General features: G+C 47.2%; 50 protein-coding genes, 2 tRNA genes and 1 other RNA gene (1 of these 53 cut by a window edge). 13 read left to right on the forward strand and 40 right to left on the reverse strand.

Features of this window, described 5'->3' with window-relative positions; genetic code table 11:
• The 5 genes from ACI3E1_RS06370 to gap (ACI3E1_RS06390) form a co-directional block, all read right to left on the reverse strand.
• Nucleotides 1-1,317 carry the 5' portion of a ClC family H(+)/Cl(-) exchange transporter gene (locus tag ACI3E1_RS06370; RefSeq protein WP_405024828.1) on the reverse strand. Its footprint begins 285 nt before the window's first position, so the window shows 1,317 of its 1,602 coding nt (coding positions 1-1,317); it begins with the start codon at nt 1,315-1,317; the stop codon falls past the left edge of the window.
• Between the two features lie 111 nt (nt 1,318-1,428).
• Nucleotides 1,429-2,754 carry a phosphopyruvate hydratase gene (gene eno / locus ACI3E1_RS06375; protein WP_405024829.1) on the reverse strand — a complete coding sequence of 442 codons (1,326 nt, stop codon included), beginning with the start codon at nt 2,752-2,754 and terminating at the stop codon, nt 1,429-1,431.
• A 114-nt stretch (nt 2,755-2,868) separates the two neighbouring features.
• Nucleotides 2,869-3,624, reverse strand: coding sequence for a triose-phosphate isomerase (gene tpiA / locus ACI3E1_RS06380; RefSeq protein WP_405024830.1), 756 nt, complete (start codon nt 3,622-3,624; stop codon nt 2,869-2,871).
• Nucleotides 3,625-3,770: 146 nt separating this feature from the next.
• Nucleotides 3,771-4,973 carry a phosphoglycerate kinase gene (locus ACI3E1_RS06385; protein WP_405024831.1) on the reverse strand — a complete coding sequence of 401 codons (1,203 nt, stop codon included), beginning with the start codon at nt 4,971-4,973 and terminating at the stop codon, nt 3,771-3,773.
• Nucleotides 4,974-5,071: 98 nt separating this feature from the next.
• A complete protein-coding gene (gap, locus tag ACI3E1_RS06390; protein WP_405024832.1) occupies nt 5,072-6,085 on the reverse strand; it encodes a type I glyceraldehyde-3-phosphate dehydrogenase in 1,014 nt (337 codons plus the stop codon).
• A gap of 397 nt (nt 6,086-6,482) precedes the next feature.
• On the opposite strand from gap (ACI3E1_RS06390), the gene ACI3E1_RS06395 reads away from it, so the two are divergent.
• Together ACI3E1_RS06395 and clpP are read left to right on the forward strand one after the other, a co-directional pair.
• Nucleotides 6,483-6,554: transfer RNA gene (locus ACI3E1_RS06395), tRNA-Arg, on the forward strand.
• A gap of 179 nt (nt 6,555-6,733) precedes the next feature.
• Nucleotides 6,734-7,327, forward strand: a complete 594-nt coding sequence (gene clpP, locus ACI3E1_RS06400) for an ATP-dependent Clp endopeptidase proteolytic subunit ClpP (RefSeq protein ID WP_405024833.1) — start codon at nt 6,734-6,736, stop codon at nt 7,325-7,327.
• Nucleotides 7,328-7,854: 527 nt separating this feature from the next.
• Here clpP and groL read toward each other — a convergent pair.
• From groL to ACI3E1_RS06420, 4 genes are all read right to left on the reverse strand, one after another.
• Nucleotides 7,855-9,489, reverse strand: coding sequence for a chaperonin GroEL (gene groL / locus ACI3E1_RS06405; RefSeq protein ID WP_405024834.1), 1,635 nt, complete (start codon nt 9,487-9,489; stop codon nt 7,855-7,857).
• 51 nt (nt 9,490-9,540) lie between these two features.
• On the reverse strand, nt 9,541-9,825 hold the full coding sequence (groES, locus tag ACI3E1_RS06410) for a co-chaperone GroES (RefSeq protein ID WP_405024835.1): 285 nt from the start codon (nt 9,823-9,825) through the stop codon (nt 9,541-9,543).
• 184 nt (nt 9,826-10,009) lie between these two features.
• A complete protein-coding gene (gene gap, locus ACI3E1_RS06415; RefSeq protein ID WP_405024836.1) occupies nt 10,010-11,035 on the reverse strand; it encodes a type I glyceraldehyde-3-phosphate dehydrogenase in 1,026 nt (341 codons plus the stop codon).
• Nucleotide 11,036: 1 nt separating this feature from the next.
• The gene (locus tag ACI3E1_RS06420) at nt 11,037-11,954 is read right to left on the reverse strand and encodes a DMT family transporter (protein WP_405024876.1); all 918 of its coding nucleotides are present in this window, start codon (nt 11,952-11,954) and stop codon (nt 11,037-11,039) included.
• 172 nt (nt 11,955-12,126) lie between these two features.
• Here ACI3E1_RS06420 and ACI3E1_RS06425 point away from each other — a divergent pair, with 172 nt between their 5' ends.
• Nucleotides 12,127-13,011, forward strand: coding sequence for a LysR family transcriptional regulator (locus ACI3E1_RS06425; protein WP_405024837.1), 885 nt, complete (start codon nt 12,127-12,129; stop codon nt 13,009-13,011).
• Nucleotides 13,012-13,084: 73 nt separating this feature from the next.
• On the opposite strand, the gene ACI3E1_RS06430 is transcribed toward ACI3E1_RS06425, so the two are convergent.
• Nucleotides 13,085-13,726 (reverse strand): redox-sensing transcriptional repressor Rex, encoded by a 642-nt coding sequence (locus ACI3E1_RS06430; RefSeq protein WP_405024838.1) that lies wholly within the window; start codon nt 13,724-13,726, stop codon nt 13,085-13,087.
• A gap of 160 nt (nt 13,727-13,886) precedes the next feature.
• Here ACI3E1_RS06430 and ACI3E1_RS06435 point away from each other — a divergent pair, with 160 nt between their 5' ends.
• Nucleotides 13,887-15,833: an ATP-binding cassette domain-containing protein gene (locus ACI3E1_RS06435; RefSeq protein WP_405024839.1), complete on the forward strand. Its 1,947-nt coding sequence runs from the start codon at nt 13,887-13,889 to the stop codon at nt 15,831-15,833.
• 79 nt (nt 15,834-15,912) lie between these two features.
• Here the strand turns inward: ACI3E1_RS06435 and tsaD are convergent, their stop codons facing one another.
• From tsaD to ACI3E1_RS06505, 14 genes are all read right to left on the reverse strand, one after another.
• Nucleotides 15,913-16,950, reverse strand: a complete 1,038-nt coding sequence (gene tsaD / locus ACI3E1_RS06440; RefSeq protein WP_405024840.1) for a tRNA (adenosine(37)-N6)-threonylcarbamoyltransferase complex transferase subunit TsaD — start codon at nt 16,948-16,950, stop codon at nt 15,913-15,915.
• On the reverse strand, nt 16,950-17,525 hold the full coding sequence (gene rimI / locus ACI3E1_RS06445) for a ribosomal protein S18-alanine N-acetyltransferase (RefSeq protein ID WP_405024841.1): 576 nt from the start codon (nt 17,523-17,525) through the stop codon (nt 16,950-16,952). The genes tsaD and rimI overlap by 1 nt, the downstream gene beginning before the upstream one ends.
• Nucleotides 17,509-18,237: a tRNA (adenosine(37)-N6)-threonylcarbamoyltransferase complex dimerization subunit type 1 TsaB gene (tsaB, locus tag ACI3E1_RS06450; protein WP_405024842.1), complete on the reverse strand. Its 729-nt coding sequence runs from the start codon at nt 18,235-18,237 to the stop codon at nt 17,509-17,511. Before tsaB ends, rimI begins: the two co-directional genes overlap by 17 nt.
• On the reverse strand, nt 18,234-18,998 hold the full coding sequence (locus ACI3E1_RS06455) for an acyl-[acyl-carrier-protein] thioesterase (RefSeq protein WP_405024843.1): 765 nt from the start codon (nt 18,996-18,998) through the stop codon (nt 18,234-18,236). Before ACI3E1_RS06455 ends, tsaB begins: the two co-directional genes overlap by 4 nt.
• 3 nt (nt 18,999-19,001) lie before the next feature.
• The gene (gene rsmI / locus ACI3E1_RS06460; protein WP_405024844.1) at nt 19,002-19,880 is read right to left on the reverse strand and encodes a 16S rRNA (cytidine(1402)-2'-O)-methyltransferase; all 879 of its coding nucleotides are present in this window, start codon (nt 19,878-19,880) and stop codon (nt 19,002-19,004) included.
• Nucleotides 19,877-20,224, reverse strand: coding sequence for a DNA replication initiation control protein YabA (locus tag ACI3E1_RS06465; RefSeq protein WP_405024845.1), 348 nt, complete (start codon nt 20,222-20,224; stop codon nt 19,877-19,879). Before ACI3E1_RS06465 ends, rsmI begins: the two co-directional genes overlap by 4 nt.
• A 12-nt stretch (nt 20,225-20,236) precedes the next feature.
• Nucleotides 20,237-21,232 (reverse strand): DNA polymerase III subunit delta', encoded by a 996-nt coding sequence (gene holB, locus ACI3E1_RS06470; protein WP_405024846.1) that lies wholly within the window; start codon nt 21,230-21,232, stop codon nt 20,237-20,239.
• 10 nt (nt 21,233-21,242) lie between these two features.
• On the reverse strand, nt 21,243-21,899 hold the full coding sequence (tmk, locus tag ACI3E1_RS06475; RefSeq protein ID WP_405024847.1) for a dTMP kinase: 657 nt from the start codon (nt 21,897-21,899) through the stop codon (nt 21,243-21,245).
• Between the two features lie 41 nt (nt 21,900-21,940).
• Nucleotides 21,941-22,540 carry a recombination mediator RecR gene (gene recR, locus ACI3E1_RS06480; RefSeq protein ID WP_405024848.1) on the reverse strand — a complete coding sequence of 200 codons (600 nt, stop codon included), beginning with the start codon at nt 22,538-22,540 and terminating at the stop codon, nt 21,941-21,943.
• A gap of 15 nt (nt 22,541-22,555) precedes the next feature.
• On the reverse strand, nt 22,556-22,870 hold the full coding sequence (locus tag ACI3E1_RS06485) for a YbaB/EbfC family nucleoid-associated protein (RefSeq protein ID WP_405024849.1): 315 nt from the start codon (nt 22,868-22,870) through the stop codon (nt 22,556-22,558).
• 37 nt (nt 22,871-22,907) lie between these two features.
• Complete coding sequence (dnaX, locus tag ACI3E1_RS06490) at nt 22,908-24,608, reverse strand: DNA polymerase III subunit gamma/tau (RefSeq protein ID WP_405024850.1); 1,701 nt, start codon at nt 24,606-24,608, stop codon at nt 22,908-22,910.
• A gap of 89 nt (nt 24,609-24,697) precedes the next feature.
• Nucleotides 24,698-24,784, reverse strand: an RNA gene (ffs, locus tag ACI3E1_RS06495) — signal recognition particle sRNA small type.
• Between the two features lie 47 nt (nt 24,785-24,831).
• Nucleotides 24,832-25,335, reverse strand: a complete 504-nt coding sequence (gene tadA / locus ACI3E1_RS06500) for a tRNA adenosine(34) deaminase TadA (protein WP_405024851.1) — start codon at nt 25,333-25,335, stop codon at nt 24,832-24,834.
• Entirely contained in the window at nt 25,335-25,937 is a 603-nt protein-coding gene (locus ACI3E1_RS06505; RefSeq protein ID WP_405024877.1) for a class I SAM-dependent methyltransferase, read from the reverse strand. The genes tadA and ACI3E1_RS06505 overlap by 1 nt, the downstream gene beginning before the upstream one ends.
• Nucleotides 25,938-26,155: 218 nt before the next feature.
• Between ACI3E1_RS06505 and nrdH the strand changes: the two genes are divergently transcribed.
• Together nrdH and nrdE are read left to right on the forward strand one after the other, a co-directional pair.
• The gene (gene nrdH, locus ACI3E1_RS06510; RefSeq protein ID WP_405024878.1) at nt 26,156-26,386 is read left to right on the forward strand and encodes a glutaredoxin-like protein NrdH; all 231 of its coding nucleotides are present in this window, start codon (nt 26,156-26,158) and stop codon (nt 26,384-26,386) included.
• A 122-nt stretch (nt 26,387-26,508) separates the two neighbouring features.
• Nucleotides 26,509-28,680: a class 1b ribonucleoside-diphosphate reductase subunit alpha gene (nrdE, locus tag ACI3E1_RS06515; protein WP_405024852.1), complete on the forward strand. Its 2,172-nt coding sequence runs from the start codon at nt 26,509-26,511 to the stop codon at nt 28,678-28,680.
• 172 nt (nt 28,681-28,852) lie between these two features.
• Here the strand turns inward: nrdE and galU are convergent, their stop codons facing one another.
• A complete protein-coding gene (gene galU, locus ACI3E1_RS06520) occupies nt 28,853-29,722 on the reverse strand; it encodes a UTP--glucose-1-phosphate uridylyltransferase GalU (RefSeq protein ID WP_405024853.1) in 870 nt (289 codons plus the stop codon).
• 114 nt (nt 29,723-29,836) lie between these two features.
• Nucleotides 29,837-30,637 (reverse strand): type I methionyl aminopeptidase, encoded by an 801-nt coding sequence (map, locus tag ACI3E1_RS06525; protein WP_405024854.1) that lies wholly within the window; start codon nt 30,635-30,637, stop codon nt 29,837-29,839.
• A gap of 138 nt (nt 30,638-30,775) precedes the next feature.
• Here map and ACI3E1_RS06530 point away from each other — a divergent pair, with 138 nt between their 5' ends.
• Complete coding sequence (locus ACI3E1_RS06530; protein WP_405024855.1) at nt 30,776-31,237, forward strand: flavodoxin; 462 nt, start codon at nt 30,776-30,778, stop codon at nt 31,235-31,237.
• A 23-nt stretch (nt 31,238-31,260) separates the two neighbouring features.
• A complete protein-coding gene (locus ACI3E1_RS06535; protein ID WP_405024856.1) occupies nt 31,261-32,199 on the forward strand; it encodes a glycosyltransferase family 2 protein in 939 nt (312 codons plus the stop codon).
• 76 nt (nt 32,200-32,275) lie between these two features.
• Here ACI3E1_RS06535 and sufB read toward each other — a convergent pair whose 3' ends face one another.
• From sufB to nrdD, 7 genes are read right to left on the reverse strand one after another with little or no spacing between them, the layout of a single operon-like run.
• Nucleotides 32,276-33,691, reverse strand: a complete 1,416-nt coding sequence (gene sufB / locus ACI3E1_RS06540) for a Fe-S cluster assembly protein SufB (RefSeq protein ID WP_405024857.1) — start codon at nt 33,689-33,691, stop codon at nt 32,276-32,278.
• Entirely contained in the window at nt 33,669-34,118 is a 450-nt protein-coding gene (gene sufU / locus ACI3E1_RS06545) for a Fe-S cluster assembly sulfur transfer protein SufU (protein WP_405024858.1), read from the reverse strand. Before sufU ends, sufB begins: the two co-directional genes overlap by 23 nt.
• Entirely contained in the window at nt 34,105-35,340 is a 1,236-nt protein-coding gene (locus tag ACI3E1_RS06550) for an aminotransferase class V-fold PLP-dependent enzyme (protein WP_405024859.1), read from the reverse strand. The genes sufU and ACI3E1_RS06550 overlap by 14 nt, the downstream gene beginning before the upstream one ends.
• Nucleotides 35,327-36,280: a SufD family Fe-S cluster assembly protein gene (locus ACI3E1_RS06555; RefSeq protein ID WP_405024860.1), complete on the reverse strand. Its 954-nt coding sequence runs from the start codon at nt 36,278-36,280 to the stop codon at nt 35,327-35,329. Before ACI3E1_RS06555 ends, ACI3E1_RS06550 begins: the two co-directional genes overlap by 14 nt.
• Before the next feature lie 2 nt (nt 36,281-36,282).
• Nucleotides 36,283-37,053, reverse strand: a complete 771-nt coding sequence (sufC, locus tag ACI3E1_RS06560; RefSeq protein ID WP_405024861.1) for a Fe-S cluster assembly ATPase SufC — start codon at nt 37,051-37,053, stop codon at nt 36,283-36,285.
• Nucleotides 37,054-37,065: 12 nt separating this feature from the next.
• Entirely contained in the window at nt 37,066-37,641 is a 576-nt protein-coding gene (gene nrdG / locus ACI3E1_RS06565) for an anaerobic ribonucleoside-triphosphate reductase activating protein (protein ID WP_405024862.1), read from the reverse strand.
• A complete protein-coding gene (nrdD, locus tag ACI3E1_RS06570) occupies nt 37,634-39,811 on the reverse strand; it encodes an anaerobic ribonucleoside-triphosphate reductase (RefSeq protein WP_405024863.1) in 2,178 nt (725 codons plus the stop codon). Before nrdD ends, nrdG begins: the two co-directional genes overlap by 8 nt.
• 285 nt (nt 39,812-40,096) lie before the next feature.
• On the opposite strand from nrdD, the gene ACI3E1_RS06575 reads away from it, so the two are divergent.
• The 3 genes from ACI3E1_RS06575 to ACI3E1_RS06585 all read left to right on the forward strand — a co-directional run bounded on the left by ACI3E1_RS06575 (nt 40,097) and on the right by ACI3E1_RS06585 (nt 45,397).
• Nucleotides 40,097-42,985 (forward strand): YfhO family protein, encoded by a 2,889-nt coding sequence (locus ACI3E1_RS06575; RefSeq protein ID WP_405024864.1) that lies wholly within the window; start codon nt 40,097-40,099, stop codon nt 42,983-42,985.
• Between the two features lie 362 nt (nt 42,986-43,347).
• On the forward strand, nt 43,348-44,574 hold the full coding sequence (locus tag ACI3E1_RS06580; protein ID WP_405024865.1) for a glycosyltransferase family 2 protein: 1,227 nt from the start codon (nt 43,348-43,350) through the stop codon (nt 44,572-44,574).
• Nucleotides 44,575-44,602: 28 nt separating this feature from the next.
• A complete protein-coding gene (locus tag ACI3E1_RS06585; RefSeq protein ID WP_405024866.1) occupies nt 44,603-45,397 on the forward strand; it encodes a hypothetical protein in 795 nt (264 codons plus the stop codon).
• 156 nt (nt 45,398-45,553) lie between these two features.
• On the opposite strand, the gene wecB is transcribed toward ACI3E1_RS06585, so the two are convergent.
• The 3 genes from wecB to ACI3E1_RS06600 form a co-directional block, all read right to left on the reverse strand.
• Entirely contained in the window at nt 45,554-46,696 is a 1,143-nt protein-coding gene (gene wecB, locus ACI3E1_RS06590; RefSeq protein WP_405024867.1) for a non-hydrolyzing UDP-N-acetylglucosamine 2-epimerase, read from the reverse strand.
• A 70-nt stretch (nt 46,697-46,766) separates the two neighbouring features.
• Nucleotides 46,767-46,840, reverse strand: a tRNA-Arg gene (locus ACI3E1_RS06595).
• A gap of 55 nt (nt 46,841-46,895) precedes the next feature.
• A complete protein-coding gene (locus ACI3E1_RS06600; RefSeq protein ID WP_405024868.1) occupies nt 46,896-48,146 on the reverse strand; it encodes a DEAD/DEAH box helicase in 1,251 nt (416 codons plus the stop codon).
• A 182-nt stretch (nt 48,147-48,328) separates the two neighbouring features.
• Between ACI3E1_RS06600 and ACI3E1_RS06605 the strand changes: the two genes are divergently transcribed.
• Nucleotides 48,329-48,676, forward strand: a complete 348-nt coding sequence (locus ACI3E1_RS06605) for a DUF4828 domain-containing protein (RefSeq protein WP_405024869.1) — start codon at nt 48,329-48,331, stop codon at nt 48,674-48,676.
• Between the two features lie 181 nt (nt 48,677-48,857).
• The gene (locus ACI3E1_RS06610) at nt 48,858-49,643 is read left to right on the forward strand and encodes a sulfite exporter TauE/SafE family protein (RefSeq protein ID WP_405024870.1); all 786 of its coding nucleotides are present in this window, start codon (nt 48,858-48,860) and stop codon (nt 49,641-49,643) included.
• Nucleotides 49,644-49,711: 68 nt separating this feature from the next.
• Here the strand turns inward: ACI3E1_RS06610 and ACI3E1_RS06615 are convergent, their stop codons facing one another.
• The 4 genes from ACI3E1_RS06615 to ACI3E1_RS06630 form a co-directional block, all read right to left on the reverse strand.
• A complete protein-coding gene (locus ACI3E1_RS06615; protein ID WP_405024871.1) occupies nt 49,712-50,698 on the reverse strand; it encodes a beta-ketoacyl-ACP synthase III in 987 nt (328 codons plus the stop codon).
• A 90-nt stretch (nt 50,699-50,788) separates the two neighbouring features.
• Nucleotides 50,789-51,571, reverse strand: a complete 783-nt coding sequence (locus tag ACI3E1_RS06620; protein WP_405024872.1) for a DUF4931 domain-containing protein — start codon at nt 51,569-51,571, stop codon at nt 50,789-50,791.
• A 130-nt stretch (nt 51,572-51,701) separates the two neighbouring features.
• A complete protein-coding gene (locus tag ACI3E1_RS06625; RefSeq protein WP_405024873.1) occupies nt 51,702-53,120 on the reverse strand; it encodes an APC family permease in 1,419 nt (472 codons plus the stop codon).
• Between the two features lie 829 nt (nt 53,121-53,949).
• The gene (locus ACI3E1_RS06630; protein ID WP_405024879.1) at nt 53,950-54,060 is read right to left on the reverse strand and encodes an LPXTG cell wall anchor domain-containing protein; all 111 of its coding nucleotides are present in this window, start codon (nt 54,058-54,060) and stop codon (nt 53,950-53,952) included.
• Nucleotides 54,061-54,068: the final 8 nt, after the last annotated feature.

The raw sequence follows: 54,068 nt of genomic DNA on the forward strand, positions 1-54,068 counted from the left end.
CTGTGTTGTTTCAGAAATTGCATTCTGCGGGAAGTGTCGTAAATTGGCAAGCATCGCTTCATAAATCGGTTGGCCCCGAAGAATATCCACGACAGTGTACGCCGTTAAAGAAACCACCGCAAGGGGCATTAGGTGTCGAAGGGACCCCACCATTTCTGTAATCAAAAGAATGGCAGTAAACGGTGCTTTCCCGATACAAGCAAAATAACCGGCCATCGCATAGATAACACAGTTTGCAACCAAATACATTGGCATTAGGTGCAGGTGAACTAACGTTTCACCGTAAAGCGCCCCCAAGACAGCCCCTAATGCAAGAATTGGGAGAAAGATCCCTCCTGGTGTTCCTGAACAGTACGAAATTGTCGAAAAAAGAAGTCGTATAATGAAGATTGCAAGTAAAACTAACAGGGTTGGGGTAGTGGTTCCAAGGGACCTAATCAGTCCGTGTCCCCCTCCCAAGAGATGCGGGTAAAAATAACCAATTACAATGACCATCAATAATGGAATTAGCACATCGTATTTCCGGGGTAAAAACTTTAACTTAGCATAGACCCTTTCCCCGTTAAGGGTCATGTATTGGTATAAGTATCCCAATAAGCCCAGAATAACTCCCATTACCACTAAGTACGCGTAGTACCGAAGCGGAAACGAATGTCCGTAATGAATGTTAAGCACCGGCGTCAACCCAAAGAATTCCATTGAAACAAAGTTCGAGGAAACCGCTGCTGCCAGCGCAGTTGTCCATACCAACGGTGAAAAGTTATGGTACACCTCTTCAAGCACAAATAACGTTGAAGCAATCGGGGCGTTAAAGGCCGCGGAAAGTCCAGCAGCCGCGCCACCAGCGATTAATACCCGTCGGCCAGCCCCCCTTTTTTTCATTCCATCAGCAATTCCTTGCCCGACAGTCGCTCCTAGCTGAATTGACGGGCCTTCCCGGCCAAGAAACAGGCCGTACGAAATTCCTAAAATCCCACCAATCCATTTCCGCCATAAAACGGACCACCAGTTCATTTCAAGGTCACCTGATAACTGACCTTCAACCTGTGGAATCCCCGACCCCTTAATATTCGGTTCTGCCGTAATCAACCACCCGTTAATTAAGGTAACTACCAATGCCCCTAAAATAACCGGGATTAATAACCATAAATGATGGTGCATCAATCCATACACCCACGTCATTAGTTGTAATCCCCGTTCACATAATAAACGGAAAACACTAACAACTAAGCCTGATAAAAGTCCAACAAGAATACCCCGTAAAATAAACGTAAACCGCGTTGTGTCAAAGAAACGGTGTTCCTCCGAACTATCCACCGTTTTCACCCCTCTTACCATAAAATATGTAGACAAAAACAAGGGACCGATCTAATCAATCCCTTGTTTTCATTTTATTGCAAGCAACTTTTCCTAGTCAATACCGGAAATTTACTTGTTCATGATGTCTTCACGGGCCTGCTCACTTAGGTTGTAGAATGAGTGAATCCCCTTGTATTCTGCAACGTTACTTGTAAGCTGGTCTTCAATCCGCATTAACTGGTTGTACTTAGCGATCCGGTCCGTCCGGCTCATTGAACCAGTCTTAATCTGCCCGGCGTTCATAGCAACAACCAAATCAGCGATTGTCGTGTCTTCAGTTTCACCTGAACGGTGAGAAACAACGGCCGTGTAGCCGGCTTCCTTAGCCATCTCGATAGCCTCTACCGTTTCAGTCAAGGTACCAATCTGGTTAACCTTGATTAAGATTGAGTTTGCGCACCCCATCTTAATTCCCTTCTTCAAGTATTCCGTATTTGTAACGAAGAAGTCATCACCAACAAGCTGAACCTTCTTACCAAGTTCCTTAGTAATTTCAGCCCAGTCATCCCAGTTGTTTTCATCAATCGGGTCTTCAACTGATACAATCGGGTACTTGCTGATTAAGCTTTCGATGTACTTAACGAATTCTGGTGTTGAGAATTCTTCACCGGTTGACCAACGAAGCGTGTATTTCTTCTTGTCGTCATCCCACAGTTCAGAAGCAGCTACGTCCATAGCAATGGCAACGTCCTTGCCTGGCTTGTAACCAGCATCACTGATGGCTCGAACAAGGTATTCTAACGGCTCTTCGTTGTTAGCAAAGTCAGGAGCGAAACCACCTTCGTCACCAACGGCCGTTGACTTGCCGTCAGCCTTCAGGAGTGCCTGCAGGTGATGGAACGTTTCTGAACCCATCCGAACAGCTTCTTTCATTGACTTAGCCCCAACAGGCATAATCATGAATTCCTGGAAGTCAACCTTGTTTGTTGAGTGTGCCCCACCATTGATAACGTTCATCATTGGTGTTGGCATTACGTGAGCATTAAACCCGCCAAGGTAATTGTAAAGCGGAATTTCAAGTTCATCTGCAGCAGCCCGTGCACAGGCAATCGAAACGGCTAAGATGGCGTTGGCACCAAGCTTACCCTTGTTTGGTGTCCCGTCTAAAGCAATCATTGCCTTATCAATGGCAACCTGATCCGTAACTTCGTAACCAACGATTTCCTTAGCGATCACGTTGTTTACGTTATCAACGGCCTTGGTAACTCCTTTACCCATGTAACGTGACTTGTCGCCGTCCCGCAATTCAACGGCTTCGTGTTCACCCGTTGAAGCACCTGAAGGAACAATCCCCCGGCCAAAAGCACCTGCCTCGGTGTAAACTTCAGCTTCAACAGTTGGGTTACCCCGTGAGTCTAAAACTTCACGAGCGTAAATTTCTGTAATTGCAGACATAGATATTTCTCTCCTTTGATGTTGTTAACTTGAGAATACTGTCCTCACCGTTATTTTAGTCCGTTCGGAACTGATATTCAACTTGTTATATGAAAACCTTCACGCGCTAACACATTAGTCGTTGTAATGAGCTAAGGCTAAGAATGAGTCCGGCTTAAGAGCCGCACCACCAATCAGACCACCATCGATGTCCTTCTTGGCCATGATTTCCTTAACGTTCGCCGGCTTTACGGAACCGCCGTACTGAATCCGCACGTTTTCAGCCGCTGTTTCATCGTACAAGTCAGCTACCGTCTGCCGAATAGCGGCACACATTTCCTGCGCTTGATCAGCCGTAGCAGTCTTACCAGTCCCAATTGCCCAAATTGGTTCGTAGGCAATTACCAGGCTAGCAACCTGGTCAGCCGTCAAATCTTTCAGGGCCGCCTTAATCTGGTCTTTAACAAAGCTTTCAGCGTTTCCTGCTTCCCGCGTCTCCAAACTTTCACCGCAGCAGATGATTGGCTTCATCCCGTTCTTAAAAATGGCATGCGCTTTCTTATTGATGTCCTCATCCGTTTCATGGAAGTAACCACGCCGTTCGGAATGCCCGATAATAACGTAGTCAACGCCCATCTCATGCAGTACTTTTGGTGACGTTTCACCGGTAAAGGCTCCTTCGTCCTCAAAGTAACAGTTTTCAGCACCAACGTGGAGCTGGGAACCCTTAGCACTGTCAAGTAGTGCTGGCAGGTCAACTGCTGGTGCACAAATTAAGGTCTCAACCTCACTATTCTGTGGCAACCGGTCCTTAACCGCCTTAACAAATTCAACGGTCTCCGTTGGGTTCATGTGTAACTTCCAGTTACCCGCGATAATTGGCGTCCGCATTAAAATCATCCTTTCATTTTTAGTTGGTTGTGAACAACCATACAACATCTGTAATTATACCACGAACTGATAAAATCCTCTGGTAGAACACAACAAAAGAAGGCTGAGACTAACTGTCTCAACCTCCTTTAAAGCATATTACCTAATTACTTATCAGAAACTGCTGCGATTCCTGGTAAGGTCTTTCCTTCAAGGTATTCAAGGGAAGCACCACCACCAGTTGAGATGTGTGTTAACTTGTCAGCAACGCCAAGTTTCTTAACAGCAGCGGTTGAATCCCCACCACCAACAATCGTCGTTGCGTCCGTTAACGTTCCAAGGAACTTACCAATTTCAAGTGTCCCCTTAGCAAAGTTCGGCATTTCAAACACACCCATTGGGCCATTCCAAACAACCGTTTTGGCGTCTTTCAGCACACTCTTAAAGAGTTCAACTGACTTCGGCCCGATGTCTAACGCCATGTAACCATCTTCAATATCGCCTTCGAAGATCTTACTTGGAGCATCATTTTTAAAGTCCGTTGCGCAGACATTATCAACCGGCAGTACCAGCTTGTCGCCAGCCTTGTCCATAATTTCCTTAGCCAAGTCAATCTTGTCTTCTTCAACTAACGACTTACCAATCTTGATCCCCTTAGCAGCGTAAAACGTGTACGTCATCCCACCACCAACGATAATCTTATCAGCCTTATCGATTAAGTGGTTGATCACACCAATCTTGTCAGAAACCTTTGCCCCACCAAGGATTGCAACGAACGGGTGAGCCGGATTGTCAACGGCGTTCCCCAAGAACTTGATTTCCTTTTCGAGCAGGTAACCCGCAGCAGCCTTCTTGCCAGCAGCCTTCATTGCTTCTGAAATTCCGACGTTTGAAGCGTGCTTCCGGTGAGCCGTTCCAAACGCATCGTTAACAAAAACATCGCCAAGTGATGCCCAGTATTTACCTAATTCTGGGTCGTTACCGGATTCCTTCTTGCCGTCAAGGTCTTCAAACCGCGTGTTTTCAACCAAAAGAACGTCACCGTCATTCATGCTATTAATGGCGTCTTCAAGCTGCGCGCCCCGGGTTGCAGGAACAAACGTAACCGGCTTGTTTAATAATTCAGCTAAGTGCTCAGCTACAGGCCGTAATGTGAGTTCCTTCTTATCTTCTTCGGTCTTTACCCGGCCAAGGTGTGAGAAGAGGATTGCCTTTCCCCCCTGTTCAATGATGTGCTTGATTGTTGGTAAAGCAGCAACCATCCGGTTATCATCACCAATCACACCGTTTTTAATCGGGACATTAAAGTCAACCCGTACAAGAACCTTCTTAGACTTCAGGTCTAAGTCGTCAATCGTTAATTTAGCCATTTTATTCCCTCCAGAAAAATGTATTAAAAAAGCAGGAGGAGTTTTGCCTCCCCCCGCCATCATCTGCCAAGCAGAAAATATTAGCGTTCAGCTAAATATTAAAGCATGCTTGCAAACTTCTCTAAGGTCCGGATCATTTGAGCCGTGAAACCAGATTCGTTGTCGTACCATGAAACGGTCTTAACAACCTGACCTTCATCGCCGCCAACAACCTGCGTCTGTGTTGGGTCAAATACTGAACCAAATGACGTGCCAATAACGTCTGATGAAACGATTTCGTCTTCGTTGCAGCCGAATGAAGCGTTACCTTCCGTCGCCTTCTTAACCGCAGCATTAACTTCGTCAGCCGTAACCTTCTTGTTAAGAACAGAAACTAATTCTGTAACTGAACCCGTGATTGTTGGCACACGAAGTGCATGACCATCGAGCTTGCCGTCCAGTTCAGGAACAACCTTCCCAAGAGCCTTAGCAGCACCAGTTGAGTGAGGAATGATGTTCTGAGCAGCAGCACGGCCGTTCCGGAAGTTAGCCTTGCGGTCCGGACCATCCTGAAGCTTCTGTGTAGCCGTGTAAGCGTGAACTGTCGTCATCGTACCAGCCTTGATGCCGAATGCATCGTTAACAGCCTTAGCCATCGGTGCAAGACAGTTAGTCGTGCATGATGCAGCTGAAATGATGTCGTCATCTGGTGTGATGATGTCGTCGTTAACACCGTAAACAACCGTCTTCATGTCGCCAGCAGGAGCTGAAACAAGAACCTTCTTAGCACCAGCCTTCAGGTGTGAAGAAGCCTTTTCTGGTGATGTGTAGAAACCAGTTGATTCAAGAACAAGTTCAACACCATCGTTCTTTACCCAAGGAATGTTTGTCGCATCTGCTTCGGCGTAAACAGGAATTTCCTTTCCGTTTACAACGATTGCATTGTCCGTAGCTGAGATTTCAGCGTCAAACTTACCATGAGCCGTGTCGTACTTAAGAAGACGAGCAAGCATTGATGGTGAAGTTAAGTCGTTGATAGCAACAACTTCAAGGTCATCTGAAACAGCAGCGATCCGACGGAATGCTAACCGACCGATCCGGCCAAACCCATTAATACCAACTTTAGTAGTCATACTAAAATTTCCTCCTTGTGGAAATAAAATTTATTTTAAAAAGCAGCACAGAAGCACTACCATTTTAAAAACACTTTTAGTCCCGCGTACAAAAATGCTTCCATTTTTGCCGGGCGACTCATCACCAGATAGTTCTCACTATCTTGATCCAAACCGCAGGAAACCCGATCTCAATTACAATGATATTGTAGCAATTCTCCCCCCCGCTTGCAAGCAACTTCACTTATTCACTCTTATCATGATTTAACTCTTCAGGGTTAAAGGAGTTAAGCCCCCATCACAACTGCTATTTAATAGGGCTAATTCCCACACTTTTAAGGGCATACCCGCGCTTTCAAAAAACTCGAAAAAAAGACTTGCAATTTAATTCTAATCACGATACTATAATAAGCGTGCTGCGCCGCTAGTGTAATGGATCGCACGCAAGATTCCGGTTCTTGTAATCGGGGTTCGACTCCCCGGTGGCGCACTTGATATTTAAGTTGAGGTTGAGATGCTGGTCTCAACCTCTTTTGTTATTCTTTATAGAACTACATTTTTAAAGCAGCATACCAAAGAAACTTATTTGACCATTTTTGACCTTTGTATTAGAATTAAACCAACGTGCTGATAAAAGCTACGCAAATTATATAATAGGAGGCGGTTCACATGAACTTAGTACCAACAGTGATTGAACAATCATCTCGCGGCGAACGCGCATATGATATTTACTCTCGGTTGCTCAAGGACCGAATCATCATGCTTTCAGGTGAAATTAATGATGACATGGCAAACGCAATTATTGCCCAACTTCTTTTCCTGGATGCTCAGGATTCCAATAAGGATATTTACCTGTACATTAACTCACCAGGCGGAAGTGTCTCTGCCGGATTAGCCATTTATGACACAATGAACTTTGTTAACGCTGATGTCCAAACAATCGTTATGGGAATGGCGGCATCAATGGCTTCTGTTTTAGCAACAGCGGGCACTAAGGGAAAGCGTTTTGCTCTTCCTCACTCTGAGATTATGATTCACCAACCACTTGGGGGGGCTCAGGGGCAATCAACCGAAATTCAGATTGCAGCCGAGCATATTCTGAAAACCAGAAAACTAATCAATAAAATTCTTGCCAACAGTTCTGGACAAACAATTAAAAAGATTAACCAGGACACTGACCGGGATAATTTCATGACTGCCCAAGAAGCCGTTGACTACGGTCTGATTGACGGAATCATGGAAAATAAAAAAGCGATGAAATAAAAAAACAGCCAGGAGACTGATCATGGAAAAGGATGTTCCATGATGCCCAATGGGAATGGACTGTACGAAGGGTTGTCCGTGTACTGGCCCTGATGGAATTTGTCGCTGCCCTATAAAAACTGACAAAAGCTGCATGTGTGACGGCAAGTGCCAGGTTTAATACGTAAAATAACGCCTCCGATTACGGGAGCGTTATTTTATATAACTAAATTCCGTAGCAAGAGGGATTATGCGAGAATCACAGTCCCCCTTGTTATGTTATCTATAAAGCGTGCGTTCTATTCCGTTTCTACCTTCATAAGAAATAACTTCCGTAGTAAAAACATTCGTCACCCTAATAATTGCCCACACTCTTCTAGGGATTAACCAGGAACAGTTAACTTTCACGGTTTGCTGCTAACAGTAACTACTCCTTTTATTTAATTTCATAAAGTAACCTAATATAAATAAAAAGGGATGGATCCAACTTTGAATCCATCCCTTCATTAACTTTAACATTAGTATTGGTGAAATCACGCTCACGCAGATTACATCATTCCGCCCATTCCACCAGCAGCTGGGTTAGCAGCGCCTGCAGCAGCGTTATCTTCCTTTTCAGGCTTGTCAGCAACAACCGCTTCCGTCGTGAGTAACAGCGCTGAAACACTAGCTGCGTTCTGCAATGCTGAACGGGTTACCTTTGTCGGGTCAACAACCCCGGCAGCAACCATATCAACCCATTCGCCGGTTGCAGCGTTAAACCCAACACCTGGCTTTTGCTCCTTCAACTTCTCAACGATAACAGAGCCTTCTAAACCAGCGTTTTCAGCAATCTGCCGTACCGGTTCTTCAAGGGCGCGCTTAACGATGTTAACCCCTGTCTGAACGTCGCCGTTTTCCTTGATGGCAGCCACCTTGTCAATCACGTTAACAAGTGCCGTTCCACCTCCAGGAACAAAACCTTCTTCAACGGCAGCCCGCGTGGCGTTTAAAGCATCCTCAATCCGGTACTTCCGTTCCTTCAGTTCAGTCTCGGTTGCAGCGCCAACCTTAATTACAGCAACCCCACCAGCTAACTTAGCTAGCCGTTCTTGGAGCTTCTCCTTATCAAAATCAGATGATGCTTTCCCAATCTGCTTCCGAATTTGGTCAACCCGTTCGTCGATGGCATCCTTAGCACCAGCGCCCTCAACGATCGTCGTGTTTTCCTTCGTAACGGTTACCTTACCAGCTGAACCCAACTGATCAAGCGTAACGTCCTTCAATTGAAGCCCAAGGTCATCCGTAATAACCGTTGCTCCCGTCAGAATAGCGATATCTTCTAACATTGCCTTCCGCCGATCACCAAAGCCAGGTGCTTTAACAGCAACGGCCTTAAACGTCCCCCGAATGTTATTCAAAACAAGTGTCGGAAGTGCTTCACCGTCAACATCATCAGCAATGATTAATAACGACCGTCCCTGCTGAACAATCTGCTGCAACAGATCCATAATCTCCTGGATGTTTGAAATCTTCTTGTCCGTAATTAAAATGTACGGGTTGTCCAGATCTGCTTCCATCTTGTCGTTATCCGTTACCATGTACTGTGATAGGTAACCACGATCAAACTGCATTCCTTCAACAACGTCGAGGGTGGTGTCAATCCCCTTTGACTCTTCGATGGTAATAACCCCGTCCTTACCAACCTTTTCCATGGCGTTCGAGATTAATTCCCCAACCTTTTCGTTAGCGGCCGAAATTGAAGCAACCTGCGCAATATCACTCTTTGATTCAACCTTGTGAGACTGTTCATGTAGCGCCTTAACAGCAACATCCGTTGCTTCTTCGATTCCCTTCCGAATTCCGACAGGGTTAGCACCAGCCGTAACGTTCTTCATCCCGGCGTTTACAATTGCCTGTGTCAAAACCGTTGCAGTTGTCGTTCCGTCACCGGCAATGTCGTTGGTCTTTGAAGCAACTTCAGCCACAAGTTTAGCACCCATATTTTCGAAGTGGTCTTCCAATTCAATCGCCTTAGCAATTGTTACCCCGTCGTTCGTGATTGTTGGAGAACCATAGGACTGTTCTAGCACAACGTTCCGCCCCTTTGGCCCGATCGTTGACTTAACCGTGTCAGCTAGTTTGTCAACCCCAGCTAACATCTTCTTACGTGCATCTTCTGCAAACTTAACTTCCTTAGCCATTGTCATATCACCTCATGTGTTAGATTTTAAGTTCATCATCACCGCTGACAATTAGTCAACGATGGCCATTAAGTCCTTTTCGTGGACAACTAAGTATGATTCACCATCATGCTTAACTTCGGTTCCAGCGTACTTGTCAAAGAGAACCGTATCACCCTCCTTAACTTTCGGTGCAACCGTCGTGCCGTTTTCAAGGGTCACCCCTTCACCAACAGCAACCACCTTCGCGGTCTGCGGCTTTTCCTTGGCATTGCTTGCCAAAACGATGCCCCCAACCGTTTGCTCTTTTTCTTCTTCTACTTTTAAGATTACGCGATCTCCTAATGGCTTAAGCACAAGCTATCCCTCCAAATGATTTATTTAGCACTCATCATTGGTAAGTGCTAACCTACAATTCATATACTACACACTTTTACCATGAAGTGCAAGCTTTTTTATCACTCTTCACGAGAGAGTGCTAATTAGCTTTTAAACGTAAAGCAGGGGCTACGTTTCCATAACCCCTGCTAATTAAAGAAGACTAATTATTTGCTTTAGTTAGATTAGCGAGAACTCCAAGCGTCCGGATCATTTGGCAAACAAACCCGTATTCGTTGTCGTACCACGATACCGTCTTAACCAATTGTAAATCGTTAACCGTGGTCACTTCTGTTTGGGTTGGATCAAAAATACCGCCAAACGTCGTACCAATCACATCTGAAGATACAATCTCATCATCGTTAAAACCAAATGATGGGTTGTCAACGGTATGTTTTCTTAATGTCTCATTAATTTCATCAGCCGTCACTTTTTTATTTAGAACAGTAACCAACTCAGTAATTGACCCATCAACTACTGGCACCCGCTGCGCGTGTCCTTTCAATCGTCCAGCTAATTCTGGAATGACCCGTCCAATTGCCTTCGCCGCCCCCGTTGAATGCGGCACGGTATTCTCTGCTGCAGCCCGCGCTGACCGCGGATTATTATTGGGCCCATCCTGTAATTTTTGGGATGCCGTGTAAGCATGCACGGTTGTCATTGTTCCCAACTTGATTCCAAAGTCCTGATTCAAGAAGTACGCCAACGGCGCCAAACTATTAGTAGTGCATGATCCAGCTGAAATAATTGTATCTGATTCATTCAAAATATTATGATTAACGTTGTATACAACTGTCTTAACATCTCCCGCTGGAGCAGAGATCAATACTTTTTTTGCCCCAGCTTTTAAATGGGCCTGCGCTTTAATTTCAGAAGTATAGAATCCAGAGCATTCTAAAACAATTTCAACGCCATCCTGGTTAACCCACGGAATTTTAGCTGCATCAGGGTAAGCATAGACGCTCACTCGCTTACCATTAATAAACAATGCCTTCTCATCAGCGTTAATTTCAACGTTATTTAAACACCCGTGAATCGTATCGTACTTGAGTAACTTAGCCAACTGTTGCGGTGAAGTTAAATCGTTAATTGCAACAACCTCGACGTTGTTCATATCCGAAGTAATTAACCGGCGCAATGCTAACCGGCCAATTCGCCCAAAGCCATTAATCCCAATCTTTACTGTCATATTATCCTTCCTCCTCTAAATAATTCTTAGCTTCTGCCTTTCTTCTGTTACACAAATTATTAACGATTAATGCAACAATCGTAAGCAAGCATCCAATCAATTCAAATGAAGAAATATGGTAGCCTCCTAGCACGCTGATAATAAACGACGTCACGGGAACGAGGTTCATAAACAAAATTCCATTGATTGAACCGACTATCCTATTTCCAAAGTTCCAAGCAAACACAGCAACCACACCCGCTAGGACAACCATATAAACTAACGCACCACTTACTCCTTGAATTTGATGAATCGTTGGTAGGCGAAGCCACCCAACTGACGTTGCTAATGCGATAATAACTACTACCGAAATCATCCCATAGATAGTGGTTAAAGCAGAATATCTCAAAATTGACCATTTGCTAAAATCAGCCCCGCCAGCAGTATAAATTACCCAACACAAGGCACCTAACAAAATCAATCCTGCAGCAATCAGCGTATTACTTCCCCGCAATAACGACCCAATATTCCCCTTCGTTACAACCATAAATACACCGATTGCTGCTACAACCATTGCAACTAACGAAAAAATTGGTGGTTTTACCCGGTGCCACACCCATGCAACAATGACTCCAAGTAATGGTTGAATTGCCATCATCACAGATGCAATAACTGATCCAGAAGGTCCTGCAAGTTTTTGACCTAAAAATACTAAAAAACTAAATCCCGCAAACGCCGCTGTTCCCAACAGCCATAATTTAATGCCATGTTTTTCCGGCTTAAACGCTTTTGGCCCTTCAATAACTAACAGTAAACCCGCAAAAATAACGGCTACAGAACCATACCGTAAAAGTGTAAAGTAAAATGGATCCAATATCCGCAGCGCTGGCTCCATAATTGGAAACATCCCGCCCCACGCTAACACAGCAATCAAGCACATCAACAGTCCCGCACTTTTTGATTTCAACTCCTAATCACCCTTATTAAATTTCTAATTGAAAATAACGCGCTTTTTTCAACATCATTAATTGTACGGTGATTATTTCCCATCAGGAAGAATCAATGTATAATATCTGTTATAACCTATTGTTATAATACTAAAGGAGTTCTCGATGCAATTACCACCACTAAATATTGAAAACCTAACTACCTTCATTACCGTTTGTGATTGTGGCAGTATTAATAAAGCAAGTGAATGCCTTTTAATATCACAACCAGCTATCAGTAAAAAAATTACCCATCTTGAAGAATTAGTTAACCATCAATTGCTAAACCGGACATCTCAGGGAGTTTCTTTAACGGATGACGGTAAAGAGTTTTATTCTAAGGCTCGTAAGATAGTTACGGCTATCCAAAAGCTCTTTTATTTTTCATCCGATAAATCCACCCCACCACTTAACAATATTAAGGTGGGGACACTTGATAGTATCGCTACCGCTTTTGATTCCCACCAGTTACTTAAGATTATTTCAGAAACACATAAATATGTATCAACAAATAAAATATATGAATTAATTACCCCATTTAACCAGGAGCAACTTGATGTCATTTTTATGGATGAAGCGTTCAGTGACCAACTTCACGGACAAATTTTTAGTAATACTTTATACGAAGAACCCTATTATGTTGTTGGGCAAACTGCTGTTCTTCAATCAATTTCCGCTTCAATGGTTACCCCCAAAGATCTTCAACAACTTCAATTACTAATGTATCCACAGTACTGTCCTATTCATTCAAGAATAGTTCAAATTTTTAGAAAATTGGGACTTTCACTACCAGAAATTCACGAAGTCGATTACAGTGAAGCGTTAATAAAGTTAATTATGACTTCACAATTTGTGACAATTTTGCCCGAATCACTAATGCATAAAAACGTTAGTACAATTAAAAATCTTGATGCTAAAAAACTCAGTATTGACTTTATCCGAAAAGTTGCAGTATTTTCACATAATCCCCGCCTTACATTCCAATTTAAATCAATGCTTCAAAAAATATAAAAAAACGTGTTCCAAATAATTGGTTCTTAACCACCTGCTTGGAACACGTTTTTAATGTTCTTCCTTACAATTATTATTCTTCATCCTTCTTCGGCCCAAAATGATCCAGGAAGTAGATTAGTGTCTGCAATTCGTTCGTCAAATCCACGTTCTGAATTCGAACCGTTTCCGGCGCCGCAATTCGCATCGGGGTAAAGTTCAAAATTCCCTTCACCCCCGCTGCAATCATCTGGTCAGCAACGTTTTGAGCAACGGATGCCGGCACCGTGAGGATCGCCACCTCAATTTGCTGAATAGTCAACTGCTCTTGCATATCCGCCATCGGATAAACCGGCACCCCATTTTGGATTGTTCCGGTAATATCATCGTTGATATCAAATGCTGCACTGATCCGCACGTTGTTACTCTGATGGAAATTAAAATTAAGGAGCGCGTGCCCCAAGTTTCCAACCCCAATTAACGCCACGTTTGTTAACTTATCTTGACTTAGGGTCTTCTTAAAAAATGCTAGTAAACTATCAACATGGTACCCGTACCCGCGTTTCCCAAGAGCGCCAAAGTACGAGAAATCCCGCCGAATTGTTGCTGAATCAATCTTAACCGCCTCGGCAAGTTCCGTTGAAGAAACCCGTTCTTTCCCCGCATCCTTAAGAAAATTAAGATAACGGTAGTAAATGGGTAACCGCCGCGCAGTTGCCTGTGGAATTTTTGCCATTCCATGAAACTCCCTTCAATTAGTCTTCACAAGCAACTATAACATAAACGTTGATATTAATACGAATTAACCTGATAATTTCACAATCTCTTTATACGTCTTTCGAAAAACGTATGCTAAAATGAATAGGATTATTACTCTGAACGAAAGGATGCATACCATGATACTGCTCCAAGCACAAAAAGTTGCCCGCCACTTTGGGGCTGATACCCTTTTCCACAACGTTAACCTGGATATTCAAGACGGCGACCGGATTGCATTAGTCGGCCGAAATGGTGCGGGCAAATCCACCCTAATCAAGATGCTAACGGGGGAAGCTGAACCAGATGAAGGGCAAATTATTCGGCGTAAGGACCTCACCATCGGTTATCTTGCCCAAAACGCTGGCTTATCGTCGGGGCGCACCTTATATGATGAAATGTTAAGCGTGTTTGCTCCCCTTCAAAAAATGGAGGCGGAAATTCACCAGTTAGAGGAACAAATAGCTAATCCCCCAACGGATCCGACCGCCCCCCAATACCAACAACTCCTCAACCACTACGATCAGCTACAACACGATTTTAAGGAACAAAATGGCTACGGTTACGAAACAGAGATTAAGTCCGTTCTCACCGGATTTAAATTTTTCTCCGAGGATTATGACCGCCCGGTCGACACCCTCTCTGGGGGGCAAAAGACGCGATTAGCTTTGGCAAAGCTTTTGCTCGAAAAACGAGATCTGCTGATTCTTGACGAACCAACCAATCACCTCGACATTGCCACGCTTACCTGGTTGGAAAACTACATTCAATCGTACCAGGGGGCTTTGCTAATTGTTTCCCACGACCGGTATTTCCTTGACCGGATTGTAAATCAGGTTTACGAAATTGAAAATGGCACCAGCACCCACTACACCGGGAACTACTCCCAGTACGTTAAAGAACGCGCCAACCGGCAGAAAGCTGCGTGGAAGGCCTACGAAAAACAACAGGCAAAAATCCATGAAATGGAGGAGTTTGTCAATAAAAACATCGTCCGGGCCTCAACCACCAAACGAGCCCAAAGCCGCCGGAAACAATTAGAAAAAATGGAACGCCTGGATAAACCCGCTAGCAGTGAACGAACCATGCGGTTTACGTTTACCCCAGAAAAGGAAAGTGGCAATATCGTTCTAACGGTAAAGGACGCCGCAATTGGCTATAATGGGCATCAATTAGCCGCCCCCATTGACTTTGAATTAAAAAAACATCAGGTCCTAACCATCGTCGGACCGAACGGAACGGGAAAATCCACCCTACTTAAAAGTATCTTGGGCATAATTCCGTTCATTCACGGTAGTGCCACCCGCGGAACAAACGTAACCGTGGGGTACTACGACCAGGAGCACCAGGTCCTGCACGCCGATAAAACCGTTCTCGATGAAGTATGGGACGATCACCGAACAATGCTGGAACGGGATATTCGCTCCGTTTTAGGGAGTTTCCTTTTCAGCGGTGACGATGTCCAAAAAAAGGTTGTCAACCTCTCCGGGGGAGAAAAAGCGCGCCTTTTACTTACTAAGCTCGCCTTAAACCACGATAACCTGCTGGTCCTTGATGAACCAACCAACCACCTCGACATTGAAAGTAAAGAAGTTCTAGAACAAGCGGTTAAGGATTTTTCAGGAACCGTGTTAATGGTTTCCCACGACCGGTACTTCATTAATCAGGTCACCACTAACGTCTTAGAACTCGCCCCGACTGGAAGTACGCTTTACCTTGGAGACTACGATTACTACGTTCAAAAACGGGACGAACAAGCTCACCTTCAAGCCGCTCAGGCCAAAGAGGTTGCTCCGGCTTTTAAGGCAACCACTCCAGCAACAAATAGCAAGCAGGACTTCGCCACCCAAAAAGCCCAGCAACGGGCTCACCGGAAGTTAGAGCGGGCCGTACAGCAGGCGGAAAAGCAGATGGCTACCCTTGAAGCCCAAAAAGATGAACTTGAAAAGGAGATGGCTACACATAGTAATGATCTTGGAAAACTAACGGACCTACAAAAACAACTCGATACCATTGTTCCACAACTCAAAGAGGCTGAACAAGAGTGGGAAGAAGCGGCATTAGCCCTTGAAGAGGACGAACAATAGATCAGCAGCTTTGGTATACACTAAAACAGACGAGCATGGAAAAATGATCAACTTCCACGTGCTCGTCTGTTTTTTACGATCACCCTTCAATTTCATCTAAGTACGGGAACTCAAGGGCCGGGTCGGCATTAAGATCAAGGCCCGCCCGCACCCCATGACGGTAAAGCATCGTCCCAGCCGCACCAATCATCGCAGCATTATCACCACACAGCTGTAACGGTGCTTGCAAAAGTTCCACCTGCGGAAAAGCCTGCATGGCCGCCGTTAATTGACTACGCAACCCCGTGTTTGCAGCCACGCCACCAGCTAGAATCAATTGCCGGGTTGCCGGGTACTGGTGAAGAGCCCGCGTGGTTTTCGTCACAAGAATGTCTACAACGGCCTGTTGGAAACTAGCTGCAAGGTCGTCTCGTGAAAGCTGTTCACCTACCTGATCAGCATGGTGCACCGTATTAATAAACGCACTCTTTAATCCACTAAAGCTAAAGTCAAGGTTATCTTCTTGCAACATCGCCCGGGGAAAATTAAACGTATCACACCCCTGGTGGGCCATCATATCTAGTTCCTTCCCTGCTGGATACGCAACTCCTAAAACGCGTCCTACCTTATCGTACGCCTCGCCGGCTGCGTCATCCCGGGTATCTCCAATAATAACAAAGGAACCCTCTTCTTCTAACCACACTAATTCAGTGTGCCCACCGGAAACAAGCAACGCTAACGCCGGAAACTTAATCCTCCCCGCAAACCGGGCCGCATAGATGTGTCCAGCCATGTGGTTCACTGGAATCAACGGCAAGTGGTGAGCAAACGCCACCGCCTTAGCGGCAGCCACCCCAACTAAAAGCGCCCCCACTAGACCTGGACCGTATGTTACAGCCACCGCCGTTAAATCATCGTAGGTAACGTGAGCCTCCTGCATTGCCGCGTTCAAACACCACGTGACTTGTTCGATATGGTGGCGACTAGCAACTTCCGGAACAACTCCCCCGAAACGCTGATGACTCTTGATTTGAGTAGCAACAACATTAGAAAGAATCGTCGCGCCATTTTCAATAACCGCAACGCTTGTTTCATCACAACTTGATTCAAAGGCTAAAATCAAGGTCCGTTTCCCCATTATGACTGGTCTCCCTTATCGTACTGCATTTCAATCGCATCCTCGGCTTCGTGGTCGGTTAACTTATAGTAATTTTTAACCGTCCGTCGTTTGCCAAAACCAACGCGGGCATACCGGTGCTGTTCGTCGGTATTCGTCTCCTTTACCGCAAGCTTAATTTGCTGACATCCGTGTTGTTGGGCCTCCCGCGTTAGGCCCCGAATCAACCGTTCCCCCACTCCCCGGTGAAGGTATTGAGGAAGAACAGCAATTCGCGTAATATCAGCCATTCCGCTTACTAAGTCAAACCGGCACCCGGCAAAAGCAACTAACCGGTCATCGTGCCGGAATGCAAGGTACATGTAATGTTGACGGTCGTTTAATTCCCGCTCTAACTGAGAAGCCGACCACGGCGCGTGTCCATGAAAAATCGCCTGTTCGAGCGTAATCATTTCCGGAATATCCGGAACAACCGCCCGGCAAACCAAGTAATTATCGTGTTCAACCTGCACATCGTGATTCTGAAATTCCAGTGCTTCCCGTCGCTGGCGGCGCTGAGTAATGGCGGTCGTTAATTGTTTAATATTTTTCCACATAGTTGGTTAGGTGCCCCTTTTCCTCTGGATGTTGCTGGTACCAATCAGCTTCAGCCTGGGTCAACCGCAGATACCGCGGAACAAACGCATCAACGTTTGCTACCGGCGCCATTTGCCGGCCCAAAAGCCCTAAAATATACGCTTGTGGATAATTAAATTGCGCTGGAGCAACATGAACATCGCGGCCAAACAGATCAACGAGTTGATCATGAAGCTTCCAGCAATCGCTTCCAACAAATACGTAGTCTTCATCCCGAATAGCCGTTGCTAAGTCAACCAGCGAAATATGTTGGTCTGGAATTACCTCCGTTAACTGCTCTCGGTGCCACTGGTATGCCCCAGCAAATACGTTATTCCGCCGCGCATCAAACACCGGCACGATTAGCCGGTGCTGATCAAGCTGGTACCCAGCCGCCAATTCCCGCAAACTAGATACACCAACCAGCTCTCGGTTTAGCGTTGTCGCCAACGTTTTGGCAGTGGTTACCCCAATCCGCAAGCCAGTATATGATCCCGGTCCGGCCGCCACGACAAACCGATCGATTTTATCAATCGAAACCGCCGCCCGTTCAAGCAACGTCGCAATTACGGGCATCAAACTAGCCCCATGATCCCGCTGCACAGTCGCTGTCATTGTTGCGAGAAGCCGTTCATCATCAAGCACTGCCACCGTCAAGGGCATATTAGACGTATCAATCGCTAAGCTTTTCATTCATGATCACCCTTGCCAGCCCTGATTGGCCGCCACTCAATTTCAGCAATACAACTGATCTCATCACCGTTCTTAATCTGATGGGCCGTCTTAAGATGATCGTCACTAATAAACTGAACCTCACTGCGCGCGATATCACCATAGTGCAGTTCCTTTTCGTACTTAATGTTAACCCGCGCTGGCTCATACTGAAGTAAAAACTCCCGGTCAAGAGCGTCCGTCATCCAGTCAAAGTAATTTGTGTTATGCACGTGGCGGTTCAAGTCCAAGTCAGTAAACCGAATTGCGTAATTCTTTACAGCATCCGGAGTTGCCACCTTTGCGGGGTTGGTGATACGTTCCCCGCGCCGGACCTTATCCGCTTGAAAAATATCAACTAAGTCAGCCGCTACCGGAACGATCTTTCGCTTATCCAGATCGATTAACACAAAGACCGTGTGCATCCGGACAATTTCTGTCCCCTGTTCGTCCTCAATCCAAAAGTCACGGTAACAAAAATATTTATTATACGCCGTTGCCTGGGTAAAAATCATAATGGTCTCGTCGTAATGAGGCCACCGGGTTACGTGCAGGTCGTGCTGGGTGACAATCCACCCTAAACCACGCGCCTGAACTTGGGCTGCCCCCACCCCAAGTTCGGTACTCTGCTGTTCCGATGCCAACATTAATAAGTTAAGCAACGTTGTCAGTTTAACGTTGCCCGTTACACTCACTTCATAATCAACAATCCGGTGATGATACGAATAAATCTTCCCTGCCATGTACTACTCCTTGTTTAACCCGTGATATTCATTATAAACCGCCTGTTTTTTTAACCCGTTTTGCTTAGCAACCCGTTTAATCGCATCGGTCGGCCGGATATGCTCGCTGGTAATCAACCGGTCAACCTGCTCGGTTAAAGAGCCTTGCCCCTGCGGAATTTTACGAACAGTCTGCTCATTTCCAGCTACAATAATAACAAATTCTCCCCGGATTGTGGCGTCCTTCGCCCACTGAACAGCATCCGCCAACGTTCCTCGTAAAAATTCCTCGTACCGCTTTGTTAATTCCCGGCACAAGCACACAGGACGCTTTGCGCCTAACCCCTCCGCAAGGGCGGTTAGCGTTTTAGCTAACCGATGGGGAGCCTCGTAAAAAATCAACGTTGGCCGCTCGTCCGCAAGCTGTGCAATTGCCGTTGCCAACGCCCCTTTTTTACGGGGTAAAAAGCCATAAAAAAGAAACGGTTGCGGAGCAATTCCGGAAGCAATCAGGGCGGTCAGCGCTGCATTGGGCCCTGGAAGGGAAATTACCGGGATCTCCTGTTGCGTGCACGTCGCAACCAGTTCCCGGCCCGGATCACTAATCGAGGGCATTCCCGCATCACTTACCTGTGCGATGCTTTTTCCTGCTTGGAGCTTTGCAACTAACTGAGGGATCCGTTCCTGGGTGTTATATTCATGAAAACTAATCTGGGGAGTCGTAATCTCAAAGTGATTAAGAAGTCGCTGGGTATTCCTAGTATCCTCCGCTGCAATCAAATCAACATTCTGAAGAACCTGAACGGCCCGTGGTGTCATATCACCAAGATTACCAATAGGGGTTGGTACTAAATACAACTTTCCCGTTGGGGCCTCCTGAAAACTACTCGTTTGCCTAATCATGCGCGTTGCTCCCCGTAAATTAAAGTAACACAAAAGGCACACGGTTCATCATTTTTCCGTCGTTTACCGTAAAAGTTATTGCAAACATGAAACCCTTCATTATACAAACGTTCAAGGTTTCGCCGTGACTGGGTCATTTGCCCCGTTACTGCCTGTTCACTAGTATTCTCCTGCTGCCCCAGCTCGGCTAATCGTTCGTGGAGGTGTTCATTTTCAATCTCCAATTCCGCATTCTTTTCGATGGCAGCGGCAGTTGCGTTCTTTAACTTTTCAACTGTCGCCGTTATCTGGTTTAAAGCCGCTGTTAGTTGATCAAAACTGTCATATAATTCCTTTTTTTCCATCGGATCACCTTCCTAATGCAATACGGTAATTAACCGTAATGTTAACCCCTCAAAGGCGTTCTGAAACGAAACGTTCGCAGCTAATTGCCGGGAGACCCCGAGAGCCGCCGTTACCCCTACTGTAAGCTGTTCTTGTGAAACCCGGGCAGCTACCCGTTTAAATAAAGGAACTAAATCCGGGAAAACCGGAACTTCATCCCGGGCGGATACAGCGGTAAGGAGAAGCGCACGGGTAAGCTGAACAACTAGGGCCACGGCCACGGATCGCAGTTCTGACGTTGGCGTTTCTGGGATAAGCCGGGTTTGGACGGCCACAAATGCCCGATAATCGCCCTGACAAATCCGGGTAAACCACTGCTTGATTGCCGTGATTAATTTAGGAATTGCCGGATCACCCGCTAATCGCATAGCAACTTGTTGATCCCGTGTAATCAACGGTAAAAGTGTTTGAAAATCCTCGGGCGCGCCCGCCTCCCGTAACACTGCCCTAAGCTGAGTAACCGTCGGCGGAGCCACCTTTACCACCTGACAGCGAGAAACAATCGTTGTCAAAATTTGCTGCGGGTGCGCACTTAATAAAAACGCCGTCACCTGCCCGGAAGGTTCTTCCAAAAACTTTAACAAACTATTGGCTGCGCTGGCGGTCATTTTTTCCGCTTCACTAATAATGAAGAACTTTTGAAGTCCTTCAACCCCACTCTTACTAAATTCACTGCGCAGAAACCGAATTTGATTGACCTTAATGGTTTGCCCATCCGGTACAATGTGTAAAACATCGGGGTGCTCGTCTTGTTGGATTCGCACGCACTCGTCACATTGCCCGCATGGTTGCCCATCTACACGAGAACGAGCACATAAACACGCCTGAGCAACCCACCGGGCCAACGCGGTCTTCCCTGCTCCGGTAGCGCCCGTAAATAAATACGCGTGGGCGAGCTTTTTTTCCCGCGCTAACCGAGCAAAATGCGCCGTTAGGTGAGGATGTTTAGTTGTCACCGGAATCGTCAATTTGCCCTCCTTACTGCAAGTTGGCAAGGCGTGTCTGCATTACCGCTAAAGCCTGTTTTGTCACTGCCGCTAACGGCTGGCTTGCATCCAACGTTACAATTCTGTTTGGTTCCTGGGCGGCCAATTTAAGGTAGGCATTCCGCGTATCCTGATAAAATTGCAGCCGCTCCCGATCGAGCCGGTCAACCTTCTCACCAGCACGGTGACTGTTAATTCGAGCCAACCCTTCAGCCGGATCGATATCAAAGTATAACGTTAACTGCGGCATTAATCCATCCGTTGCAAATGCATTGATTTGCCGTACCGAGTCAGTTCCTAGATGGCGCCCACTTCCCTGGTATACTAAGGAACTATCAACGTACCGGTCAGAAATTACCAGTTTTCCAGCCCGCAACGCCGGTAACACCGTTTCTACCAGGTATTGCCGGCGAGAAGCAGCGTATAACAAGGCTTCCGTGCGCGCGTCCATCCCCGTATTCCGGGGATCTAAAATCACCTGCCGAATTGCTTCGGAAATACTATTTCCCCCGGGTTCCCGGGTAATTACATACTGTTCAGCGGGGAGATGTGCTGCCAGGTAGGCAACAATCTGCCGCAGAACACTCGTTTTGCCCGAACCGTCAATTCCCTCTAACGTTACAAATGTTCCGGTTAACTTGTCTGCCATCGTCAAACTTTCCAATCCTATCTTCTTGCTTCTTTACCTAATTATAATTCTTGCCGGCCCTCAAGCGCCTTAAAGAGCGTCATTTCATCCGCATATTCAATGTCACTTCCAACCGCCAACCCATGGGCTAGCCGGGTTACCTTAATCCCTGCTGGTTTAACAAGCCGAGCAATGTACATCGCCGTGGCTTCCCCTTCCGGCGTGGCGTTAGTTGCTAAAATTACTTCCTTGATCTGCTCATTTTGCTGTAACCTGGTTACCAGGCTCCGAATATTAATATCTTCAGGGCCCTTTCCGTCAATCGGTGAAAGGACTCCATGCAATACATGATACAACCCGTGATATTCGTTCATTTTTTCAAGCGCCATCACATCCTTAGGCTGCTCAACCACGATAACTTGGTCCTGGTCCCGTGTCTTGTCTTGGCACACCGCACACGGATCACTTGCGGTTATGTTACCACAGACCGAACAGTAGTGAATATCCCGCTTAGCGGCAACTAACGCCTGGGAAAACGCCGTGACGTCGTCATTATCCATGTCAAGGGTATAGAACGCTAACCGTTCTGCTGTTTTACTCCCGATTCCCGGTAACTTCATATAATTGTCAATCAACCGGGCAATTGGTTCTGGATACTGCACGGCCACCCCCCCTTCCTACCGTAACTTATTAGCGTACTGGCCTAAAGCCTGCTGGGTTTGCTGATCAATCTGCTGCATTGCATCATTTACCGCCATTAAGACAAGGTCTTGCAACATCTCTACATCGTCAGGATCAACGGCTTCTGGTTTAATTACAATATCCTTCATCTGCCGGTCACCAGTAAACGTCACCGTTACCATATCGTTTGCTGCCTTCCCGGTAAAAGTTGTTGTCGTTAGTTTTTCTTGATCGGCCTGCATCTGTTTTTGCATCCGCTGAACCTGCTTCATCATGTTTTGCATATTAGGCATTTGGCCCATTCCACGCATTTTAGTTCATCCCTTCATTAGTTCATTATTATCAACATTAATCGTCTCTTACGGTAACCGCATCACCAAAAAGCTGCTGCGCTTTCGTCACCGCTTCCGGTTGCGCTTGCTTGGCTGCCGCCGGCACGGTGGCATCTGACCGAGATTGTTTTTGCTTATGCTTGGCATAATAATCCTGGCGCACCTGACCCCACTGCGATACTGGTAGAATCACAACCGTTGGGTAGTAACCTAACAGCTCCGCCAACGTAGTCGCAAGGGTTGCCGGAAAATCCTGCACTTCCATCCGCTGATACAAGTAATCGTACTTGCAACCTAATAGAATCCGTTCGTGCCCCGCTGCAAGGGGCGTAAGGGTACGCACGTAGGCCGCATGTTGTGCGTTCATTTGAGCAGGCAGGTTATCCCATTCCCGCAAGACCTCATCCCGGGCTTGACGCGTAGCTCCGTCCAACACGCTGGTAACAGCAGCCATATCCACTTTAATGGGTGCTTCTGGCTGTGATTTAGTCGGAGCGGACTTACTTCCATGAGATGTTTGGTCCTTCCCGGATTGAAGTGCAGCGAGTTGCTGTTGGAGGTGCTTAACCTGCTGCTGAAGCTCCGTTAATTCGGTATTCGATGCGGCTGCAAGCGATTGTTTATCGCTAGTTGACTGAGATTGTGCTAACCTAACCGTCATTACCTCCAGGTAAACGGTGGCATGAATGCTAAACCGCATGGCCTCTAGCTCTTCATTCAAAATATCAATCATCGTGATAAGCCGCTCCGATTCAATTTGGGAAGCCAACTCCTTGAAGTGCTCACTTAGCCGCCCCAATTCAAGGTAGGAGGCTTCTTCTGGGGCCTGACGGTAAAGCATTAAATCCCGGCAATACAAAAGAACGTCCTCAACCAACCGTTGGGCATCCTTACCCTCATCAAGTAACTTATGAATTAATGTCAGCGCAACCGCCGTTTCCCCGCCAATTACCGCGGCCACATAATCGTCCAAATCCTGTTGCGTAGCACTGCCCGTCACCATCAAGGCGTTTTCTAGGGTTACTTCGTTGTCCCCAAACGAGATAACTTGATCAAGGATGCTCAATGCGTCCCGCATCCCACCATCCGCCGCCTGGGCAATCACCTTCAGGGCAGCCGCGTCAGCAGTAATTTCCTTTTGCTCAAGGATCATCTTCATCCGCTCCAAAATCACCTGAGGCTTAATGCGGTGAAAATCAAACCGCTGGGTCCGGGAAATAATCGTCGCCGGAATCTTTTGGGGTTCCGTTGTTGCGAGGATAAAGACCACGTTCTCCGGGGGTTCCTCCAACGTTTTTAGCAGCGCATTAAACGCTCCGGTCGATAACATATGAACTTCGTCAATGATATATACCTTATAGTCAGCCTCTGTTGGTACATATTTAGCCTTATCCCGGATATCTCGAATTTCCTCAACTCCGTTATTAGAGGCCGCATCAATTTCGATTACATCGCTCAGCGTTCCGTTCGTAATCGCCTTACAAGTAATACACTCGTTACACGGCTCACCATCCTGCTGGTGATGACAGTTAATGGCCTTGGCAAAAATCTTAGCCGCGGATGTCTTCCCGGTTCCCCGGGGCCCGGTAAACAGGTATGCATGGGATGTTTGCTTGGTTGCCAGTGCATTCCGCAGTGTTTGGGTAACTAACTGCTGCCCGACTAGATCCGCAAACCGTTGGGGCCGCCATACCCGATAAAGTGCTTGGTAAGCCATGTTTTTCCTCCTTGCTCCGTTAATATAGAATATGTACGTTGAGGACAAAAATCTCCCGGTCCGAGGACGAACCGGGAGTTCTCATTCATATCAACTTAGGACACATGCTGAACCAAACTTAGTGCTGCTTCCTTCCGGACCTGACACGGTTCGTAAGGACAACATTGTCCTAAGGCCTTGCGGCAAAGTCTATGATACATGAAAACTCCCCAAAAAGCCAGTCTTAATCTTCCCGCTTCGCCCAGCGCCGAGCTAATCGCTGCTTCCGCCGCACTTCTTGGAAAAACTGCGTTAACCGAGCGGCACACTGCTCTTGCAGCACTCCCGGATATACCTCAGCTTGATGATTAAAACGGGAATCATTCAGCAAGTTCATCAGGGTGCCCGCCGCCCCTGCTTTCTTGTCTGACGCACCGTAGTAAACCCCCCGAATCCGGGAATTTATTATGGCTCCACAACACATCGGGCATGGCTCAAGGGTCACAAACAAATCACAATCAACCAGCCGCCAGCTGTCCAATGCCGCATTTGCCTCCTGAATTGCCATGATCTCAGCATGCATTGTCGCATCTTCACTGTGCTCACGGAGGTTATGGCCCCGACCGATAACCCGTCCATCCCGTACTACTACGCACCCAATCGGCACTTCCCCAATGGCAGCAGCTTTTTGGGCTTCATAGAGAGCTTCTTGCATGAACTTTGCCTGTTCATTTGCCATTAATGCCATTACCGCTCACTCCTTAACACGTAGTAGCCCTTTTGTTTCAAAACAACCTGGCAATTTCCAAACGTTGTTTCCATTAATTTCTTAGCTGACGGAGCTCCCTGTTTCTTCTGCAATACAACATATAACGCTCCCCCAGAAACAAGGTGATCAAATGCACCAGCCAAAATTTCATGAACAACCTTTTTCCCCGCCCGGACCGGCGGGTTAGTAACAACCAAATCGTAATCCGTTGCGGAAAGCATCGCATAACCATCCGACTGGCAAATCATTACGTTCTTCACATGATTTGCAGCGGCGTTCCGCCGGGCAAGCGCTAATGCCCGCTCGTTAACGTCACTCATTGTCACCCTGCTAGCAGGAAACCGCCGGGCAAGCGCAATCCCAAGCGGGCCATACCCACACCCTACATCGAGAACCTTACGGGGAGTAATCTCCGCTTGTTCGAGGGCCGTAAGTAAAGTACGACTACCATAATCAACGGTCCGCCGCGAGAACACCCCGCTATCAGTAATAAACCGTAAATTACTTCCTAATAAGGAAAACGAAAACGTCTGCTCATCATGTGCAGCCGTTGGTTGTGTTGAGTAGTAGTATTCCGTCACCTTCGGACACCCCGTCAGTAAATTTGATACTTTTATCATACGCTAAATCGCCCCCGTTAAGCAACAAAATCCAAGAATTATTCGCAGCCGTTATCCACCATATATCGGATTTTAATTGATTATTATCCACAATATCTTGTGTTCTAGCCTTGCTTTTTTCCGAAAACACGGTATACTAAGTTCACGTAAGTAAAAGAAGTGAAATGGTGATGATGATTATGAGCCTAACGGTATATACAAAAAACAACTGCATTCAGTGCAAAATGACCAAAAAATTTCTTAAGTCCCACGGTGTTTCCTTTGAGGAAAGAAATATTTCTGATCATCCAGAATACGTTGATTATCTTAAGGAACAGGGATTCCGAAGCGTCCCGGTCGTTGAACGTGATGCCGAACCCGTTGTTAACGGCTTTCGGCCAGACCTTCTCCAACAGGTCATTGCTGAATAATCACATAAGGCGTTTAAGATGCTACATTAAAAGCAAAGTTTAACTAATAAAGTGAACACGTTGTTGGTTCACTTTTTTTAAACTAGTAATTAACTAATAACCCAAAGAAAGTGGTGGAACCAGTGAGTTTATCTGCAATTGATCGCGACAAAGTAACGTATTACGACCTAAACAACCAGGTCAACATTCCCCTTAACGGAAAAATTCAACTTGAAAAGGATCATGATGCCCTCCAGGCGTTCCTTAAAGAAAACGTAGAACCCAACCTCAAACACTTTAATTCACTTGAAGAGCGGTTCGACTACCTTATAAAGAACGGTTACCTTGAAGAAACCTTCGTAAAGAAGTACAGCATGACTTTCATTAAGAAGTTATACGCCCAGCTTAATGCGGCTAACTTCCACTTCAAGTCATTTATGGCCGCCTACAAATTTTACAACCAGTACGCCATGAAGACGCTCGATAACGAGTATTACCTAGAAACAATTATTGATCGGATGGCAGCCAATGCTCTATACATGGCAAATGGCGATGAACAATTAGCCTGCGACCTTGCTGAAGAACTCGTTACCCAGCGGTACCAACCGGCTACCCCAACCTTTCTGAATGCTGGTCGGGCCCGGCGGGGGGAAATGGTTTCCTGCTTCCTTCTCCAAACCACCGATGACATGAATTCCATTGGGCGAACAATTAACTCCGCTTTAGAGCTTTCCCGAATTGGCGGCGGGGTGGGAATTTCCTTGAGTAATCTCCGGGGAGCTGGTGCGCCCATTAAAGGAATTGAAGGGGCCGCTTCCGGAGTAATTCCCGTAATGAAACTCCTTGAAGACAGCTTTTCCTACTCTAACCAATTGGGCCAACGGCAAGGTGCTGGAGTAGTTTACCTTAATGTTTTCCATCCTGACATCATGGCTTTCCTGGCAACAAAGAAAGAAAATGCCGACGAAAAGGTCCGGGTAAAGACTCTTTCTCTTGGGGTAGTCATTCCGGATAAATTCTACGAGTTAGCCGCAAAGGACGAGGACATGTACCTCTTCGATCCTTGGGGAGTTGAGCGAGCTTACGGCAAGCCGTTTGCCTACGTTGACATCACTAAGGAGTACGACAAGATGGTGGCTAATCCAGACATCCCTAAGAAGAAAATCCGTGCCCGGGAACTTGAAACCGAAATTAGTAAGCTCCAGCAGGAGTCTGGCTATCCGTACATCATGAACGTTGACGTGGCCAACCGGGCCAATCCGGTCAAGGGCAAGATCATCATGAGCAATCTGTGCTCAGAAATTATGCAGCCTCAAGAAATTTCCCGGATTAACAATAAGCAGGAATACACGGAAATGGGAACCGATGTTAGTTGTAACCTTGGATCCACCAACATTGTTAACCTAATGGCAAGCCCTGATTTCGGTAAGTCCGTTGAAACGATGGTTCGGGCGTTGACGTTTGTTACCGATAACGAAAACATTGACGTTGTTCCGTCCATCGATTACGGCAACAGCGTGGCCCACACAATCGGTCTGGGGGCAATGGGACTGCACGGCTACCTTGCCAAGAACCACATCTACTACGGTTCACCAGCAGCCATCGAGTTTACCAGCGTATACTTCATGCTGATCAACTACTGGACACTAGTTGCTTCCAATAAAATTGCCCGCGAACGGCAGGAGACGTTCAAAGACTTCGACCAAAGTCAGTACGCGGACGGCACTTACTTCGACAAATATCTTAGCCAGGACTGGGGTCCACAATCAGCGAAGGTTAAGGACCTCTTTAAGGGAATCTTTATTCCAACTAAGGACGATTGGGCTAAGTTAAAGGCGGTCGTAATGAAGGATGGGCTCTACCACCAAAATCGGATCGCCATCCCCCCAACGGGTTCTGTTTCATACGTTAACGACGCAACGGCAAGCCTTCAGCCAATCATTAATCTTGTAGAAGAACGCCAAGAAAACAAGACTGGAAAGGTATACTACCCGGCACCGTACCTTTCAAACGATACCCTTCCGTATTACCAGTCAGCCTACGACATTGATATGCGGAAAATGATTGACATGTATGCCGCTGCTCAGGAACACGTTGATCAGGGGATTAGCATGACGTTTTACATGCGCTCAACAATTCCGGAAGGACTATACCCGTGGAAAGATGGCCGTACCAACAAGATGACCACCCGGGACCTCAACATTCTCCGGAACTACGCCCACGCAAAGGGCTGCAAGTCCATCTACTACGTTCGGACATTTACCGATGATAACGGTGAGGTTAGTGTTAATGAATGTGAAAGTTGCACCATCTAGTAATTAGTAACCTTCTATTTAACAAATAGGCTGAGACATAGTTACGTCTCAGTCTTTTTTTACCACTTCCGCCACGATCGTTTCCTTCGCTTGAATTCATCCTTATTTTACGACTATACAGCAAAACCGGACGCCTTCCCACGGGATTGCGTCCGGTTATTTACTTACACCGTTAAAGTTCCTTCGCTAACTGCTTAATGTAGGACACCAACTCGTCCTTCACTTCAGGGTGCTTTAACCCGAACTGAATTGACGTTTTCAAGTAACCAAACTTGTACCCTACGTCAAACCGGTCACCCTTAAACTCGTGGGCAAAGACGCGCTGCACCTTATTCAACCGATCAATTGCATCGGTTAGCTGAATTTCGTTTCCAGCCCCCGGCTGCTGGGTTTCCAGCATGCCAAAGATTTCCGGCGTTAACAAGTACCGTCCAATAATTGCTAAGTCCGATGGGGCTTTCTCCACCGCCGGTTTTTCAACAAAGCGCCGAACATCATATAACCCTGGCTTCGTTTCAGCAGCCGGATCAATTACCCCGTACTTATCAACCTCCTCGTGCGGCACCTTCATTACGGCCAGCGTTGATGCATTTGTCTCTTCGTAGCGGTCCATCAGCTGTTTGGTCAACGGAACCTCATCTTTCATTAGGTCATCCCCGAGCATCACAACGAACGGTTCGTTCCCAACGAAATCCTTTGCCATTAAAACGGCGTCCCCTAAACCACGCGGGTGTGACTGCCGGATAAAGTAGATATTTAAGTCGGTTGTTTCCTCCAACAACTTCAACATCTTCGTCTTCCCTTTAGCTTTTAAGTTTTGTTCGAGTTCCGGAACAGAATCAAAGTGGTCTTCAATCGGCCGCTTATTCTTCCCCGTAACAATTAAAATATCTTCAATCCCGGACTTCCGGGCTTCCTCAACAATGTACTGAATCGTTGGCTTATCAACGATTGGCAACATTTCCTTTGGCATTGCTTTTGTCGCCGGTAAAAACCGGGTTCCTAATCCTGCTGCCGGAATAATTGCTTTTCTAACCTTCATAGTCAAATACCTCTTACCTTGAATTATTGGTATTCCCGTTAAATTCATATACAAGCACGAAGCGTATTTTACCAGTCTTACTGCAGAGTGGCAATAAAAAACAGGAAGTTTTGCTTAATCATTAGATTTAGCCCATAAATAATCATGATCCGTTACCGAATCTTGTGAGGTCAAGATCTTAGGCCCATCGTTAGTAATCGCAATCGTATGTTCGAACTGGCAGGAAATGCTTCCATCAGCCGTCCGAGCGGTCCAGCCGTTAGGGTCATCCATGATCGCTTTCCAGTTTCCCATGTTAACCATGGGCTCAATCGTAATTGTCATCCCGGGGCGGAGACGCACACCCTTCCCCGCAACCCCATAATGCGGAACATCTGGGCTTTCATGCATTGTTGGTCCAATCCCGTGGCCGATGAATTCACGTACATCGCCAAAACCATTTTCATCCTCAACATAGTGTTGAATTGCCGCTCCAATATCACCAATTCGGTTCCCCACCTGGGCCTGGTCAATTCCCAAATACAAGGCATCATGGGTTACCTGCATCAGCTTATCCAATTCTGGTGTCCTTTCCCCGACCACATAGCTCCAACACGAATCACTCATGGCTCCATGATAGTTAACCACCGTGTCAACCTTTACCAGGTCACCATCCTTTAAAATCAGGTCCTTACGCGGAAAGCCATGACAAATCTCATCGTTAACACTCACGCACGTTGCGTACTTGTAGCCCTCAAACCCAATCTGTTCAGCAATAGCATCGTGTTCTTTATAGTACCGGCGTGCCAGCTTTTCAATTTCCCAACTGGAAATACCCGGCGCAATTAACTTTTGGACTTCGTGATGAAATCCTGCAAGAATGGCACCAGACTTAGCCATTTCGTCAATCTCACGTTCTGACTTCAACGTAATCATGTTTTATCCAACCCTTCACATTGATAATTACCCCCATTATAAGCCTAATTTCAACCACCGCGAAATTTTTTATAAACGCCACCACCGTTTTTGTTATAATAAAAGGGGTAAATTTATTTCTAAAGGACGGTGAACCCTATGCAACCACGCGTTCAAATCGTTTACGCCACAATTACCGGAAACAACGAGGAAGTTGCCGGTGTAATCGCTGATGCCTTTGAGGACCTCGGCGCAGACGTTACGGTAACCGAAATTTCCCAAACGGATGTCAGTGTGTTTACATCAAGTGATATCTGCATTGTTTGTCCGTACACGTACGACGATGGAGCCCTTCCCGAAGAAGGACTAGACTTCTACGACGACCTAGCAACAACTGACCTTACCGGAAAACTTTTTGGTGTCGCAGGTTCGGGTGATACGTTTTACGGCGAATTCTTTTGCACGGCGGTTGAAAAATTTGATAAAGCCCTTGCGGCAACCGGTGCCCAACGGGGAAGCGCACCGGTTAAAATCAACCTGGCACCCGACAACGACGAAGCCATTAACCAACTCGACGCTCTTGCAGCCAATATCATGCATAAATTCACCGCAACCAATTAAATGAAAGGAACCAACACACGAAAATGACAAAGAAGCTTTCGATTGTTGTTCCGTGCTACTTCGAAGAGGAATCCGTTCCCCTCTTTTACGATGCTGTTCAACGCGTCGCGCCGGAACTTAAGAGCATTGAACTCGAATACTGGTTCGTTAACGATGGATCAACGGACGGAACCCTTTCTGAGATGCGCAAACTCCAGAAGAAAGATCCCCAACACGTTCACTATGCTTCGTTTTCCCGAAATTTTGGGAAGGAAGCCGCCCTCTACTGCGGTCTAAAACAAGCAACCGGTGATTACGTTGTCGTAATGGACGTTGACCTCCAGGATCCCCCAGAAATGCTGCCGATTATGCTTAAATACCTGGAAGATCCTAACGAAGATTACGACTGTGTCGGGACCCGCCGGTTAACACGTGAGGGAGAACCACCCGTCCGCTCTTTCTTTGCCCGGATGTTTTATAAACTGATTAATCAAATTTCAGATACTGAAATTGTTGATGGCGCCCGCGATTACCGGATGATGACCCGCCAGATGGTAGACGCCATCCTTTCGATGAGCGAATATAACCGGTTCTCCAAAGGAATTTTCAGCTGGGTCGGCTTTAACACAAAATACTTAGAGTACAAGAACCGGGAACGGGCTGCCGGAACAACGAGCTGGAACTTCTGGAAACTTTTCCAATACTCCATTGACGGCATCGTAAACTTCTCTCAGGTCCCCCTTGACATTGCCACGTTTATCGGGGCGCTAACCGCTTTTATTTCACTAATTGGCATCTTATGGATTATCATCACGAAGGTCTGTTTTGGTAATCCAACGGCGGGCTGGCCATCAATGGTTTGCATTATGCTTTTCATCGGCGGAATTCAGCTGTCCTGCCTGGGGATTGTCGGCAAGTACGTGGGCAAAATTTATGCTGAGGTTAAACGCCGACCGATCTACATTCTAAAAGAAAAGAAATAATCATACGTAATAACCCGCATACCGCTGAATCCCTCAGCGGTATGCGGGTTGTTTCCTGAATTATTACACACGGACGTCACCCCACGGCCCCGTCCATCTGATATTCAATTAACCGGTTTAATTCGACCGCATATTCCATTGGCAACTTCTTCGTAAACGGCGTTAAAAAGCCCATCACAATCATTTCGGTTGCCTGTTTTTCGGTAAGTCCCCGACTCATCAGATAAAACAACTGTGCCGCCGAAACCTTCGATACCTTCGCTTCATGCTCAATTTGGGCATCCGCTGCTTGCTGAACGGTGTTCACCGGTAAGGTATCACTTCCCGAATGATCATCTAAGATCAGCGTATCGCATTCTACGTGCGCAAATGCGCCCGTGGCCGCCGGTGTCATCCGGACTTCTCCGCGATAATCAGCATGTCCCCCATTCTTACACAATGACTTGGAAACAATCGTTGAGGACGTTTGCGGCGCACGGTGAATCATCCGGGCGCCTGTATCCGAAATAATGCCGTTTCCGTGAGAATCACTTCCCGCAAACGCAACCGACAGCATCGTTCCCCGGGCCCCAGGACCATCAAGGTAAACGCTCGGATATTTCATTGTGACCTTTGAACCTAGGTTGCCATCAACCCACTCCATTGTCGCTTGCTTAAGAGCCTGTGCGCGCTTCGTCTCCAAACTATAAACATTATCAGACCAATTTTGAATGGTGGTATACCGACAGGTCGCATGGGCCTTAACAAACACTTCAACCACGGCAGCGTGTAAGCTATCCGCCGAATAGTTAGGGGCAGTGCATCCCTCAACGTAGTTTACCTGTGCTCCCTTATCAACAATAATTAACGTTCGCTCAAACTGGCCCGAATTCCCAGCATTAATCCGAAAGTAACTTTGAAGCGGCACGGTACACCGGACATGCGGCGGAACGTAAATGAAGGTTCCGCCCGACCATACCGCCGAATTCAACGCCGCCATCTTATTATCATTTGGCGGAACAAGGGTGCCAAAATATTGCCGCACCAACTGAGGATACCGTTGAACCGCAGTATCCATCGCCATAAACACCACCCCCTGCTGAGCTAACTCTTCTTGCACGTGGTGGTATACCACTTCAGATTCATACTGGGCGGACGACCCCGCTAAATACTGTCGTTCCGCCTGGGGAACGCCCAGCCGCTCAAAGGTCTCCTTAATCTGCGCAGGAACGTCCTCCCACCGGCGAACCGGCCGGGAAGTATCCCGCCGAAAATAGTTAATCTTCTCGAAGTCTAACGCACTCAAGTCGGGGCCAAACTGCGGAAGCGACAATTTCTGGTACGTTGCGTACGCCTGCAAGCGAAACCGTAACATCCATTCCGGTTCGTGTTTTGCCGCAGAAATTTGCCGGATCACCGCTTCGTTTAATCCCTGACCGGTCGTTAAAATGGGGGTAACCTGATCCTTAAACCCGTACTGGGACTTCTTCTCACCTGGAACTGTTACTGTCAATGATTTGTTGCACCCCCTCACACGCTAATAACGCACACTTTACGCGTACAGGAAACCGAGCAACCCCGGTAAATGCCATTCCGTCACCAAGCTGGTCTTGTTCTTCGGCTGTTAGTACCCGCTTATGAGTTACTAATGCGGTAAATGCCCTGAGACGCGCCTGCGCTGCTTCAACCGGCTGACAATCCACAAGCTCACAAACAACTGCCGCAGCAGCCCGGGCAATCATGCACCCGTCTCCCGCGGTGATTGCTGCCACGGTAATACGGTTGTCACGCTGAGCAACTGCCACGGTAAACGCATCCCCACACGTTGGGTTTACCACGGTTTGTTTCACACTCCCCTCAAGCGGGTGAAACCACTGTGTATCCTGCGCTCGTTCGATAATTACCTGACCATATAATTCCGTTAACTCATCCCATTCCATGTTTTTTAAAAAACGCCTCCGTTCGTTCAACCTGCGTTATCAGTGCATCCACTTCCGCGGTGGTATTATAAAACGCCACGCTCGCCCGCACCGTCCCAGGCACGCCAAGATGGTCCATCAAGACCTGCGCACAGTGATGGCCCGCACGGACCGCTGTTCCCTGGGCGTCCAACACTGTGGCAACGTCGTGGGCATGCAGGGAACCAACGTTAAAGGCTACCACCCCATTACGTTGTTCTCCTGACACTGGGCCATACACCGTTACTTGCGGAAGTGCACGGAGTCCCGCTGCAAGACGAGCGGCTAACCGTTGTTCCCGGGCTTGAATGGTCGCAATTCCCTGCTGTTCCAGGTACCGAATAGCCTTTCCCAGCCCAATTACCCCCGCAATGTTCTGGGTGCCCCCCTCAAAACACCACGGGACCTCCTTAAAAGTCGTCTCATTGCGCGTTACTGCGCTAATCATTTCCCCGCCATATTCAAGGGGATGCATTCGTTCCAACACAGCGCGTTGTCCCCACAACACACCAATTCCGGTTGGTCCAAGCATCTTATGCCCCGAAAACGCAACGAAGTCTGCTCCCCATTTCTGCACGTCAACCGGCATGTGGCCAATCGCTTGGGCTGCATCCACAACAACAAGCGCCCCGACTTCATGGGCGGTCCGGGCGATTGCCGCCACCGGGTTAACGGTTCCCAACACGTTTGACGCTGCACTGACCGCTACTACACGGGTTCGCGTTGAAAGCTTTCGCTGAAAATCAACCCAATCCAAGGTCCCAGCTGTTGTTAATTCAACAAACCGAAGAACCGCTCCGGTTCGAGCAGCAAGAATCTGCCACGGCACTAGGTTACTGTGATGTTCCATCACCGTTACTAAAATTTCATCCTGGGGTTTTAGGGAAACCGCTCCACCAAATGCGGCCCAGTTCAACGCCTCGGTCGTTCCCTTCGTAAAGACAATCTCCCGGGCTGACGAAGCGTTAATTAAGCGGGCCACCTGCATACGAACCCCCTCGTACTCCGCCGTGGTGGCCGCCGCCCGGGCGTAACCCCCCCGGTGAACATTAACGTTTTCCTGGGTGTAATACTGGCGTAACGCCTGTAATACCGGCCACGGTTTCTGCGTGGTAGCAGCATTATCCAAGTAAATTAACGGGTGACCGTTCATCGTCTGGGTTAAAAATGGAAAATCCGCCCGGACCGTATTAATCGACTGCATCCGCTGCCACCTGCCTTTCAATCAGTGCCTGCAAGGTTTGGCGAAGCGTTGCATCCTTAACTTGATCAATTACCGGCCCGAGAAATCCCCGGGCAATCAACCGAACAATTTGCTGCCGCGACAAACCCCGACTCTGTAAATAAAAAAACTGGTTCGCCGCTAGCCGCCCAATACTGGCAGCATGGGCGGCCGTCACATCATCTTCATCAATTAAAAGCTGAGGATTTACGGTTCCCGTTCCCTGCGGGGTCATCAAGAGTACCTTACTTCGCTGGGTCATTGCCGCCTGGCGGGCTCCCGCAACAATTCGCCCCGTAGTATCAAAGTTCAGCCGGCCGCTCGTCAATACCACCCCGTACTGAGCAATGGTTGCCGTGGTGGCAGGAACTTGGTGCGTAATGCGTGCGGTAATTTGCTGCTGACTTAACCGCCCCGCCAATGCCGCTACGGATAATGCTACGTGGGCGCTTTCTCCTACCAAATCCGCCATGAGGGTTAGGTGATCCTGCCCAGTAGTAAGTTCACCAATCCTCCAGGTTACGCGCGCGGCCCGGGCGGCCCGAACATAGTCGATCCGCGTTTCGTTCGCGGCTCTTCCGGCATTAACTACCGTCCAATCAACGTGACTTGCGGGCTCCGCTGCGATAAAGGTAGAACCCCTTAAACCGTCCGCCTGGTGCACTTCACAGTACTTCACGTGACTTGCGGGTCCCGCAAGAATTATTGTTGCTCCGGTTCCCTGAATGGTCGCGGTTGCATTTTCCGGGATAATCACAACAGGTGTTGCCGGTGATAATTCACTAACAGCTTGTGGGGAAAGGGATGCTTGCAAAGTACGCCATTGCTTCTGAGCTACCCCCGTGAGGGTATTTATCCGCATTAGTTGTGCGGTCCCCGCTAGCACCAGAACCTTGGTAGTTTTCCGTGCTTGCGTGCCCATTTTTATACCCCCTCATCAACCAGTGGAATATCCAATCCAAGTTCATCCCGAACGCGTGTATACCCCTTTTGCTCTAGTTCAGTAGCAACGGTCACGTCCCCCGTTTTTACAATCCTTCCCCCCATCATTACGTGCACAAAATCCGGTTGAACATACGTTAATAACCGTTGATAATGGGTAATTAACAACCCAGCAAAGTGGGGGCCCCGCATTGCATTGATTCCCCGCGCTACCACCTTCAGCGCATCAATATCAAGGCCCGAATCAATCTCATCGAGCAATGCTACCGCGGGATTAAGCATCATTAACTGTAATAACTCCGCGCGTTTTTGTTCTCCTCCCGAAAATCCCACGTTAAGGTCACGACTGGCCATCTCTGCAGGCATATCCAGGAGGGCCAATGCCTGTTTTAATTTTTTCATATAATCTAGTAACTGAACTTTCCCGTCCTTTGCCCGAAGTGCCGCCCGGATTAGCGTGCTTAATGTCACTCCTGGAACGGCAACCGGGAGCTGCATTCCCATAAAAATTCCCAGGCGCGCCCGTTCATCAACGGGTAATCCAACAATGCTTTTTCCATCAAGGCGAATATCGCCGGCAACCACTTCATAACGGGGATCACCCATAATGGCTCCTGCCAGCGTTGATTTCCCCGTCCCGTTTGGTCCCATAATTGCGTGAACCTCCCCGGAACGAAGCGTCAGTGACACCCCGTGCAAGATAAGTTTTTTATCTACCGCTACCTTTAGGTTATCAACCGTTAACGTCGTCATTCCGATTACCCCCTACTTCTTCAAACCAGCCCACAAATGCACTTCACCAGTTGCAAGCGAAGCGGGCACGTCGATAATTCGCTGGTTTCTACTCCCTCGAAACTGCAACGTGAGGTCCTTTTCATCCTCTAGAAAACGACCGTCAACTAAAATGTCCAGCAGCGCTAACAATTCCAACTTATCGTCCGATTCCAGCATTAACTCGTCCCAGGTATACCCAGTCCATGACCAAATATCCTTGGCGTGGCCAAACCGTTGGCGAATGAGCCGTGCTAGCCGAAGCGTAATTTGCGTGTTTAGAAATGGTTCGCCTCCTAAAAAGGTGATTCCCTGAACGTACGGTTCGGCAAGGTCGGTCATGATCTGTTCCTCAAGGGCCTCGTCGTAGGGCTGCCCGTAATTAAAACTCTGTGCCGCCTTGTTGTAGCATCCCGGGCACATAAACTTACACCCGCTCACATATAAACTGCAACGTACTCCTTCACCGTCAACCATGTTAAACGGTTTATAGTCCGCCACTTTCATCTGGCTAAGATCATCTGCGAGCCACTCCTGGGGCCGCGGGTTATTCGGTTTACGGTTAATCATCCGTCACTCCTCCTCTTTTTACATCGCGTTGCTTACTTTGAGCATGGCTAGCCATTTCGTGAGCCATCGTTGGCGAAAGGTGCTTGACGCGGGCCGCAATTTCCTCATGCCGTCCGTGCACCATTGGCCGTTGGAGGGGATTTCCTAGGTACCCACACGTCCGCTTAACACAATCACACGTTTGCGGGTCGTGGTTTCCACAATCCGGGCACTGGAAGCCCCGCGCGGTCGCCGCAAATTCCCCCTCAAACCCACATTTATAGCACTTATCAATCGGAGTGTTAGTTCCCAAATAACCAATTTTGTCATACGACCAGTCCCACACCGCTTCAAGGGCTTTGGGATTTTGCCGGAGGTTCGGGTATTCACAATAGTGGATAAATCCAGCCGTTGCATAGTGCGGGTACTCCATTTCAAATGTCAACTTTTCAAACGGATTAGGATGCTTCCGGACATCATAGTGGAAGCTATTAGTGTAGTACTCTTTATCCGTAATATCCCGCACCTTCCCAAAACGTTGCGTATCAAGCCGACAAAACCGGTCAGTTAACGACTCACTCGGCGTCGAATACACGCTAAAATGATATCCTGATTCCTTAGCCCACCGCTTACAGTGTTCGTTGAGAACGCGTACGACCTGCACGGTAAACGCATGTGCCGTTTTATCATGTTCCCAGTTAGGACCGAAAAAGGCCGCCCCAACTTCATATAGTCCAATGTATCCCAGCGAAACCGTCGCGCGGTCGTGATTATAAAAGCGATCAACAGATTCCCCATCCTTGGCTTTCATTCCAAACGCACCATATTTGTATAAAATCGGCGCGTTTTCTGGCCGGGCATCATCGCGGATTCGCTTCACCCGCACCATGAGCGCCTCATGGGCAAGTTGTAGTCGGTCTTCTAGCATTGTCCAAAACAATTCCTGGTTCCCGTGGGCTTCCATGGCGATCCGGGGAAGGTTCAACGTCACCACCCCCATATTGGCACGGCCATCATTTACCTCCTGACCGTTTTCATCCGTCCACTTTGGAAGAAACGACCGGCATCCCATCGGCGACTTAAAATTACCGGTAATTGCCACAATCGGTGGATAATTAAGGATATCCGGATACATTCGTTTAATAGCACACTCAATCGCTAACTGCTTAATATCATAGTTAGGATCTTCCGGACGGTGGTTAACTCCATCCTTAATCGCAAAGAGAAGCTTCGGAAAGATGGCTGTCCGGTGGTTTTTCCCGAGTCCATCAATTCGCACTTGTAAAATGGCCCGTTGAATCTCCCGGCTTGCCCATGACGTCCCTAACCCGAACCCTACTGAGGTAAACGGTGTCTGCCCATTCGTGGTAAACAAGGTGTTAATTTCATATTCAAGCGACTGCATCGCATCATAAATATCCTTAACGGTCCGTTCCCGGGCATACTGCTCCTGGGATTTTTCTTCTGAAATATATTTTTGTGCAGTGTGCTGATGCTTAGCGTAATTCATCATTGCATATGGTGCTAACAACGTATCAATATGATCCACCGTACATCCGCCATACTGCTGACTAGCAACGCTGGCAATCACTTGAACGATTTGGGCGACCGCAGTTTGAATTGACTTGGGTTGCTCAACCTCCGCATTCCCAATCTTAAATCCGTCACGAAACATTGTTTCAAAATCAATTAAACAGCAGTTACTGTACGGTTCAAGTGGCGAATAGTCCAGGTCGTGAAAGTGAATAACTCCCTTTAAGTGGGCATGAGCAATGTGTGGCGGCATCATCGTTAGCCCTAACGTTTTTCCCACCGTTCCGGCGGTTAAATCCCGCCGGGTACTGAAAACGGTGCTATCCTTATTGGCATTTTCATGAATAATTGTTGGATCGCCCTTCACTAGGCGCTCTAACCGCGCGGTTGGATCAGTCTGCTTTGCGAACTCCTGCGCCCGGTGTTCCTTGTAGTCCAAATACCGCCGACGAGCTTCCATAAGGTGCAGCCGCTCGCAAGTTGCTAAAACCGCATCTTCTACCTGTTGAGCAGTCACCCTTTCCCCGGTTAATCGCGTCGCCGTCACTGCTGCGACCTTTTCGGGGTCTTCAACCCCTAGTGCCGTAAAAACCAACTCTACTTTATATTCCCGGAACGGATAGACCGCTCCGTCACGCTTAACAAATTGTTGTGGCATAGATTCTTCCCCTTTCGCTGTTGCTATTCCAATCAACAATCCCATCATAGCATTTAACACTACATGTTGTACATGATTAATTTATTAATACTATATGTTGTATAAAAGGGATGAACAAACGCACCAACTTAATACCAGTCATTTCCCCAATTATTTGGAGAATTTCCAAGCGTTAATTTATTTTTGACTATCCAAACCACCCTGTTTCTTTTTAAAAACTGTTCTTTCTGCCGAACTCGTCATTTTACGGTAAAATACAAGAGAATGGAGAGAGGAGCAATTACCATGCAGTTTTCGTTTGATCAAAAGAATAATCATCACCGGCTATACCTAAAATACACCGCGGCGTTCCTTATCGTCGCGCTCTTCGTGTACGGCACGTACCTCATCACGGGGCACTCATTTATCTGGTACATTGACGGGGCCAACCAACATCTTCCATTGTTAAAGGCCTACCGCCAAACACTCGCCCAGTTTATTTGCCACCCCCTCCACAATACGCAGTGGTCATGGAAGTTAGGGTTAGGGGCGGCCAAATTCCCCATCTTTGCTTATTACGATATTGGGGATATTTTCGCGTACCTTACCCTCCTCTTTCCGGTTAGTAAGATCGTATTTGCCTACCATCTCATCATCATTTTACGGCTATACTGTGTCGGGCTTGCCTTCTGCTTCTTTGCCCGCCACTTTAAGCTACTTCACACCCCAGCAATTATTACGGGGGCGCTCGTTTACACCTTTAATGCCTTTTTACTGTACGCCAACTGCGCCCAACCGTTCTTTGCAACACCGTTTATCATCTTTCCGCTTGTACTGCTAGCTATCGAACGGGTGTTACAGGGGAAAAGCTGCTGGCCTCTAATTGGCGCGTTCACTTGGATGCTCATTAGTAACTTCTACTTTGCCTACATGCTTGGCATTGGGGCATTTATTTACCTTGGATTACGAGTGCTGATTACCTACCGCCTCCGATTAAACTACCTGGTAGTGCTTGCTCGTCTGGTGGGGGCAACCATCACTAGCCTGCTATTAGCAGGCTTCATCCTTGTTCCCGAATTCCATGCAGTCCTTAACTCGACCCGTTCAGGCAGTCCGTTTGCTAACGGAATGCACGGATACCCGCCGTACTACTACCTGGCACTTCCTTCCCAGCTAATTAACGGGGGCAACCGGGATTTCTACTTCTGGACGGCACTTGGCTTTGCCAGCATCGCCCTCTTTGGAATTACCTACGTTCTTCGGCACATTAAACGCTACCCGATAATTGCAACCAGTATTTTGATTAGTGGTGGTATGCTGCTTCTCCCGTGCTTTGCAGCCTTTATGAACGCCTTTATGTCCCCGTCTAATCGCTGGACCTTAATGTTGTGCCTACCAGTGGCGCTCGCGTGTGCTATTCTTACCGAACGCCTGCCACACCTTTCGAGGGCAACTCTTAAACTCTTTACACTTGTTACTGTGGGTTATACAGGAATCATTTTTTTAGACTACCTCTTTGAAAATAACGAAATGCTGTTCATTCCGATGGTCTTTTTGTATGTCACCCTCCTAGCCTTATGGCTACTTCACCGGCATTCTCAAAACCACTCCCAGCACTGGCTGCTTGCTATTGTTCTCATCAACGTTCTCTTTAACGCAGTCTACTTTGAGGCCCCATACAACGGAGGATACTCCAAGGAAATGCTTCCCCTGGGAGCTTTCCAAAACCTGGAACAAAACAGCTACAACGGCCTGGCAGCCGGACTCACTGGCAAAACGGGGTACCGGGTTTCAACCCTAAGCCAGAACTATCAACTCGGTGCTGATTACACCATGTACAACAACCTTACTGCTCCGGTAAATCTCCTTAATTCGTACTATTCGATTCAAAACAAGTACGTCGGTCAGTTTGCCCAGCAAATGCAAAACACCCAGTACGAGGCTAATTACCCGCTCCAACAACTCGATGACCGGACAGCCCTCCTGGACTTTCTAAACGTTAAGTACCTATTCACTCAAATTGGAAACCCTAACGCCCAAAAAATCCCGGCTGGATTTGTCCTGGATAAAACAACCCAGAAAGTAACGAGCATTAATAACCAACCGGGAAATAGCCAGCAGACTCGTCGGTACAAGAACACAGCGGCCTTCCCGCTTCTTTACTGGCAAAAGCGGGCGTTAACACCCCGTCAAGCCAACAAGTTAAGCGGCACCCAACGGGAACGGGCCCTCGCTGCAGGGGTTATCGTCAGCAATGCCCGCGACGCAGCAAATCTCGCCCCTGTACGGCTAACTAATCTGACCATTTCTATTCCTTACCAATTGGTCTCGAGTCACGGAGTGCGGATTACTGGAAAAACCAAAATACTCCAACGACAGGACGCAAACGAATCATACACCATCGTGCTAAACCCCCGGGTTAAAGGTAAACAAAACAAACAACTTAAAAAGATCCAGAACTATGAACTACACCTTGAGTTTACAAACGTGCACTACACGCCAATGAATCTCCGCCAACAGGTTCGGATTGAAGCTCAAACAGAAAATAACGACCTAACTAGAGGTCCATTAGCTAAGAACGCGAAAATGGACTACTACCGTTACCTGCACTACCACGTCATCAACGGAACCCCCAACCACGGGTTTACCTTGAAGGTTGTAGGACCGTACGGAACGGAAAAACTATATCAACCAAAACGAACAATCTTATCATTCTATAAGATTGTTCGTGCGGGGACAATGAATCTCGGTTTTATCCAACATGGACTGCCACAAACGCTCACTCTCACTCCCTCAAAAATGGGAACGTACCGCTTTAAACTTCGCGTTGTGGCCGAACCCCTTGGAAAACAGTACTTTAATCAGGTAAAAACCGTTCAACGCCATGCTCTTAATAATATCCGGCTTAACGGAGATCATGTCACAGGAACGATTACCACTCCTCAAACCGGCATTCTTGCTTCGTCCATCCCATACTCTACGGGATGGCAGGCAAGTGATAACGGTCACCCGGTTAAGGTCTTACGGGTAAACACCGCTTTTGTTGGTTTGCGGCTTCCTAAAGGACATCACCAAATTGAACTATCCTACCGCGTGCCGGCCCTAAAGCTTGGGGCGTTCATTTCCCTAATAGGAATTATCGTAACGTTTACCGCTGCTAGTTTGACACTTTTTTCACGCCGGAAAAACGGATAAGCGAACTATTAAAATATATAATCCCGGTAAAATTCATTTTACCGGGATTTTTATCGTTTTTGATTGACTTTGTTACTAAAAAATGACCAAATTATTAACTATTTTTAAAGTTTTCTTTTGCTTCAAATTACAATGTTTACGCTATTTGATAAAAAAGCACGCAAAAAGCGTTAAGATAACGGTATTTATCCGTTCAGAAAATAACAAACTTATCTGGTTTAATGACATTTAAACCCCGAAACCACCTGTGGTATCATACCGTGCGGGAGGCAGAATTTTACAAAGGGAGAAGGTCTATGCTGACGATATTACATTTTATAATTCATCACATCCTACCCTGGATTATTCGGATGTGTGGATGGGTGTCAGCATTCGGAATTTCATATTATACAATTTGGGTTCTCGTCCTTGTAATCGGATCCTTGCGCGAGCCAAAACGGTCCGCCTTGGACTTTAGTATTACCGCCGGGTATCACTTGTATATTTTAATGCCGATGCTTAACGAAGCAGGAGTTGTCAACAGCACGCTCAGTAAGTTTCTCGAGAATACAACGACCATCAATCATATCACCCTACTTGTCATTGATGACGGCTCGGATGATGGAACAGGTGAGCTCATCAAGCAATTCATCGCGGAACACCACTGTGCGGCCAAGATCGGGCTTCTTCAACGTTTCAAACCCAACGCTCAAACCGGAAAAGGGAACGCCCTTAATTTTGGGTTGAACCGAATTAGGGAAATGGCTCAGAATAATCATGACCACGTTATCGTTGGTGTCCTTGATGCGGACGCGGTTATGCAGGAAGCGGATTTTAAAAACGTAATGTTAGAATACGCGATAAATCCTGAGTTAGCTTTACTCCAGACGAAGGTGCGGATGCTCCAAGTCAGTAACTGGCTTGAATTAATGCAGGATATTGAGTTTGCAACCGTTAATGACTGGATACAGCGGGTCCGGAATATTATCGGTAATGCGGCGGCATCGGGAAACGGCCAGTTTGTACGCCTCTCCTCGATGGACGATAAACAAAATCCTTGGGGAAATGCTCTTCTCGAGGACTTCGAGTTTAGTACAAACTTCCTCCTTAAGGGGAAACGAACAAAGTACTGCCCGGACATTGTTGTTTATCAAGAGGCAGTTGATAAAACACGGCCGTTTATCCGCCAACGCTCACGGTGGGTTCAAGGTGGATTGGATTGTGTCCAAAAATACTTTGCCCCCGTAGTAAAGTCCCGTGAACTTGGCTTTTGGGCAAAGTTTGAAATGGTGTTTTTCATGATGCTTCCGTTTTTTACAGTCGCGGTTGGTTTTTCTAACTTTGTCGACTTGGGATACGCATGTTACCATTTTATGCGCTTTATCGGACTCTTTATTTTCTTAGTTAGCATTGCTGCTTTTCTCTCGTGCTACATGGCAGTTAAGTACGCACTCCATGATTGTCGGGTGACCCTCAAACTAATAATCATTTGTGGCACCATGGTTATTTACAACATCATTCTCTTCCCTGCAATTTTGATCGCATTCTATCGTAAAGCGACGGGTGCATCAACTTGGATTAAAACCACGCACGGTGTTCAAACATCGTAACGCTCATCATAAGAAAGGAGTTCTTCAAATGAAGAATAGTAGTAAATTAGTTACCGCGCTTGCTACGGTTGGTCTAGGAGTTTCTCTAGGCTTTGGCTTTAGCAAGGCACAAAATGTTCACGCCGATGTTGTAACGACAGCTCACACAACGGTTGTTGCTCCCAACGCTTCAACCGCTGCTAACGGTGCAACCGCAGGAATTGCTGGCACGGCTACCACAGCGTCAACCACTGGCAAGGCCTGCGCTGTCGTTACAGCCCCAACCGCTGGGACGGCCGGCACGGCTGCTACCGCACCAACCGCTGGTATGGCCGGCACGGCTGCTACCGCACCAACCGCTGGTATGGCCGGCACAGCTGCTACGGCTCCAACTGCTGGCACGGCCGGCACGGCTGCTACGGCTCCAACTGCTGGCACGGCCGGCACAGCTGCTACGGCTCCAACTGCTGGCACGGCCGGCACAGCTGCTACGGCTCCAACTGCTGGCACGGCCGGCACAGCTGCTACGGCTCCAACTGCTGGCACGGCCGGCACGGCTGCTACAGCTCCAACTGCTGGCACGGCCGGCACGGCTGCTACAGCTCCAACTGCACCGACTGCACCAACTGCACCAACTGCACCAACTGCACCAACTGCACCAACTGCACCAACGAAAAAGCCAGCAACCCAACCGGTTCACTCCGACCACAGTTGCAACAACGGCCCGTCAATCATTATTTGGTGGTGGGACGACGACACTTGCAACGATACCTGGTGGACATGTTCTGACACGACTACCATCACTTGGTGGGCATGTTCTGATACAACCGTATGGTTCTTTTAATTAAATGTGATTAAACGGAAAGCCGCTGATTCCGTTTAAAACAAACAAGGCTGGGACATAAGTCCCAGCCTTGTTGTTATTTCTAATAAATAATCTGACAAAAACCAAACGGACGAAGCAAAAACCAGCCATCAAATCTTGCTGTTCCTTCCTACCCTACTGCCCAAACTCAGCCGGCCGCTTGCCGCCGTTAAAGTAGAATTGAATAGCAGCTAAAATCCGCTCGGTAGCATGACCGTCCCCGTAAGGATTCCGAGCGGTTGCCATTTTCTGGTAAGCGGCGGTATTAGTCAGAAGATCAATCATCGCATCCGTAACTGCTGCTGTTTCCGTTCCAACTAACCGCAGTGTCCCGGCCTGAACCCCTTCTGGCCGTTCAGTTACATCCCGGAGAACTAATACCGGTTTCTTTAGGGCCGGAGCCTCCTCTTGCACACCACCCGAATCAGTCATAATAAAGTAACTCTGTGCAGCCAGGTTATGGAAATCAACCACCTCAAGCGGTTCAATTAGGTGGACCCGTTCCAGCCCGTTAAAGACCTTGTGAGCCACTTCCTGAACCGCTGGGTTAAGGTGTACTGGATAAACAACCTCAACATCGGAATGCGTTTCAACAACGTGCCGAATTGCCTTGAAGACCCGCTCCATTGGCGCTCCTTGGTTTTCGCGCCGATGCATTGTTAGTAGAATCAACCGGTGATCCTCCGGAATTACCGGTAACCCTGCAACCTGATACCCCGTCCGCACGGTATGCTGCAAGGCATCAATGGCCGTATTCCCCGTAATGTAAATGTTTTTTTCCGGGTGATTTTCTTTAAGGAGATTTTCCTTACTTAATTGTGTAGGAGCAAAGTACAAGTCACTAATATCATCCGTCATCTGCCGATTTAATTCTTCCGGGTATGGTGCGTTCTTGTCCCATGTCCGCAAGCCCGCTTCCACGTGACCTACTGCAACGTGGTGGTAGAAACCCGCAAGACTTGCAGCTAACGTCGTAGTCGTGTCTCCGTGAACCAGCATAATGTCCGGCTGTTCCTTTTCAAGGATTGGCCCCATCCCTTGCAAAACGTTCGTGGTCACGTCCGTTAAGGTTTGGCGCTGATGCATCACGTTCAAGTCATAATCCGGCGTAATGTTAAACGTCGCCAACACTTGATCAAGCATTTCCCGGTGCTGGGCTGTTACCACTGTTACCGGAATAAACTCGGCAGACCGTTGTTGGAGGGCTAGTACGATTGGGGCCATCTTAATTGCCTCCGGTCGGGTTCCAAAAACCGTCATTACTTTAACTTGCTTCATCCCTAAAACTCCCTTTTTAAAAGCAAAGGGACAGTCTTCCCAACCATCCCGTTGCATAAATCTTTATTAATGCGTCCGATCGGAATTGAACCGATGACCTACCGCTTAGGAGGCGGTTGCTCTATCCTGCTGAGCTACGGGCGCATACTAACAACCACTAATTAGTATAATTAGTGGTAATTATAAAAGTCAACCTTAATTAGGACTGCTTTTTCCGCCGCACTCCCTTATTTTTCTGATTTCGACGCCGCTTTTTCCGGTGCTTCCTTCGCCCGTTGGCGGTTAGCTGCTGTGTTTTCTGGCTAACCGGTGCTGGATGCTTATTTTTAGGTGACTGCGACCGCTTTCCCGCAACCAGTTCACCATGAACAATCACTCCGTCAACCACGGTGTATTTGTTTGGCCGGATCAACTGCCGAAAAGAACGCAATTGGTGCTCATTTCCCAGGTTAATCACCATCCCCGGCGCGCCCATCCGGCCGGTTCGGCCCACCCGATGCACATATGTGCGAAGATCACGGGCAATGTCATAGTTAATTACGGCCGGTAACCCGGGAAGATCTAATCCCCGAGCAGCCACATCGGTGGTTAAAAGTAACCTTAGCTGTCCCTTACGGAAACTACTGAGAGCGTGGGCTCGGTCCTGATGATTTATTCCACTAATTAACGCTGCTACCGGAACGTGGTGATACTGAAGCTTAGCAACCAGCTCACGCACAGTAGCGGTCTGACTGCAAAACACCAACGCCCGCATTTGCGCCATTCGGGCTAATTTCCGTAACGCATCCACCCGTTTTCTAGTCGGCACGGCAACCATATAATGCGTTACTGCCCCCTGAGTGTGATCCGTTGCCCGGACATCAATTCGGGTAACTTGTACCCCGAACCACCGGTGAAGTTCGTCTAAAATAGGCGTGGCGGTTGCTGAAAAAAAACCAAGTTGAACATCCGCATTAGCGCGGCTTACAATTGCCCGGCATATTTCGCGGGAGGCTTCCTCAGCCAGTAACGCATCGGCTTCATCCATAACAATTGCAATTACCTGGTGCATTTTTAACCGCTTGGCCGTAATCAAATCATTAATTCGCCCCGGAGTACCTACAACCACTTCTGGTCGAACATGCCGTAATTTTTCGACCTGTCGGCGCATGTTTGCGCCCCCGATAACCGCTTGAACCTTGATGTTAATCAACCGGGCCCACGCACGGGTAACATTCGTAATCTGAACAGCTAATTCCTGAGAAGGTACCAAAATAACCACTTGCAGCCCATCCCCCGGCATAACCTTCTCAAGCAGCGGCAAAATATACGCCAAGGTTTTCCCCGACCCAGTTGGTGCTAACCCCACAACATTCCTCCCTGCCGCGAGTGCTGGTATCACTTCTTTTTGAATCGGTGTTTGAACCGTAAAGCCTTGTTCCTGAAAATACTTCGCAAACTGTTCGTTCATAGTACGCTCCTTACATTAACTTAAACTACTTTCATCTTACCGGAAAACACCTAACGCTGAAAAGTTTATGACAAAACTATCACAATATTTTATTTGAATTACACTTTGCAAAAACCGCCCGCAGCCGAGGCGGAATAGGATATGATTATGGTAACAAGAACGACTGAAAGGAGGAAGCGACCGTGCAGCGGCCCCGTTTACGGATTCCCAAAATTAAGCGGCTTGACGAGTGGTGGAATAAAAAAAGTCCAGCTCCCATCAATTTTCCCGCTCGATATGCAGGACAATGGACGTTCGTTGACTCCACCAATAAAAAACAGCATACTTTCTCAATCGCACCCAGCTTACACCTTTTCATTGATCGGCGCGAAATTGAAGGACATATTGTTAAGGTCGATCAAAACGAGTTACTCTTTCTTGATAAGTATGGCTATCACGTTAAGGTAACGGCGGGAATTAATGGCCCCACTACGGTTTACGATGAGGCCGATGACGTAACATATAAGTTAGAAGCAATTTCTTCCCGGTGATAAGCGTAATCACCGGGGTTTATTAGTTTTTACATAAAAGGAATTAAAATTCGACTACAAATGTAACCGTTTGGGGCAAATAGTGGTATAACGGGAATATGGTTGGCTTTTTTACACCGCTAACCACCGAAACTATTCCGGTACAAATTATCGTCACCGGCAAGTGAGGCGAATTTTTTTTATGGAAATAGCACTGTTACTGCTCATCGGGTTTATCATCGGATTCGTTATGATTTCACTCGGCATGGGCGCAGCACTGTACATTGGAAGTTTTATCACGCTCTTAGGGCTCACCGCTAAGACAGCCGCTGCCAGTGCGTTAGTTACAACCTTACCCGCCTTAATCATCGCAACCTTGATTTATCATGGTGTCCGTAAAAAAGGCGACCATAAATTTCATCATCACCGCCAAGAACACCGGCTCTTATTCTGGGCACTTATAGGAACGCTAGGTGGAAGCTTACTGGTTAACCGGATTAACCAACATTACTACCAGCTTATCATCAGCATTATCCTGATAATCCTATCACTATCAATTTTGTACAAAACCATCATTGCTCCCCACCGCCCCCACCGAAACAAACCAACTAAAACACAACTCAATCAAGTAGTGGCTGATGGAACGGGAATTGTCAGTGGAGTAATGACTGGCCTAGCAGGTATGTCAGGCGGTGGGCCCTTAGTAGCAGGTATGTTTCTGGTAAACGCATCGCTCGAAGACGCCGTGGCTGCATCAGCCTTTATTCGGATGTGGACCACAATTGTTGGTATCGGGCTTCACTGGACAACAATGACGATTGCCTGGCACCCCGTCATCATCATGTCATTAGGAACAATTATGGGAGCAGGTCTTGCGCCCATCGTGATGCAGCATCTTCCCGAAAAAACTAAGCAAACCTTCTCCCGGGTAATGAAACCAATCATCGCTCTTATTCTTCTATACTTAGGGGTTAAGCAGTTTATTTAGCGAAAATAACAAAGAAGGGTTGGGACATATCCCAACCCTTCTTTAATAGACCTTAGTTCTGCTACATCCTACTTTAACTTCGACAAGTCTAACATCATGCTTGCATAGGCCAAGCCAGCACCAAAACCCGTGAGTAATACGTGCTGGGGCCGCTTTCCCGCACGAACCGCCCGGTCAAGTGCCAGCGGGATTCCCACCGACGATAGGTTTCCCACCGTCGTCACTTCCTGGGCAAACTTTGCCAATGGAATCCCGGTCCGCTCAGCAAGCTGTTCAATCAGCCGGAGATTTGCCTGATGGGGAATCACAAAGTCGATATCTGCCGGGGTCAAATGTTCCTGCTGCAAGAACGTCGCAATGTGTTCGGGGATCCGTTGGGTAACAAACTCATATACCGCATGCCCGTCCTGATAAAAGGCATCGGTCCGGGGATAATTATCCGCCTTGACTGCACTTAACGGAGCCACCCGCCCACTATGAATCGATTTTGCATCACCCTGCGTCTCAAGAAGCTCACCGCCAACCATCTCGTCGGCTGGATCATCACTGGCTTCATAAATTGCTCCGGCCGCACCATCGCCGAAAAAGACGGCGGACGTTCGATCGCGAAAATCGAGCATCTTGGAATTCGTTTCAGCACTAATTACCATTGCCCGCCGGTAACCGCCCGTCCGTAAGAACTTCGTAGCGGTCGTTGACGCAAAGATAAACCCCGCACATGCAGCCGATAAATCATATGCAAACGCATCCGTTGCGCCCAGTTTTCCCTGCACAATTGCCGCCGTAGATGGCGTAAGGGCATCCGGCGTAATGGTCGAAACAATAATCAGGTCAATCTGTGCTGGGGATAACCCAGCCGTCGCCAGAAGCTTGCGGGCGACCCTTAACGCCATATCTGACGTGTCCTCATCCAGTGCAAAGTGGCGGGTTTTAATCCCCGTATGCGCCTGAATCCATTCGTCCGACGTATCCATTAACTGACTAAGTTCATCATTTGTCACGACCCGTGACGGGAGGTAGTGGGCCGTCGCCGTCAGCTTAATTGCCTTTACCATCATGATGCCTCTTTCTCTGTCCGAATTTCTTTTTTAGAACCTAGGCTTTATTCTACTTAATTTCGGCGCAAAACACCACTTAAAACGCTTCTATTCGCTGTTCTGAATTTCTTGATAAAGATGCGCTACCGCCGCCTGAACTGTCCGTAATCCACCATCATCAAAGCACTGGGACAACTGATAGCCCACAAAATACGGCGACGTAACAAACCGGGGAACTACCTTACATGCCAGGTGCGTTCCCACTTCATAAAAGAAAAGATTATAGTCGTTACAGAGCCCGTCATAGTACTGGGTAACCACGAAAATAACGGCCGCCTTAATCATGTCCGCAACTACTTCTAACTGACGGGATGAATTCCACACCACGTTTAGTTCAACTAACCCCATTAACGGATGCGTAGCCACGTTTAGCGCTGCTTCCTGATCCCGAGCAATTTCTAGCCCCTCAAAATATACCGGATCACACACCGCTTTATACGCATCCACTCTTTTTAATCCAATCAGTTGCATATGCGGATGGACCTGCGTTCCGCCTGATAACCGTCCGTAATTTTTATGCAAAATAACACTCCGAAACTTCCCGCTCGCCGCCATTTGCCGCCACCGCTTAACCGCAAACGCTAGAATTATCCGCCATTCCTCCCGCGAATACACTGAAATGTCCGCATTATGCCGCTTACTTTCCACTAGCACCAATTGGGTTGTATCCTTAAGGGTGGCGTACTTATTTTTTAATAAAATAATATCGCCCTGCTGTTCGTAGATATTTTGTAAATGATTCCGGTCGCAAAACGGGCATCCTGTCCCAGGCTGTGCGTGAGTCTTATGTTTTCCCGTCTGCCGGTTGAAAATTAATTGCTCTGATTTCATTAACCGCTATCCTCCAACCATTATAAATCCCAATTAAAATCCCCTTTAGAATACAACAAAAGAACTACCAAATAAATCACATTATAAAAAAGGAATGCCAGGCATCCCCATCATTCCTAAATATACTGTTCTATTCCCGATTCGTATGCCAAATTCCATATATAAGGTAAATTATGACACCCAAAACAAACCATCCTAGCGCATATACCTTAGCGGCCCAATCAAGGCCAACAAAAACCAACAGACTAAACACAAAGGCTAGGGCCGGAACGACCGGATAACCCGGCACCTTAAACGCTGGTTGGGCAATATCGCGCCCCTCCCTTTTTCGCAGAAAGAACAAACCGACTGACACAAACATAAAGGCAACAATCGTCCCCGCAGATACCAATTGGGATAAAAAGCTAAACGGAAGGAGCGAACTCACAATAATTACAATAATTGTAATGAGTATCACGGCGTTTCGGGGCTGCTGGTTCCGATCTAGCAGGCTGAAAAACCTGGGTAACATCCCATCACGACTAAACGAGTAAATTAAGCGCGAACCGGAGAGCATAAAACCAATCGCCGCGGTAAACATCCCAAACACGGCAATTAACTGGACAATGGTCGCAATTAGCGGGTGGTGAATTGCCCGGAGCGCAATTCCAAGCGGTTCAGCACTCGCTGCGTACTTTTGATACGGTAACACCCCGATTAAAACACAACTTACTGCAATAAAGAAAGCCGATGCAATTCCCAATGAACCAATAATTCCCCCGGGCATTGTTCTTTGGGGGTTCACTGCTTCCGCTGAATTTGCAGCAATCGCATCAAAACCCAAATACGAAACAAAGATCATGGATACCCCCGCATAAATCCCCTGCCAGCCACCAAACGCACCGTTGCTCGTCGCGTGGTATGCGGGGACAAACGGGTGAAAGTTACTTAAATGGATAGCAGTTGCTCCAACCGCAACAAACAGAAGAATCGCAAAGATTTTCAGGATAACCAACGCATTTTCAACTAACGTTATTTTAGACAAATTTCGTGATACTAATAGCCCAACAACTAAAACAACACCAACCGCAATAAGATCAATCACCCCACCGCGCTGCCCTAAGGGAGCAGCGAGAAAAGCCGGAAGGTGAAGCCCAAGTGAAGCAAGAAGCGGCTTTAAGTTTGCCGATATTCCCGAAACAACGAAAGAAACGCCGATAATGTACTCAGCAAGGAGCGCCCAACCAACTACCCAGCCAGGAAGTTCCCCAAAGAGAACGTTAATCCACGTATACGCTGAACCAGCAAACGGCATTGCCCCCGCCATCTCAGCGTAAACCAACGCAACTAGGCCAGCAACGATTGCCGCAATTACGAATGAAATAATGACCGCCGGCCCCGTATGCATAGCGGCCACTTCCCCAGGAAGGGTAAAAATCGAAGTAGAAACAATCATCCCTATTCCCAAAGATAAAAGATCCCGTACCCTGAGCGAACGGTTCAGGTGGCCGTCCTTTAGCCCGTACTTTGTTGGTGATTGACGGAAAAACATTCTTTTTAATAAATTCATTCTCTCTTCTCCTCAATTATTCGCCGGTAACCCTGCTACGATCAACCACAGCGATTTACATTGTAGCACAAGATTAGATTATGATGAAAGATTTATAATTTCATTCACGGGGTACATGATTTTAATATCCTTTAATCGCTTAACTTAACGTTGCATTTTTATCTTTAATATTTGTTCGCTTAAAAGTTATCAAAATTAGAAACAACCGAAAAAAACTCGTCATTACAAGGAAAATACGCATTTTTCGTGTATTTACTATGTATTTAAAAACAACTAAAAAACGAATTTTACGGTTGAAAATTATCAATTCAGCCATACTCCCCAAAGGCGACACCTTAGTTATTTCGCGCAATAACACACACCAATACCTTTTAATAGTTGCTACTTAGGAAAGCACCCTCCCACCTGCGTTTTCATTGATTCTTCTTTTATAATGCGTATGGGAAGACAGTATATTTAACATCTAAGTCATAGTTAATTTAATTCGATGGGAAAAATTTATGCCCATAATCGCAGATACTCATAAAAGATATTTCTTTAAATTTTATGGAATTAGTTTATGATTTACAACAAATACATCGTTTATTTGATATTCCTTCTGAGCCCGCCGTGGCATATATATTCACCCTCCCTTTTCACTAAACATTCTCTCAGAAAACTTGGGTGTATTGATCATTGGCAGCTCTATAAAATCAAAATCGACAACTGACTACTCAACAAGCATTTGCCTTTACGTCTTTTAATAAAATTACCGCAACATAAAAGCACGCTTCGTTTATAAACGATAACGTGCTTCTTTCTTAGAATTCACCTAAATAGGGTTCTAAACTTAATGGATCCGTTTAATTCGCCATAATTCTGCAAATCCTAGTCCCAACCCTATCAATACAATTCCGAACAGGGCTGTTCCTTTTGCTTGGTGATCACCGGTATCTGGCAATTGCTGAT

This window comes from Ligilactobacillus sp. LYQ139 (assembly GCF_045033025.1).
Taxonomy (GTDB): Bacteria; Bacillota; Bacilli; order Lactobacillales; family Lactobacillaceae; genus Ligilactobacillus.

Bases quoted from the DNA above. Each gene is read 5' to 3' on its own strand.
- ACI3E1_RS06550 (WP_405024859.1), bottom strand. From the start codon at position 35,340: ATGCAGTCGATTAATACGGTCCGGGCGGATTTTCCATTTTTAACCCAG.
- tsaB (WP_405024842.1), bottom strand. From the start codon at position 18,237: ATGAAAAGCTTAGCGATTGATACGTCTAATATGCCCTTGACGGTGGCA.
- dnaX (WP_405024850.1), bottom strand. From the start codon at position 24,608: ATGGCTTACCAAGCACTTTATCGGGTATGGCGGCCCCAACGGTTTGCG.
- gap (WP_405024832.1), bottom strand. From the start codon at position 6,085: ATGACTACTAAAGTTGGTATTAATGGGTTTGGCCGGATCGGTCGGTTA.
- tsaD (WP_405024840.1), bottom strand. From the start codon at position 16,950: ATGGGGAAACGGACCTTGATTTTAGCCTTTGAATCAAGTTGTGATGAA.
- ACI3E1_RS06620 (WP_405024872.1), bottom strand. From the start codon at position 51,571: ATGAAATCAGAGCAATTAATTTTCAACCGGCAGACGGGAAAACATAAG.
- ACI3E1_RS06465 (WP_405024845.1), bottom strand. From the start codon at position 20,224: ATGGAAAAAAAGGAATTATATGACAGTTTTGATCAACTAACAGCGGCT.
- sufU (WP_405024858.1), bottom strand. From the start codon at position 34,118: ATGGAATGGGATGAGTTAACGGAATTATATGGTCAGGTAATTATCGAA.
- map (WP_405024854.1), bottom strand. From the start codon at position 30,637: ATGATTACGTTGAAGTCAGAACGTGAGATTGACGAAATGGCTAAGTCT.
- ACI3E1_RS06385 (WP_405024831.1), bottom strand. From the start codon at position 4,973: ATGGCTAAATTAACGATTGACGACTTAGACCTGAAGTCTAAGAAGGTT.
- ACI3E1_RS06535 (WP_405024856.1), top strand. From the start codon at position 31,261: ATGACAAAGAAGCTTTCGATTGTTGTTCCGTGCTACTTCGAAGAGGAA.
- ACI3E1_RS06435 (WP_405024839.1), top strand. From the start codon at position 13,887: ATGATACTGCTCCAAGCACAAAAAGTTGCCCGCCACTTTGGGGCTGAT.
- ACI3E1_RS06455 (WP_405024843.1), bottom strand. From the start codon at position 18,998: ATGGCAGGGAAGATTTATTCGTATCATCACCGGATTGTTGATTATGAA.
- nrdH (WP_405024878.1), top strand. From the start codon at position 26,156: ATGAGCCTAACGGTATATACAAAAAACAACTGCATTCAGTGCAAAATG.
- galU (WP_405024853.1), bottom strand. From the start codon at position 29,722: ATGAAGGTTAGAAAAGCAATTATTCCGGCAGCAGGATTAGGAACCCGG.
- gap (WP_405024836.1), bottom strand. From the start codon at position 11,035: ATGACAGTAAAGATTGGGATTAATGGCTTTGGGCGAATTGGCCGGTTA.
- tmk (WP_405024847.1), bottom strand. From the start codon at position 21,899: ATGGCAGACAAGTTAACCGGAACATTTGTAACGTTAGAGGGAATTGAC.
- sufC (WP_405024861.1), bottom strand. From the start codon at position 37,053: ATGACGACGTTAACGGTTGATAACCTAAAGGTAGCGGTAGATAAAAAA.
- ACI3E1_RS06430 (WP_405024838.1), bottom strand. From the start codon at position 13,726: ATGGCAAAAATTCCACAGGCAACTGCGCGGCGGTTACCCATTTACTAC.
- ACI3E1_RS06425 (WP_405024837.1), top strand. From the start codon at position 12,127: ATGCAATTACCACCACTAAATATTGAAAACCTAACTACCTTCATTACC.
- groL (WP_405024834.1), bottom strand. From the start codon at position 9,489: ATGGCTAAGGAAGTTAAGTTTGCAGAAGATGCACGTAAGAAGATGTTA.
- clpP (WP_405024833.1), top strand. From the start codon at position 6,734: ATGAACTTAGTACCAACAGTGATTGAACAATCATCTCGCGGCGAACGC.
- ACI3E1_RS06600 (WP_405024868.1), bottom strand. From the start codon at position 48,146: ATGAACGAACAGTTTGCGAAGTATTTTCAGGAACAAGGCTTTACGGTT.
- tadA (WP_405024851.1), bottom strand. From the start codon at position 25,335: ATGGCATTAATGGCAAATGAACAGGCAAAGTTCATGCAAGAAGCTCTC.
- ACI3E1_RS06420 (WP_405024876.1), bottom strand. From the start codon at position 11,954: ATGTGCTTGATTGCTGTGTTAGCGTGGGGCGGGATGTTTCCAATTATG.
- rimI (WP_405024841.1), bottom strand. From the start codon at position 17,525: ATGTGGAAAAATATTAAACAATTAACGACCGCCATTACTCAGCGCCGC.
- wecB (WP_405024867.1), bottom strand. From the start codon at position 46,696: ATGAAGCAAGTTAAAGTAATGACGGTTTTTGGAACCCGACCGGAGGCA.
- ACI3E1_RS06615 (WP_405024871.1), bottom strand. From the start codon at position 50,698: ATGGTAAAGGCAATTAAGCTGACGGCGACGGCCCACTACCTCCCGTCA.
- eno (WP_405024829.1), bottom strand. From the start codon at position 2,754: ATGTCTGCAATTACAGAAATTTACGCTCGTGAAGTTTTAGACTCACGG.
- nrdG (WP_405024862.1), bottom strand. From the start codon at position 37,641: ATGATTAACCGTAAACCGAATAACCCGCGGCCCCAGGAGTGGCTCGCA.
- ACI3E1_RS06555 (WP_405024860.1), bottom strand. From the start codon at position 36,280: ATGGGCACGCAAGCACGGAAAACTACCAAGGTTCTGGTGCTAGCGGGG.
- ACI3E1_RS06575 (WP_405024864.1), top strand. From the start codon at position 40,097: ATGCAGTTTTCGTTTGATCAAAAGAATAATCATCACCGGCTATACCTA.
- nrdD (WP_405024863.1), bottom strand. From the start codon at position 39,811: ATGCCACAACAATTTGTTAAGCGTGACGGAGCGGTCTATCCGTTCCGG.
- ACI3E1_RS06585 (WP_405024866.1), top strand. From the start codon at position 44,603: ATGAAGAATAGTAGTAAATTAGTTACCGCGCTTGCTACGGTTGGTCTA.
- ACI3E1_RS06625 (WP_405024873.1), bottom strand. From the start codon at position 53,120: ATGAATTTATTAAAAAGAATGTTTTTCCGTCAATCACCAACAAAGTAC.
- ACI3E1_RS06610 (WP_405024870.1), top strand. From the start codon at position 48,858: ATGGAAATAGCACTGTTACTGCTCATCGGGTTTATCATCGGATTCGTT.
- rsmI (WP_405024844.1), bottom strand. From the start codon at position 19,880: ATGATTAGGCAAACGAGTAGTTTTCAGGAGGCCCCAACGGGAAAGTTG.
- ACI3E1_RS06530 (WP_405024855.1), top strand. From the start codon at position 30,776: ATGCAACCACGCGTTCAAATCGTTTACGCCACAATTACCGGAAACAAC.
- tpiA (WP_405024830.1), bottom strand. From the start codon at position 3,624: ATGCGGACGCCAATTATCGCGGGTAACTGGAAGTTACACATGAACCCA.
- ACI3E1_RS06485 (WP_405024849.1), bottom strand. From the start codon at position 22,870: ATGCGTGGAATGGGCCAAATGCCTAATATGCAAAACATGATGAAGCAG.